Origin of the sequence: Pseudomonas mandelii, from assembly GCF_002251635.1 — a bacterium.
Taxonomy (GTDB): domain Bacteria; phylum Pseudomonadota; class Gammaproteobacteria; order Pseudomonadales; family Pseudomonadaceae; genus Aquipseudomonas; species Aquipseudomonas mandelii_B.
In genome coordinates, this window is sequence record NZ_NMOJ01000050.1 from 1 (window position 1) to 57671 (window position 57671).

General features: G+C 53.8%; 51 protein-coding genes and 4 pseudogenes (1 of these 55 running past the window's edge). 25 read left to right on the forward strand and 30 right to left on the reverse strand.

The genetic code is table 11. The features are described 5' to 3' along the window. Positions 1–17 precede the first annotated feature (17 nt). Positions 18–437 carry an organic hydroperoxide resistance protein gene (locus B7L09_RS07380; protein ID WP_034126737.1) on the forward strand — a complete coding sequence of 140 codons (420 nt, stop codon included), beginning with the start codon at positions 18–20 and terminating at the stop codon, positions 435–437. Positions 438–470: 33 nt separating this feature from the next. Next, the gene (locus B7L09_RS07385; protein ID WP_094468369.1) at positions 471–1484 is read left to right on the forward strand and encodes an alpha/beta hydrolase; all 1014 of its coding nucleotides are present in this window, start codon (positions 471–473) and stop codon (positions 1482–1484) included. Positions 1485–1658: 174 nt separating this feature from the next. Here the strand turns inward: B7L09_RS07385 and B7L09_RS07390 are convergent, their stop codons facing one another. Together B7L09_RS07390 and earP are read right to left on the reverse strand one after the other, a co-directional pair. Next, entirely contained in the window at positions 1659–2228 is a 570-nt protein-coding gene (locus tag B7L09_RS07390; RefSeq protein WP_094468370.1) for an elongation factor P, read from the reverse strand. Positions 2229–2277: 49 nt separating this feature from the next. Further along, positions 2278–3435 carry an elongation factor P maturation arginine rhamnosyltransferase EarP gene (earP, locus tag B7L09_RS07395; RefSeq protein ID WP_094468371.1) on the reverse strand — a complete coding sequence of 386 codons (1158 nt, stop codon included), beginning with the start codon at positions 3433–3435 and terminating at the stop codon, positions 2278–2280. 124 nt (positions 3436–3559) lie between these two features. Here earP and B7L09_RS07400 point away from each other — a divergent pair, with 124 nt between their 5' ends. Continuing rightward, complete coding sequence (locus B7L09_RS07400; protein ID WP_094468372.1) at positions 3560–3970, forward strand: hypothetical protein; 411 nt, start codon at positions 3560–3562, stop codon at positions 3968–3970. A 2-nt stretch (positions 3971–3972) separates the two neighbouring features. Further along, positions 3973–4455 (forward strand): GreA/GreB family elongation factor, encoded by a 483-nt coding sequence (locus tag B7L09_RS07405; RefSeq protein WP_094468373.1) that lies wholly within the window; start codon positions 3973–3975, stop codon positions 4453–4455. A 6-nt stretch (positions 4456–4461) separates the two neighbouring features. On the opposite strand, the gene cysB is transcribed toward B7L09_RS07405, so the two are convergent. The 5 genes from cysB to B7L09_RS07430 all read right to left on the reverse strand — a co-directional run bounded on the left by cysB (position 4462) and on the right by B7L09_RS07430 (position 8419). Beyond that, complete coding sequence (gene cysB, locus B7L09_RS07410) at positions 4462–5436, reverse strand: HTH-type transcriptional regulator CysB (protein ID WP_003189876.1); 975 nt, start codon at positions 5434–5436, stop codon at positions 4462–4464. 113 nt (positions 5437–5549) lie between these two features. Next, positions 5550–6053, reverse strand: a complete 504-nt coding sequence (locus B7L09_RS07415; protein ID WP_094468374.1) for a universal stress protein — start codon at positions 6051–6053, stop codon at positions 5550–5552. Between the two features lie 95 nt (positions 6054–6148). After that, entirely contained in the window at positions 6149–7054 is a 906-nt protein-coding gene (locus B7L09_RS07420; protein ID WP_094468375.1) for a 5'-nucleotidase, read from the reverse strand. Positions 7055–7079: 25 nt separating this feature from the next. After that, the gene (locus B7L09_RS07425; protein WP_094468376.1) at positions 7080–8036 is read right to left on the reverse strand and encodes a putative 2-dehydropantoate 2-reductase; all 957 of its coding nucleotides are present in this window, start codon (positions 8034–8036) and stop codon (positions 7080–7082) included. Beyond that, positions 8033–8419, reverse strand: coding sequence for a thioredoxin family protein (locus tag B7L09_RS07430; protein ID WP_094468377.1), 387 nt, complete (start codon positions 8417–8419; stop codon positions 8033–8035). The genes B7L09_RS07425 and B7L09_RS07430 overlap by 4 nt, the downstream gene beginning before the upstream one ends. Between B7L09_RS07430 and B7L09_RS07435 the strand changes: the two genes are divergently transcribed. Together B7L09_RS07435 and B7L09_RS07440 are read left to right on the forward strand one after the other, a co-directional pair. Then, positions 8418–8861 (forward strand): PilZ domain-containing protein, encoded by a 444-nt coding sequence (locus tag B7L09_RS07435; protein WP_094468378.1) that lies wholly within the window; start codon positions 8418–8420, stop codon positions 8859–8861. The two genes, B7L09_RS07430 and B7L09_RS07435, sit on opposite strands and share 2 nt — an antisense overlap. Before the next feature lie 163 nt (positions 8862–9024). After that, positions 9025–10101, forward strand: a complete 1077-nt coding sequence (locus B7L09_RS07440) for a 3-deoxy-7-phosphoheptulonate synthase (RefSeq protein WP_094468379.1) — start codon at positions 9025–9027, stop codon at positions 10099–10101. A 67-nt stretch (positions 10102–10168) separates the two neighbouring features. Here the strand turns inward: B7L09_RS07440 and B7L09_RS07445 are convergent, their stop codons facing one another. Then, positions 10169–10456, reverse strand: a complete 288-nt coding sequence (locus tag B7L09_RS07445; protein WP_094468380.1) for a GNAT family N-acetyltransferase — start codon at positions 10454–10456, stop codon at positions 10169–10171. A gap of 641 nt (positions 10457–11097) precedes the next feature. Here B7L09_RS07445 and oprI point away from each other — a divergent pair. Beyond that, positions 11098–11349, forward strand: coding sequence for an outer membrane lipoprotei OprI (gene oprI / locus B7L09_RS07450; protein ID WP_003172710.1), 252 nt, complete (start codon positions 11098–11100; stop codon positions 11347–11349). 122 nt (positions 11350–11471) lie between these two features. On the opposite strand, the gene B7L09_RS07455 is transcribed toward oprI, so the two are convergent. The 3 genes from B7L09_RS07455 to B7L09_RS07465 all read right to left on the reverse strand — a co-directional run bounded on the left by B7L09_RS07455 (position 11472) and on the right by B7L09_RS07465 (position 13503). Further along, on the reverse strand, positions 11472–12443 hold the full coding sequence (locus B7L09_RS07455; protein WP_094468381.1) for a L,D-transpeptidase family protein: 972 nt from the start codon (positions 12441–12443) through the stop codon (positions 11472–11474). Between the two features lie 102 nt (positions 12444–12545). Continuing rightward, entirely contained in the window at positions 12546–12839 is a 294-nt protein-coding gene (locus tag B7L09_RS07460; protein WP_094468382.1) for a hypothetical protein, read from the reverse strand. 58 nt (positions 12840–12897) lie between these two features. Then, positions 12898–13503 carry an arylesterase gene (locus B7L09_RS07465; RefSeq protein ID WP_176457672.1) on the reverse strand — a complete coding sequence of 202 codons (606 nt, stop codon included), beginning with the start codon at positions 13501–13503 and terminating at the stop codon, positions 12898–12900. A gap of 10 nt (positions 13504–13513) precedes the next feature. On the opposite strand from B7L09_RS07465, the gene B7L09_RS07470 reads away from it, so the two are divergent. From B7L09_RS07470 to B7L09_RS07480, 3 genes and pseudogenes are all read left to right on the forward strand, one after another. Then, positions 13514–14197: an ABC transporter ATP-binding protein gene (locus B7L09_RS07470; RefSeq protein ID WP_094468384.1), complete on the forward strand. Its 684-nt coding sequence runs from the start codon at positions 13514–13516 to the stop codon at positions 14195–14197. Continuing rightward, on the forward strand, positions 14197–16701 hold the full coding sequence (locus tag B7L09_RS07475; RefSeq protein ID WP_094468385.1) for an ABC transporter permease: 2505 nt from the start codon (positions 14197–14199) through the stop codon (positions 16699–16701). Before B7L09_RS07470 ends, B7L09_RS07475 begins: the two co-directional genes overlap by 1 nt. 34 nt (positions 16702–16735) lie before the next feature. Further along, positions 16736–16951, forward strand: a pseudogene (locus tag B7L09_RS07480) (transcription elongation factor GreB); the annotation flags it as partial. A 370-nt stretch (positions 16952–17321) separates the two neighbouring features. On the opposite strand, the gene B7L09_RS07485 reads toward B7L09_RS07480, so the two are convergent. Then, entirely contained in the window at positions 17322–19544 is a 2223-nt protein-coding gene (locus tag B7L09_RS07485; protein ID WP_010461360.1) for a hypothetical protein, read from the reverse strand. Positions 19545–19745: 201 nt separating this feature from the next. On the opposite strand from B7L09_RS07485, the gene B7L09_RS07490 reads away from it, so the two are divergent. After that, positions 19746–20132 (forward strand): hypothetical protein, encoded by a 387-nt coding sequence (locus B7L09_RS07490; protein WP_010461362.1) that lies wholly within the window; start codon positions 19746–19748, stop codon positions 20130–20132. A gap of 140 nt (positions 20133–20272) precedes the next feature. Here the strand turns inward: B7L09_RS07490 and B7L09_RS07495 are convergent, their stop codons facing one another. From B7L09_RS07495 to B7L09_RS07505, 3 genes are all read right to left on the reverse strand, one after another. Continuing rightward, complete coding sequence (locus B7L09_RS07495) at positions 20273–21319, reverse strand: DUF4062 domain-containing protein (RefSeq protein WP_010461364.1); 1047 nt, start codon at positions 21317–21319, stop codon at positions 20273–20275. Positions 21320–21652: 333 nt separating this feature from the next. Continuing rightward, on the reverse strand, positions 21653–22510 hold the full coding sequence (locus B7L09_RS07500; protein ID WP_010461367.1) for a hypothetical protein: 858 nt from the start codon (positions 22508–22510) through the stop codon (positions 21653–21655). A 14-nt stretch (positions 22511–22524) separates the two neighbouring features. Further along, positions 22525–23427 (reverse strand): UPF0158 family protein, encoded by a 903-nt coding sequence (locus B7L09_RS07505; protein WP_010461369.1) that lies wholly within the window; start codon positions 23425–23427, stop codon positions 22525–22527. Positions 23428–24437: 1010 nt separating this feature from the next. Between B7L09_RS07505 and greB the strand changes: the two genes are divergently transcribed. After that, complete coding sequence (gene greB, locus B7L09_RS07515) at positions 24438–24938, forward strand: transcription elongation factor GreB (RefSeq protein ID WP_010461373.1); 501 nt, start codon at positions 24438–24440, stop codon at positions 24936–24938. 500 nt (positions 24939–25438) lie between these two features. Here the strand turns inward: greB and B7L09_RS07520 are convergent, their stop codons facing one another. Beyond that, positions 25439–27115: a hypothetical protein gene (locus tag B7L09_RS07520; RefSeq protein WP_010461375.1), complete on the reverse strand. Its 1677-nt coding sequence runs from the start codon at positions 27113–27115 to the stop codon at positions 25439–25441. Beyond that, a complete protein-coding gene (locus B7L09_RS07525) occupies positions 27112–28011 on the reverse strand; it encodes a hypothetical protein (RefSeq protein WP_010461377.1) in 900 nt (299 codons plus the stop codon). The genes B7L09_RS07520 and B7L09_RS07525 overlap by 4 nt, the downstream gene beginning before the upstream one ends. A gap of 256 nt (positions 28012–28267) precedes the next feature. Between B7L09_RS07525 and B7L09_RS07530 the strand changes: the two genes are divergently transcribed. The 4 genes from B7L09_RS07530 (at position 28268) to B7L09_RS07545 (ending at position 34958) form a co-directional block, all read left to right on the forward strand. After that, the gene (locus B7L09_RS07530; protein WP_010461379.1) at positions 28268–28723 is read left to right on the forward strand and encodes a hypothetical protein; all 456 of its coding nucleotides are present in this window, start codon (positions 28268–28270) and stop codon (positions 28721–28723) included. Between the two features lie 229 nt (positions 28724–28952). Beyond that, a complete protein-coding gene (locus B7L09_RS07535) occupies positions 28953–33503 on the forward strand; it encodes a tetratricopeptide repeat protein (protein WP_176457673.1) in 4551 nt (1516 codons plus the stop codon). 406 nt (positions 33504–33909) lie between these two features. Further along, a complete protein-coding gene (locus B7L09_RS07540) occupies positions 33910–34407 on the forward strand; it encodes a toll/interleukin-1 receptor domain-containing protein (RefSeq protein WP_010461383.1) in 498 nt (165 codons plus the stop codon). A gap of 26 nt (positions 34408–34433) precedes the next feature. Then, positions 34434–34958, forward strand: coding sequence for an SIR2 family protein (locus B7L09_RS07545; RefSeq protein WP_081853954.1), 525 nt, complete (start codon positions 34434–34436; stop codon positions 34956–34958). Positions 34959–35129: 171 nt separating this feature from the next. On the opposite strand, the gene istB is transcribed toward B7L09_RS07545, so the two are convergent. Together istB and istA are read right to left on the reverse strand one after the other, a co-directional pair. Further along, a complete protein-coding gene (istB, locus tag B7L09_RS07550) occupies positions 35130–35933 on the reverse strand; it encodes an IS21-like element ISPst3 family helper ATPase IstB (RefSeq protein WP_010454871.1) in 804 nt (267 codons plus the stop codon). Further along, a complete protein-coding gene (gene istA / locus B7L09_RS07555; RefSeq protein WP_024012635.1) occupies positions 35926–37425 on the reverse strand; it encodes an IS21-like element ISPst3 family transposase in 1500 nt (499 codons plus the stop codon). The genes istB and istA overlap by 8 nt, the downstream gene beginning before the upstream one ends. Positions 37426–37549: 124 nt before the next feature. On the opposite strand from istA, the pseudogene B7L09_RS32300 reads away from it, so the two are divergent. The 4 genes and pseudogenes from B7L09_RS32300 to B7L09_RS07570 form a co-directional block, all read left to right on the forward strand. After that, a pseudogene (locus B7L09_RS32300) lies at positions 37550–37732 on the forward strand (SIR2 family protein); the annotation flags it as partial. Positions 37733–37843: 111 nt separating this feature from the next. Further along, positions 37844–38479 (forward strand): hypothetical protein, encoded by a 636-nt coding sequence (locus B7L09_RS07560; protein WP_438269302.1) that lies wholly within the window; start codon positions 37844–37846, stop codon positions 38477–38479. A gap of 11 nt (positions 38480–38490) precedes the next feature. Further along, the gene (locus B7L09_RS07565; protein WP_010461389.1) at positions 38491–38931 is read left to right on the forward strand and encodes a TIR domain-containing protein; all 441 of its coding nucleotides are present in this window, start codon (positions 38491–38493) and stop codon (positions 38929–38931) included. A 52-nt stretch (positions 38932–38983) separates the two neighbouring features. Next, the gene (locus tag B7L09_RS07570) at positions 38984–39811 is read left to right on the forward strand and encodes a toll/interleukin-1 receptor domain-containing protein (protein WP_010461391.1); all 828 of its coding nucleotides are present in this window, start codon (positions 38984–38986) and stop codon (positions 39809–39811) included. 766 nt (positions 39812–40577) lie between these two features. Here the strand turns inward: B7L09_RS07570 and B7L09_RS31295 are convergent. The 5 genes from B7L09_RS31295 to B7L09_RS07590 form a co-directional block, all read right to left on the reverse strand. Next, a complete protein-coding gene (locus B7L09_RS31295) occupies positions 40578–40778 on the reverse strand; it encodes a hypothetical protein (RefSeq protein ID WP_141213433.1) in 201 nt (66 codons plus the stop codon). Positions 40779–41369: 591 nt separating this feature from the next. Then, entirely contained in the window at positions 41370–41906 is a 537-nt protein-coding gene (locus B7L09_RS07575; RefSeq protein ID WP_010461393.1) for a carboxymuconolactone decarboxylase family protein, read from the reverse strand. 1159 nt (positions 41907–43065) lie between these two features. Then, positions 43066–43602 (reverse strand): carboxymuconolactone decarboxylase family protein, encoded by a 537-nt coding sequence (locus tag B7L09_RS07580; protein WP_010461393.1) that lies wholly within the window; start codon positions 43600–43602, stop codon positions 43066–43068. Positions 43603–44847: 1245 nt separating this feature from the next. After that, entirely contained in the window at positions 44848–45393 is a 546-nt protein-coding gene (locus B7L09_RS07585) for a carboxymuconolactone decarboxylase family protein (protein ID WP_010461395.1), read from the reverse strand. A 92-nt stretch (positions 45394–45485) separates the two neighbouring features. Beyond that, a complete protein-coding gene (locus B7L09_RS07590) occupies positions 45486–46022 on the reverse strand; it encodes a carboxymuconolactone decarboxylase family protein (protein ID WP_010461397.1) in 537 nt (178 codons plus the stop codon). A 356-nt stretch (positions 46023–46378) separates the two neighbouring features. Between B7L09_RS07590 and B7L09_RS07595 the strand changes: the two genes are divergently transcribed. Further along, a complete protein-coding gene (locus tag B7L09_RS07595) occupies positions 46379–47341 on the forward strand; it encodes a LysR family transcriptional regulator (protein WP_081853955.1) in 963 nt (320 codons plus the stop codon). A 547-nt stretch (positions 47342–47888) separates the two neighbouring features. Here the strand turns inward: B7L09_RS07595 and sdhC are convergent. Beyond that, positions 47889–48263: a succinate dehydrogenase, cytochrome b556 subunit gene (gene sdhC / locus B7L09_RS07600; RefSeq protein ID WP_010461401.1), complete on the reverse strand. Its 375-nt coding sequence runs from the start codon at positions 48261–48263 to the stop codon at positions 47889–47891. 76 nt (positions 48264–48339) lie between these two features. After that, a pseudogene (locus B7L09_RS07605) lies at positions 48340–49205 on the reverse strand (patatin-like phospholipase family protein). A 1042-nt stretch (positions 49206–50247) separates the two neighbouring features. On the opposite strand from B7L09_RS07605, the gene B7L09_RS07610 reads away from it, so the two are divergent. The 4 genes from B7L09_RS07610 (at position 50248) to B7L09_RS31955 (ending at position 53992) form a co-directional block, all read left to right on the forward strand. Next, positions 50248–50925 (forward strand): OmpW family outer membrane protein, encoded by a 678-nt coding sequence (locus B7L09_RS07610; RefSeq protein WP_010461405.1) that lies wholly within the window; start codon positions 50248–50250, stop codon positions 50923–50925. Between the two features lie 452 nt (positions 50926–51377). After that, entirely contained in the window at positions 51378–52751 is a 1374-nt protein-coding gene (locus B7L09_RS07615) for a beta-propeller fold lactonase family protein (protein WP_010461407.1), read from the forward strand. 150 nt (positions 52752–52901) lie between these two features. Continuing rightward, entirely contained in the window at positions 52902–53183 is a 282-nt protein-coding gene (locus tag B7L09_RS07620) for a PA2433 domain-containing protein (RefSeq protein ID WP_010461409.1), read from the forward strand. Between the two features lie 533 nt (positions 53184–53716). Then, positions 53717–53992: a beta/alpha barrel domain-containing protein gene (locus B7L09_RS31955; RefSeq protein ID WP_010461411.1), complete on the forward strand. Its 276-nt coding sequence runs from the start codon at positions 53717–53719 to the stop codon at positions 53990–53992. A gap of 311 nt (positions 53993–54303) precedes the next feature. On the opposite strand, the pseudogene B7L09_RS07630 reads toward B7L09_RS31955, so the two are convergent. The 4 genes and pseudogenes from B7L09_RS07630 to B7L09_RS07645 form a co-directional block, all read right to left on the reverse strand. After that, positions 54304–55167 (reverse strand): annotated as a pseudogene (locus B7L09_RS07630) (patatin-like phospholipase family protein); the annotation flags it as partial. 346 nt (positions 55168–55513) lie between these two features. Beyond that, positions 55514–56194 (reverse strand): haloacid dehalogenase type II, encoded by a 681-nt coding sequence (locus tag B7L09_RS07635; RefSeq protein WP_010461415.1) that lies wholly within the window; start codon positions 56192–56194, stop codon positions 55514–55516. Between the two features lie 55 nt (positions 56195–56249). Beyond that, positions 56250–57230 (reverse strand): ketopantoate reductase family protein, encoded by a 981-nt coding sequence (locus tag B7L09_RS07640; RefSeq protein ID WP_010461417.1) that lies wholly within the window; start codon positions 57228–57230, stop codon positions 56250–56252. Between the two features lie 95 nt (positions 57231–57325). Further along, positions 57326–57671: the 3' end of a glutathione S-transferase N-terminal domain-containing protein gene (locus tag B7L09_RS07645; protein ID WP_094468386.1), read on the reverse strand. Its footprint extends 353 nt past the window's final position; 346 of the gene's 699 nt are visible here — the last part of the coding sequence; its start codon lies off the right edge, out of view — the gene reads right to left on this strand; it ends in the stop codon at positions 57326–57328.

Here is a 57671-nt window from a genome sequence, read left to right on the forward strand (position 1 = left end):
CCCAAGAGGACGACACCATGCAAACTCTCTATACCGCAGTAGCCACCGCCACCGGCGGCCGTGATGGTCGTGCGGTTTCCAGCGACAACATCCTCGACGTCAAACTTTCTACCCCCAAAGAGCTGGGCGGTGCCGGCGGCCAAGCCACCAACCCTGAGCAACTGTTTGCAGCCGGCTACTCGGCNTGCTTCATCGGNGCCCTGAAGTTCGTCGCCAGCCAGACCAAGCGCAAAATCCCGGATGACGCTTCGATCACCGCCCACGTCGGCATTGGTCAAATCCCCGGTGGTTTCGGCCTGGACATCGACCTGCACGTGAGCCTGCCGGGCCTGGCCCAAGATGATGCGCAAAGCCTGGTCGATGCCGCTCACCAAGTCTGCCCGTACTCGAACGCGACCCGTGGCAACGTCGATGTGCGCCTGCACGTCACCGTCTAACCGCCGACTACCAAGCCCGAACAGGAAATGAACATGAACACTTTCAGCAAAGTCTTGACCGGCACCCTTCTCGCTATGTCCATCAGCAACGCATTCGCGGGCGACGGGGTTGAACACAACACCCAGGCGTTCCTCGATGCCCTGAATGCCGGCACCGGCAAACCGATGGAACAACTCACCCCCAAAGAAGCCCGTGCGGTGCTGGTGGGTGCGCAAGCCTCGGTGAAACTGACACTGCCAAAAGCCGATGTCAGCGAGAAGACCATTCAAGTCGACGGCCAACCGCTCAGCCTGACCATCGTCCGGCCGGCCGGGGTCAAAGGCGAGCTGCCGGTGTTCATGTTCTTCCACGGCGGAGGTTGGGTGCTGGGTGACTTCCCGACCCACGAACGTCTGGTTCGCGACTTGGTGACGGGGTCGGGTGCGGCGGCGGTGTTCGTCAATTACACCCCGTCGCCGGAAGCGCATTACCCGGTGGCGATCAACCAGGCTTACGCCGCGACCAAATGGGTGGCCGAGCACGGTAAAGAGATCAACGTCGACGGCAAACGCCTGGCCGTGGCCGGCAACAGCGTCGGTGGCAACATGGCGGCCGTGGTTGCCCTGATGGCAAAAGACAAGGGCACGCCGGCGATCAAGTTCCAAGTGCTGCTGTGGCCGGTGACCGATGCCAGCTTCGAAACCGCGTCCTACAACCAGTTTGCCGAGGGGCACTTCCTCACCAGAAACATGATGAAGTGGTTCTGGGACAACTACACCACCGACGCTAAACAACGTAACGAGATCTACGCCTCGCCGCTGCGGGCGACCACTGCGCAACTAAAAGGCCTGCCACCTGCCCTGGTGCAAACAGCCGGTGCCGACGTGTTGCGCGATGAAGGTGAAGCCTATGCCCGCAAACTGGACGAGGCTGGTGTACCGGTTACCGCGGTTCGTTACAACGGGATGATTCACGACTACGGCTTGCTTAACGTAGTGAGCAAGGTGCCGGCGGTGCGGTCGGCGATGCTGCAAGCGTCCGAAGAGCTCAAGCAACACCTGAAATAACACCGCCCCCTGTAGGAGTGTGTTTCAGACAGGCACAAAAAAGCCCGACTCAATGGTCTGTCCGAAGAGCTCAAGCAACACCTGAAATAACACCGCCCCCTGTAGGAGTGTGTTTCAGACAGGCACAAAAAAGCCCGACTCAATGGTCGGGCTTTTTCATTCCTGAAGCAGTGCTTATTTAGCACGGCCTTTGTAGGAACCGCCTTCGCGGGTATCGATTTCGATCATGTCGCCGATTTCGATGAAGTCNGCAACGGCCAGTTCGGTACCGTTTTTCAATTTGGCAGGCTTCATTACCTTGCCCGAAGTGTCGCCGCGAGCGGAACCTTCGGTGTAGTCAACCTGACGCACGATGGTGGTTGGCAGCTCTACGGAAACCAGGCGGTCTTCAAAGAAGATAGCTTCGCAGACGTCTTCCATACCTTCTTCCACGAACGGCAGAACGGCTTCGATATCTTCAGCGTTCAGTTCGTACATGGTGTAGTCGGAAGTGTCCATGAACGTGTAGGTGTCGCCGCTGATGAAGGACAGGGTCGCTTCTTTGCGGTCGAGGATCACGTCGTCCAGTTTGTCATCGGCGCTGTAGACGATCTCGGTCTTGTAACCGGTCAGCAGGTTCTTCAGCTTGGTCTTCATGATTGCGCTGTTACGACCAGACTTGGTGAACTCAGCTTTCTGAACCAGCCAAGGGTCGTTTTCGAGACGGATCACTGTACCGGGTTTCAGTTCTTTACCAGTTTTCATTGCGTATATCCGAAATTTGGATGGGATTTACAAAAATCAAGGTCGCGTATCATATCCAACTTTCATAAAACTGTACCAGCGCCGTCGCAAGATCGGCCTGCAAGGCCTGTTCCAGACACCACGCCTCGGCGTGTTTTTGCAGCTCCGGCCAGTGTTTACGGGTAGTCAGCCAGTGGTCGGACATATCAAGGTCTGCATTCCACGCACGCCAAAGACCGCTGATCGCCTCGCGGGCAGGCTCGGACAGGCCTTTCGTGTAAAGAGTCAGGAAGGCGTCGAGCTTGTCCAGGTGGATGTCTTCGTCCTGCTGATAGATGTGCCACAACAACGGGCGCCCGGCCCACTGGGCGCGTACGAACGAGTCTTCGCCGCGCACGGCGTTGAAGTCGCAGCACCACAGCAGGCGGTCATATTGATCCTGTCGGACGAACGGCAACACTTGCACGGTCAACTCTCCGCGCACATGCACTGCGCCGGCAGCCAGCTGATCGACACCAAGCCAACGCTCTACATCCCCTAGAATCCGGCCTTCGGGCACCAGCAGATGCGTGGGTATCGAATCGGCGGCCATCGTGTCCAGCCAATTGGCCAAGCCACTGTTTTCATACGCGAACAGTGAGATCAGTTGGGCGTTCGGTGTGCGATCAATCCCCAGGCCTTGCAGGAATGCTCGCTGTGCCTCGGGGCTTTGCTGAAACTGCCTGCGCCGTTCAAGCAAACCGCTTTCACGCAGCAAGCCTCCCGTGCCTTTTTGGAACCCCGGGAAGAAGAAGTACTTCTGCACAGTCTTGTACTTCACCGACGGCAAACCGTGACAACCGACCACCCAGTCTTCGGCGCTCAGATAGTCGAGGTTCATCCACAGCGGCGGCTTTTCCCGCGAGGCCATGGCGTCCATGTAGGCGCTCGGCAACTGGCAGGCGAACGCGGCGATCACGACATCGGCGGCTTCAGCAGGTTGCCATTCAGCGGACCACTGACGTACTTCGACACCCTGCTGCCATTGCTGCGCGGCGCTGATGTCGACTTCAGGACAGATACGTTCGAAGGCCCGCAGGTCATCGACCCACAAGCGCACCGTCACGGCATGTTCGNCCACCANCTGTCGGGCCAGGCGCCAGGTCACGCCGATGTCGCCAAAGTTGTCGACCACAGTGCAAAAAATATCCCAGCGCCAGCGGTTTTTCATTTGAGGCATCACAGGCATTCCAGGCTCCCATTGGCAAAGGCGCCGATTGTCCGCATAAATTACCTCGCGCAGAAGAGCCGACGGCGATTAATCTTCGTGCGACAATCGCCACTCCCCCGCGACCACCCGCCAGGAGGCAGCCATGCCCTACCGTCCCACCCCTCGCCGTCCGTTGCCGATTCAGCTCAATGCGCTGCAATTGACCGGCAGCATTGCCCTCGGTCTGTGGCTTGGATTCCTCGCAATAGCGCTGACTTGCTGGCTCGCCTCGCGCCTGCTGTTCAGCGAGCAACTCGCGCCCGTCGCCGCCGCGGTGGAGCAACTGGCCAAGCCGCCGGTGGTGGTGCAACCGGTGCCGGACATCCCGCCGCAGAGCCCGCTGTTCGAACAGTACGAAGAGAACCTGCGCAAAAACGAGCAGCAGCAACGCATGGATCAGGCCCGCAGCACCCGCCGCAANCTGTCCAACCCCAAATGCCAGTTCTGGCTGCAGCAGGACCAGACCGCGCCCAGCGAAAAAAGCCGCGCCAACGTCCTGCAATTCTGCGACTGATCATGAATAAGCAAACCGTCCACCAGTTGATTATCGACAAGCTTCGGATCGATCTCGACATCGCCCAGCGCGCCGCGCAGACCGCCTACGAAACCGCGACCCACGAAGAAAACATTGCGGAAAACAAGTACGACACGCTGGGGCTGGAAGCTTCCTACCTGGCGGCCGGGCAGGCCAAACGCGTCGAGGAAATCAAACAGGCGCTGACGCTGTGCCAGAACCTGCCCCTGCGTCCTTATGACGAACAACGCGGGATCGAAGTCGGCGCCCTGCTGGGCCTGGCAGACGAAAAAGGTCGTGAGCAGTGGCTGTTTCTGGCCCCGGACGCGGCGGGTCTGAAAGTCGACATGGTGGGGCAAATGATCACCGTCATCACCCCTCGTTCACCGCTGGGCAAAAGCCTGCTGGGCAAGTTCGAAGGGGACGAAGTGGAGATTCTGGTGGCGGGCGCTCGGCAACAGTTTGCTGTCACCGAGGTCATTTAATAACANTCAGTGGACGGGCAATTCTACGCCGTCGAACAGCTCTTCCAGTTCCTGCTTGTTGTGGCACTGGATCGCCTTGGCCATGACTTCGCGGGTCAAGTGCGGTGCGAACTTCTCGATGAAATCGCACATGAAGCCGCGCAGGAATGTGCCACGACGGAAGCCGATTTTGGTCACGCTGGACTCGAACAGCTCACTGGCGTCGAGTACCACCAGGTCTTTGTCGAGGTTGGTGTCGACCGCCATTTTCGCCACGATCCCCACGCCCAGGCCCAGGCGCACGTAAGTCTTGATCACGTCGGCGTCGGCGGCGGTGAACACCACTTTCGGGGTGAGGCCGCGATGGCTGAAGGCTTCGTCGAGCTTGGAGCGGCCGGTAAAACCGAACACGTAAGTCACGATCGGGTATTCAGCCAGGGCTTCCAGGGTCAACTTCGGCAGCTTGGCCAGCGGGTGACCCTGGGGCACGACGACGCAACGGTTCCAGCGGTAGCACGGCATCATCACCAGGTCGCCGAACAGCTCCAGGGCTTCGGTGGCAATGGCGAAGTCAACGGTGCCATCAGCGGCCATCTCGGCGATCTGCATCGGCGAACCCTGGTGCATGTGCAACGCCACGTCGGGGTATTGCTTGATGAAATCGCGGATCACCGGCGGCAAGGCATAACGCGCCTGGGTGTGGGTGGTGGCGATCGACAGGGTGCCTTTCTTCTCGTTGGAGAACTCCTGGGCAATCTGCTTGATGCTTTCGACTTTACGCAGGATCTCGCCGGCGGTGGTGATGATGCGCTCGCCAGCCGGGGTGACGCGGGTCAGGTGCTTGCCGCTGCGCGCGAACACTTCGACGCCCAGCTCGTCTTCGAGCAGGCGGATCTGCTTGCTGATACCGGGTTGCGAGGTGTAGAGGCTTTGAGCGGTAGCGGAAACGTTGAGGTCGTGGTGCGCCACTTCCCAGATGTAGCGCAGTTGTTGAAGCTTCATAGATGTCCCTCAAAGCAAATAGACGCCACGGGTATCAGCGACGGTATATAACTATATTAATGGTTCGAAGAATAAATCTAGAACTTTTTTGTCAAATTGCCACTATTCTTGCCCTAACGATCCCCTTGGCGACGACGTTCCACCAGCGGCACCAGGTAAACCGGCACCCGAGACAGTTGCAACACCCGCGCAGCGGTGCGACCCAAAGGTGTTTCCGCACCTGCGCCATGGCTATGACTACCTACGATCAACAAATCCACGGAGAGTTTCTGCGCCTGGTCAAGAATCACCTGCGACGGGTCACCCTGCAGCACCCGCACCGCTTTGATCCGCTCCAGATCCTGCTCCCCTTCATCCCCCAACTCTTCACGAAAGCTGTCGAGCACCCGCTGCTCGATATTGGCGATCACCGTGCTCAGGCCCTGACTGTGAAACTCGTTCAAGGCCTGCTCATCGAGGTAACTCTGCAGCACTGATTCGGCAAACAACCCCATGGGCTCAACGGCGTGCACCACATACAAGTCGGCATTGAATGTCCGCGCCAGCGCCAAGGCATGCTGCATCACCAACGGCGCATACAGACCAAGGTCCGTGGCATACAGCATCGAATGAATCATATGACCTCCTCGCGTACCAACATGGCGGAGATTTGATTCAGCTTAGCAGTGCCTTGGCGAGTACGACGTTCGGCGTAACGCGTTGAACGGCGGGCTTAAACTTTTTGCTCGTTGCTTATGCCATGGGGCACGTGGCCGGTGGCGACCACTTCGCGAGCCAGTTCACAGTGGCCGGCCTGATCGTCAAAAAACACGTCAGCGGCAAACGCTTCGAGAAACGCCGATTTGGTCAAGCCGCCGAGAAACAGCGACTCGTCCAGACGAATGTCCCACTCGCGCAAGGTGCGGATCACCCGCTCATGGGCTGGCGCCGACCGCGCCGTCACCAGGGCAGTGCGGATCGGACAGGCGTCATCGGGAAACTCGCGCTGCAACAGATTGAGGGCCGCGAGGAAGCCTTTGAACGGACCGCCGTGCAAAGGCTGGCGCGCCGACTCGCGCTCGCTGGCCTGAAACGCCTCCAGCCCGCCGGCCTGGTANANACGCTCAGACTCGTCGGAAAACAGCACGGCATCACCGTCGAAGGCGATGCGCAGCTCATCGCTGGCCGCACGGCTGGCCCCCCCCGACAAAATGGTCGCCGCAGCGAACCCGGCGTCCAGCGCGCTGCGTACATCTTCGGCATGGGTGGAGAGAAACAGGTCGCAGCCAAAGGCCTTGAGGTACGGATAAGGACTGCGCCCGCCAACGAACGCCGCGCGGGAAATCGCCAGGCCATAATGATCAATCGAGTTGAATACCCGCAGGCCGGTGTCGGCGCTGTTGCGCGACACCAGGATCACCTCGACCCGGGCCCGACCGAGGCTGGCGTTCAGATTGAGGAGTTTCTCCACCAACGGAAACGCATCACCGGGCGCGAGGATTTCGTCTTCGTGTTCAATCTGATATTGCCGGTAGGCTTCGACGCCGCTCGACTCATAAACCTTGTGGCTTTCGCCCAGGTCGAACAGCGCTCGCGACGAAATCGCCAGCACCAGTTTGTCGTCGATAGTCTTTGCCATGCCCTTCCCCCTCAGGTTGATCGGCTTACGTGTTGCGCCGATCGATAAAACTCAAGCTGTGATACAAGGCTTCGATTCGCGGCAATTCGCACCCCGCCGCCTTGGCCACCGCCAGAGGACGCGCGTAAATAGCCTGCAGTTCCAGCGGTCGTTTGTGCAAAAAATCGTGGTACATGCTCGGCCAATAGTCGGGCATTTTCTCGGTCACCTTGAACAGATGTTCGGCATACCCGGCCGGTATGTCGTGACCGCAGGCGAGGGCTCCCTGAACCACTTCGGCCATCAGCGCCTGGATCAGTTCCCGGCTGTCGACATCGGCCATTAACGGCGTGGTGCTGGCGCCGAGCAGAACCGAGAGGCCGTTGTAAGGGATATTCCAGACCAGTTTTTGCCAGCGTGCCTGGTGCAGGTTCGGCATGGCCTGGGAGTCGATGCCGGCCGCGCGGAACAGTCCGGCGCCCTCCTCGACAATCGTCATTCGCGCCTGCTCATCGGCTGCGGGACCGCTGTGGTAGCCGACGTTTACCGCGCCGAGTGCTTGATGGGTTATGACACCAGGCCCTTCGCGATGGACGCAGATAAAACACAGTCCGCCGAGCAGGTGCAGGGAATCGGGAAGTAACTCCCGCAAGCTGTCTTCGACGTCTAGCCCATTTTGCAACAGCAGGACGTTGGCATTCGGTGCGGCGGCCTGGATGATGGCAGGCGCCAGGTCCGCGTTGCTGGTGGTTTTGGCGCCGACCAGCAACCAGTCACAGGCGGGCATGTCCTCAGCGGACGAATAGGCCTGGACCGGGTTCAGCGTCAATGCGCCATGCACCGCACTGTTGACTTGCAGCCCGTGTTCGGCGACCGCTGCATATTCGCTGCGCAACAGAAAGTGCACATCGAACCCGGCCCGCGCCAACATCACCCCGTAGAACCCGCCGATCGCGCCGGTTCCGATAATACCGATGGTCGGTTTGGCAACGGCCCCCATCATGGCAACTCCTCTGCATGTCGACTGAGCGCCTGACGCACGGCTTCATTGAGCCCGGTGCTGGTCAGGCGCGACTGTACTGCCCCGAAGAACTCGCCGTCGCGCACCACAAACAGCGCCGGCAAATGAAAAACCTGATAACGCTCGACCAGCCCGCCATTGTCCCCGGCATCGATCCAGCACAGCCGGTTGATCGCCAGATCGAGTCCCGGCAGTTGCTCGCGGGCAAAACGGCAACTGGCGCAGCCGACACTGGTGAAAATCACCAGCGATACACCGCCCATCGCCAGCAGCCGTTGGTCGGCGTCGAAATCGGTCAGTTCCAATTCGACCACTATACTGGGGGAAACAATGTCAAATGGCCGACACATGGAGTTTGTGTTCATGGGACGTTTTTTACCTCACCCTGACGATGTGCCCGTCGAGTTAACGTTGCTCAAGCATGAGTGCATTTCGCGGCAACGGCTGCACACTATCAGCCTCGGCGGCATGGCTTGCAATTACCACCGTGCCTGGCGCCACGGTACGGCGCTGGAAGTGCGCATGCCAACCTTGAATCCCGATTTGCGCTATCTGGGCTATGTGGCCTGGTGCCTGCGACGCAAGCGCGGTTACCTGGTGGGCATTGCCTTCGTCGACGAACAAATGCTGTTCAGTGCGCGAATGGGCGAGCAGGTTTGCCAGATCGAACGTTATTGCCGCCTGCGTGACGCACACGAAGACCTGCAAGATATTCAGGCCTTGGCCCTTGACTGGGTCCAACAGCATGCCGACGAGTTCTCTCACGACACGGTTAGCAAGGCATTTGCACAGCCTGCGCTGGGTTAGGCGACGTTCTCAATTAGTGAGAAAGCCCCCAAAACCGGTGTCTGCCCATTGTCGAGCAGGCGCTTAACGCGCTAAGGTTCGGCTCCCCGACGCGCTTAATTTGCTGTGCTCCGCCGCNCGGGNTGGCTGGCGGCCGGCACCCGTGACCCTGACGAGTAACACGATGGCTGATTTACCGATCAATGACCTAAACGTCGAATCCAACGAGACCCTGATCACGCCCGATCAGCTCAAGCGCGAAATCCCTCTGAGCGACGCTGCCCTGCAGACCGTAACCAAGGGTCGCGAAGTCATCCGTGACATTCTCGACGGCACCGACCACCGCCTCTTCGTCGTCATCGGGCCGTGCTCGATCCACGACCTCAAGGCGGCCCACGAATACGCCGAGCGGCTCAAGGTACTGGCGGCGGAAGTGTCCGACACCCTGTACCTGGTGATGCGCGTCTATTTCGAAAAACCGCGGACCACCGTCGGCTGGAAAGGCTTGATCAACGACCCGTACCTGGACGACTCGTTCAAGATTCAGGACGGCTTGCACATTGGTCGTCAGTTGCTGCTGGACCTCGCCGAAATGGGCCTGCCCACCGCCACCGAAGCCCTCGACCCGATCTCCCCGCAATACCTGCAGGACCTGATCAGCTGGTCGGCCATCGGCGCGCGCACCACCGAATCCCAGACCCACCGCGAAATGGCGTCCGGCCTGTCTTCGGCCGTGGGCTTCAAGAACGGCACCGATGGCGGCCTGACGGTCGCGATCAACGCGCTGCAATCGGTGTCCAGCCCGCACCGTTTCCTGGGTATCAACCAGGAAGGTGGCGTGTCCATCGTCACCACCAAGGGCAACGCCTATGGCCACGTGGTATTGCGCGGTGGCAACGGCAAGCCGAACTATGATTCGGTCAGCGTTGCACTGTGCGAACAGGCGCTGAACAAAGCCAAGATCAAGCCGAACATCATGGTCGACTGCAGCCACGCCAACTCCAACAAGGACCCGGCCCTGCAACCGCTGGTGATGGAAAACGTCGCCAACCAGATTCTTGAAGGCAACCAGTCGATTATCGGTCTGATGGTCGAGAGCCACTTGAACTGGGGCTGCCAGGCGATTCCAAAAGACCTGGCCGACTTGCAGTACGGCGTGTCGATCACCGATGCCTGCATCGACTGGGCCGCCACCGAAACCACCCTGCGCAGCATGCACGCCAAGCTCAAGGACGTGTTGCCCAAACGCAAACGCANCTGATCACGTTNTGNCGCACACAAAAACGCCGGGCTAAACCCGGCGTTTTTTTTGTGTTCGTATTTTGAGGTTACTGGCTCAGCTTGGCGGCATGCCGCTGGTGGCGCTCCATGTAGCGCTCGACGTAAGAGCACGATGGAATGACGGTGTAACCCATTTCTTCAGCGTACTGCAACGCTTNNTCGGTCAATGCGGCCGCGATGCCGCGACCNCGCAGTGCGTTGGGCACGAAGGTACGATAGATGTCCAGGGTCTGCTTCCCGAGGTCCATATAGGTCAGATAGGCACGATGACCGTCCACATTGGTCTCGAACTGATGACCAGCCTGGTCATGGTGGATGGACAACGCCTCGCTCATCACTACTCCTCGCGGGTCTTGAATTTCGACCCCTACCTTACCGATGTTTTTCCGGCGAAGGAACATCTACGCCACCCCGTGCCTGAATGGACGCCGAGAAGAGCTGCACCGATCTCGCGCAACCGAGCACGTATCAAATAGTAGGCACCATTGGCAGAAATGCTCAAGGTACGCTCGTCATCGCGCTCAGTGGCGGGTGCTGCTCCGGGTGACGCAGGGACGGCTCGAACGGAGATATCCGCGGGTCGATAGCCTGAACATTGCCGGATGTTGAGACTTAAGACGAACGCGCGCTCTTAAAGTCACCATCAAGATGGATAAAGATTATGAGAGCCACGGCGCAAAATCTGAACAAAAGTATGGACGAATCCATATAGACAGACTTTAGCCAAGAATGAGAAAAACAGCGCTGAGTGCACGGAACTTTTTTTCGGCGGCTCGCTCATCTCGGGCCTCCCAGCTGGATATTTTTTAAACAATGCAGTTAAAAGTTGCTCGAAAAAGAATCAACGCCTACAATTTTTTTTGCTTCTTGCGCTACGTCAGTTTACTTACTACAAGTAATGAGTAGTATGTACGCCGGCTATCAGCTCACTCTGAGAAAGTAGCCATTTAATAGAAAGTCCTTGAAGGGGAACACGATGAACAACGTTCTGAAATTCTCTGCTCTGGCTCTGGCCGCAGTTCTGGCTACCGGTTGCAGCAGCGTCTCCAAAGAAACCGAAGCTCGTCTGACTGCAACTGAAGACGCAGCAGCTCGCTCCCAGGCTCGTGCAGACGAAGCCTACCGTAAAGCTGATGAAGCTCTGGCTGCTGCTCAAAAAGCACAACAGACTGCTGACGAAGCTAACGAGCGCGCTCTGCGCATGCTTGAAAAAGCAAGCCGCAAGTAATAATCCTTCGGGGTTGTTATCAAGCCGATCCATTCTTGGATCGGCTTTTTTTTGCCCGGTGTTTCCTTTCGGCAATAAAAAACCCGCCGAGGCAACCTGCTTCGGCGGGTTCTTTTCAGGCTTTACTGCAGCGGGTCGATCGGTGCACTCGTCACCATCGGTGCGGAAGTGTTCGGCACTCCGATTTCCACCGGCAGGCCATCTTCAGCGGCCACCACGTCGCGGACCACATCCCAGTTCATGCGCAGGTTATTGGNNATGTCTTCGCGCTTGAGCAAGGCGTTGATCACCGCGGTGTGCTTGTCGACGACCGACGGTGTGCCCTTGTCGTCCAGCGGCGTGTGCGCTTCCAGATACACCTTGCCACCACTGACACCGAACTTGTACGGATCGCTGAGGATGCGTACCGACGTGCCAACCGGCACCATGCTCGCCATTTCCAGCACGTTGTTGTTGAACATGCGGAAGCAGCCGTGGCTTGTACGCGTGCCGATACCAAATTTCATGTTGGAACCGTGGATCAGATACCCCGGCGTGCCCAACGTGAACTTGAACGGCCCCAGCGGGTTATCCGGGCCGGCCGGCACCACGTTAGGCAGCGGGTCGCCGTCAGCGGCGTGCTCGGCCTTGATCGACGCTGGAGGGGTCCAGGTCGGGTTCGGCGTCTTGGCGATGATGCTGGTGTGGGCAATCGGCGAGCCCCAGCCTTCACGGCCGATGCCCAGCGGGAAGGTGTACACCACGTTCCGGCCTTTCGGGTAGTAGTAGAGGCGGTATTCAGCCAAGTTGATGACGATGCCTTCACGCGGGCCAGGCGGCAGGATGAAACGCGTGGGCAGCACAATTTCCGTGCCCGCGCCGGGCAACCAGGCATCGACACCCGGGTTGGCCGCGACCATTTCCGAATAGCCCAGGTCATAGGTAGTACCCAGGTCGGCGAAGGTGTCTTCGTACTTGGCCTTGATCACCTGGACCTGACCAACGATGTCTTCACCCGGCGGTGGCAAGGGCAGCTCCAATGCGGCTACGGGGCCCGCCACACAAAGGGCGGCGAGAGACAGGCAGCGGGTGACGGCAGGAAAACGCGGCAACATCCGGAAAATCCTTCGCATGATCGACAAGGGTATAAAAACGCGATTGTACACCGGCATCTGGAAAATCGGGGAGTTGACCGATAGCAAGCAATCTATCGGCTTCTAAAGCTCGAACCGCAGTTCCGGCCAGATCGGCGAGGTGCCGCGTTTCTGCGATTCGAGGATGGCCCGGCACAGCGAGCACAGGCGCTGATCCTGGAACACCCGGCGGTCGACACTCGACCAGCGCGGTTGCGCGGGCAGCAGACTGCCGCACAAGGTTCGATCGGCCGAGCCGCCCAGCTCCAACTGACGGGTCACCAGATGCACCCGGACTTCCTGGCAGGCGAACAGATCCAGCTGCTCGTCAGGCTCGATCAGTTGGTAGTTGAACAGGGACCAGGCAGGGCGCGACATCGGGGGCTCCAGATCGGGGGGGCGCCACCTTAGCCGAAAGCCTGCCGCTAGAAAAGCGTCATAGCAGCGGTTTCAGTGTCGGCCAGACATTTTCCAGCAACTTGTCCTGAGCGCCTGCGGCCGGGTGCAATCCGTCGGCTTGCATCAAGTCCGGATGACCGCCCACGCCGTCGAGAAAAAACGGCACCAGCGGGATTTTTTTCTCTTCGGCCAGCGCGCTGTAGACCTTCGCAAAAGCCTCGGTATAACGAACGCCGTAGTTGGGTGGCAGTTGCATGCCGAGCAAAAGCACCTTGGCACCACTGTCCCTGGAGCTGTCGATCATCGACGCAAGGTTTTGTTGCAAATTAGCTGGGGGCATTCCGCGCAGGCCATCGTTGCCGCCCAATTCGAGGATCACCAGTTCAGGCTTATGCTCTGCAAGCAGCGCAGGCAGGCGCGCCTGGCCTCCGGCACTGGTGTCGCCGCTGATGGAGGCGTTAACCACTTTATCGTCGAAACCTTCGCGCTTGAGCCGTTGCTCAAGCAGCGACACCCACCCCAAGCGGGTATCCAGGCCGAAACCGGCACTGATACTATCGCCAACGATCAGGACAGTACCCGCCGCTGCGTTCTGGGCCATGCACATCAAGGCCAGGCCAGCACTCAAAAACCACATTCGCATCGGATTCTCCATGGGCGCAAGCATTCTCACCGCGCGAAACCTTAGCAAAGTGGTTCCCAGCGCGGAAGGTGAACTGACTATCCTGCACGAACTGAGCCTGGAACTGAACAAGGGCGATAGCCTGGCGATCGTCGGCAGTTCCGGTTCCGGCAAATCCACCCTCCTCGGCCTGCTGGCCGGCCTCGACCTGCCCAGCAGCGGTGAAGTCACCCTCGCCGGCCAAGCCTTGAGCACCCTCGACGAAGACCAGCGCGCGCGCATTCGTGCCGAGCACGTGGGTTTCGTTTTTCAATCGTTTCAGCTGCTCGACAGCCTCAACGCCCTGGAAAACGTCATGCTGCCGCTGGAACTTGACGGTCGCAAAGACGCCCGGGAACGCGCCAGGTACCTGCTCNAGCGCGTGGGCCTGGGCCAGCGCCTGACCCATTCGCCGCGCCAGCTCTCCGGTGGCGAACAGCAGCGCGTAGCGATTGCCCGTGCGTTTGCCGCCGAACCNGAGGTGCTGTTTGCCGATGAGCCTACCGGCAACCTCGACAGCCACACCGGCGAGCGCATCAGCGACCTGCTGTTCGAGCTCAATAAAGAGAGCGGCACGACCTTGGTGCTGGTCACCCACGACGAGCGCCTGGCCCACCGTTGCCGACGCCTGATCCGCCTTGAAGCCGGCCTGATGGTCGCGCCCCTGGAGCCTTGATGGCACGTATGCCGCTGTTGCGCCTGTTCAGCCTTGCCATGCGCCAANTCCTGCGCGACGCCCGCGCCGGTGAGTTGCGCGTGTTGTTCTTCGCCCTGGTGGTTGCCGTGGCGGCGAGTACCGCCATCGGTTACTTCGGTGCCCGCCTGAATGGCGCCATGATGTTGCGCGCTACCGAATTTCTCGGCGCCGACCTGTTGCTTGAAGGCAGCTCGCCCGCGCGTCCGGAACAGATCAAAAGTGGCACGGAACTGGGACTCGAACACGCTCAAGTGGTGGAGTTCTCCAGTGTGATCGCCACCGACAACGGCATTCAGCTGTCCAGCATCAAGGCCGCCGACGACGTTTATCCGCTGCGCGGCGAACTGAAAAGCGCCCCGGCGCCCTTCGCCCCGGAAGAACCCGGTGGCGGACCGAAACCCGGCGAAGCTTGGGTCGAAGCGCGACTGCTGACCGCGCTCGATCTGAAGATCGGCGACAGCATCGATGTCGGTATGNNAACCCTGCGACTGGCTCGCNTCCTGACCTATGAACCCGACCGCGCCGGCAACTTCTACAGCCTCACGCCTCGGGTGATGATCAACCTCAGCGACCTCGCCGCGACCGGCGTGGTGCAACCCGGCAGCCGGGTCAGTTACCGCGAACTCTGGCGCGGCAAAGCCGAGGCGCTGGAAACCTATCGTCAACTGATCAAACCCGGCCTGGCCGCCAACCAGCGCATACAGGATGCTCGCGACGGCAATCAGCAGATCGGCGGCGCCCTGGGCAAGGCCGAACGTTACTTGAACATGGCCAGCCTGGTGGCGGTGCTGCTGGCCGGCGTGGCCGTGGCGCTGTCGGCCAACCGATTTGCCAGCCGACGTTTCGACGCCAGTGCATTGCTGCGTTGCCTGGGTCTGTCACGTCGGGAAACCATGGTGCTGTTCAGTTTGCAGCTGACGGTACTTGGCCTGCTCGCCAGCCTCAGTGGCGCCCTCCTCGGCTGGCTCGCACAGCTTGGATTGTTCGCGTTGCTGCATGATTTATTGCCGACCGACGTACCACCGGGCGGTCTGTTTCCCGCCATCGCCGGGATCGGCACCGGGCTGGTGGCTCTGGCCGGTTTTGCCCTGCCGCCCTTGGCTGCACTCGGTCGAGTGCCGCCGTTGCGGGTACTGCGTCGTGACATGCTGCCGATACCTTCCAGCACCTGGATGGTGTACGGCGCCGCACTGTTCGCCCTCGGCCTGATCATGTGGCGCCTGAGCCTCGATCTGGTGCTGACCTTTGCGTTGCTGGGCGGCGGCGTGATGGCGGCGCTGATCCTCGGCGGCCTGCTCTTGTTGTTGCTGCAGAGCTTGCGCCGGATGTTGGCTCGCGCCTCGTTGCCCTGGCGCCTTGGGCTGGGCCAACTGCTGCGTCATCCTCTGGCGGCAGCGGGACAAGCCCTGGCCTTCGGTCTGATTCTGTTGTCCATGGCGTTGATCGCGTTGTTGCGCGGCGAGTTGCTGGACACTTGGCAGAACCAGTTGCCGAAAAACGCGCCGAACTATTTTGCCCTGAACATCCTGCCCGCCGACAAACAGGCCTTCACCGATCGACTGATTGAACTGTCAGCTCAATCGGCGCCGCTGTACCCGGTGGTGCCGGGACGACTGATCAGCATCAACGGCGAGCCGGTGCAGGAAATCGTCAGCAAGGATTCGGCGGGGGACCGGGCTATCCAGCGCGACCTGAGCCTGACCTGGGCCGCAGACCTGCCGGCGGGCAACAAACTCACGGCGGGCAACTGGTGGAGCGAACAGCCCGCCGATGACGTTCCTGGCGTGTCGGTGGAAGGCAAGGTCGCCGAAAGCCTGAAGCTCAAGCTGAACGATCACCTGGTGTTCACCATCGGTGGGGAGAATCGCGAAGCGCGGGTCACCAGCCTGCGGACCATCAACTGGGACAACTTCCAGCCNAACTTCTTCATGATCTTCCAGCCTGGCACGTTGAAGGACCTGCCCGCCACCTACCTGACCAGCTTCTACCTGGCGCCTGGGCACGACCAGCAGATCGTCGACCTGTCCCGAGCATTCCCGGCAGTCACGATATTGCAGGTCGAAGCCTTGCTGGAGCAGTTGCGCAGCATTCTCGCCCAGGTCACCCTGGCCGTGGAATACGTGCTGCTGTTTGTATTGGCGGCGGGGATGGCGGTGTTGTTCTCGGGTTTGCAGGCGACCCTCGATGAGCGCATTCGCCAAGGCGCGCTGCTGCGAGCACTGGGGGCCGAACGGCAGTTGCTGGTCAAGGCTCGGCGGATCGAGTTCGGCTTGCTGGGCGCGGTCAGTGGCCTGCTGGCGGCCCTGGGCACGGAACTGGTGACATGGGTGCTGTACCGCTACGCCTTCGACCTGGTATGGCATCCGCATCCATGGCTGTTGGTGTTGCCGTTGATTGGCGCGGTGCTGATCGGCGGCGCTGGCGTGTTCGGTACCCGTCGCGCGTTGAACGCCAGCCCCCTGACAGTGTTGCGCGAGGGTTGATAGACTCAAGGCCTTTCCCTCACAAGAAGTTGCCATGAGCCGTTATCGCCCTCCCCGCACCGCTGGCACCGCGCTGATCACCCCCGAAGGTGAAGCGCGGATGCGGGCCGAGTTTCATGAGCTCTGGCATGTCCGTCGGCCTCAGGTGACGCAATCGGTCAGCGAGGCGGCGGCCCAGGGGGATCGTTCGGAAAACGCCGAGTACACCTACGGTAAAAAGATGCTGCGCGAAATCGACAGTCGCGTGCGTAAATAAAGGCCTATAAAATAGTACACGTACTCCTAAAATCATACTATTTCAAGTATACGACCTCTTCTGACCGCTTACAATTATTTACATTTTAGCCTGCAGCAAGCGGCTCAATTCCTCTCTCCTCTCCAAAAGCGTCCTCAGATTTAGGGGGATCAATTGACCGCATTTTTGTCACCAAGCTCAACAATGGAGAACACCAGGGGTGGCTCAGCAAGAACGTTTGGGAATGGATCAATGCACGGCTTTAACGTTGACCGTGCCCCTTCGCGGCTTTCGAACTCTAGCTTGCAGCGTTAAAGGAGGCTCGATGAGCAGATTGCCCCTTCTGAGGAAGATCAAATGCTGGCCATGCCGAAGCAAATAGTGCTCACGCAATGCCCTCGCTCCGTTTAGCGTAGAAGTCCTTGACCTCCTCCCACGTCATCTTCATGGCAATGTTCCGTGCTGAAGTCTCATCTAGAAGATAAACCTCCACGTCAGGATCCCTGATTGGTGAGAGGAATTTACCGATTCCCATCATCCGACCAGTCCCTACCGTACCGTCCTGGTTAAAGATAACTGCCGGGCGATGATCTCCCGATTCGAACAACGCCCTCACCCCAGACTTCAACCACTCCCAATCGACAGTCACGGGAAACGCAGGGCTAACGGTATGAAGAACGACTGGAACGATTGAGTCGATCCCTTTTACGAGTGTGCCGGGAAACGCTCTGAGAAGCTCAAGATCTGGAATCTCATCAGGCGCTGCGTCCAGCCGCACGCCGTCGACGTCGCTCTGCTCGTCTACACAAGAAGCTAAATGCAGGGCCAAGTATTCTTCAAAATCGAGATACTCCGCAGACTGTAAAAGCTGACCCTGACTGCCCTTCATCCGCAGAATCGCCCCTTTCAGGATACGCCGAATTAACACGGCCGCCTCGTGTGGTCGATCAGGAGGAATGCAATCAATGCTTCCCTCCTCGGATAACCTGAACAGCATTGCTTCCCGCAAACCCAGATCAAAACACGCCTGGTGGAACGGATGCCGTTCACTGATCAGATCCGTGCGCACCCAATTCGCAAGATCCTCCGTAGCCTGGAGTCTCTTAGACGGATCATTGGACAGCACGGGTATTGGAGTGACGATTTCTTCCGTCACGTCATACATCTGCTTCATTTCGATCGCATAACGCAGCGCCTCCAGCTGTGCCCACTCAACCATGGGCGCAATTCTCGCTGCATGCTCTTTGTCGGGAGCTGCATTGAAGGCGGCCAAGGCGAGATCACCCAGCGCCCGGCCCACGAGGAAGGCATCACTGCACTTGATTGTCCCCCCTGGGAACGGCACTCCCGCCGACAGGTTCTCCACCAATGGCATCGCAACGGCAGGGTCTGTCCAGTCGAGTTGGTTGTGGCTCATATAGGGCATGTACCAGTTCCGCACGGCCGGGTTACAGACGAACTCACGCGCGTGTTGTCCGAGACTACCCCAGAACTCGAACCTGGTAGGTACCCCTCTCAGACGGTATTGCCGAGCCTTCATTTGCCAACAAAAGTCTCCGCTGAACTCAGGCTCAAACTGCTCCTTCAGTATCGGGTAGGCGGCGTTGGCAAGGTCGTAGATTGTGGCAGGCGTCTGACCCGCAATATCGGCCTTGCGGCTGTCCAGGAACAAAGAAGCCTCAGAATCACGTTGGGGTAAACCGTGCTCCTTGCACCAGGCGTACATTGAGTAGGGGTCGATGGCGCACAGGGTGATGCACCACCACCCTCGTCCATGGCCATTGACATCCCGCCACAGCATCATGAAACCGTGTGATCCGGCCCGGTCGCCTGCACGAGCAATGATGTCCATTGCGGTAACCACCAAACGTGGCGGTATTCGCTCGTCCACACCGGTCACTCCAACGTGTCCACCATCACTCTCACCACCTTCGTATTCGTCGATAGCATCAGCCGATTTTTCGACTAGATACAGATCGATCGAGGGGAGTGCCTCGGGTGGCAGTTTTACACTACCAGTGAGATGCCATGCTTCAGGCAGATGAGCCTGCAGTCCAAATGAGGACTCAGTAGACATTAACTTGAGCGCCAAGCATTGCTTGCCCGACCACGCATTCATGCTACCGACTGCATGCGTCAGAAGCGTCGACCAGTCTGCAGCCACCACGACAAAACAAATATCGAAATTGCCCAGGAATGGAAGCAGGTTCCGCAGCTCCTGTTCATAACCTGCAAGCTCGGTAACGGTCTGCCGCTCGGTCTCACTGGCTCGTTTAACCTCAAAAACCACGAGGGTCTTCGACTCGGGATTGAAACAGAGAATGTCGGGGCGTAGCACTTCACCGGTAGTGAGCGAAATGCTGGTGTTGATCGAAATGATCTCCAGCAATCCCAGGCGACCTAGCACATGCCCAGCAGCCTCTGCTGAGGCGCGTCGAGAGATGTAATCGATGCCAAAGGACGGAATAAAAAAATCCTGCCCGATCGCATCCGTTATGGAGGTGATGATTTCCTGGCCTTGAATGTTTTCGAGCAACTGGTCGTTTTCGATAAGCCTTTGCAGCCAGGTCACTACCTCAGACTCAGGAGGCAATTTTGGTTTGGACATGATCCTTCCTTGAATTTCGGAGTCGCCGCTATTTGCCATCTGAGCTCAACGGTGCGTAAGGCGATTTGTCTGTAAGGCGCCGACGGATTAATCCTAGCAGAGCCATCCCCAACGCCGGCAAACAGCAAGAAGACTGCTGGCAGCTCACACGCATTTCTGCTACGAGATAAAGGTCTCCCACTCACCGATCAAGGACACTCCATGGAACTCGTCACCCTCGCCCACATCAAGCTGAACAGAATCGGATCTGCGAGCGCTTCGGGCTTCGGATTTGGAAATCGTCGAGAGCAGACATTTATTACAGAGGTCTCTGATGCGGAGGTGGAAACACTCCGTCAAACTATGATCGAGATTGCAGAAGCGAATGGCGAATCTGCCGGGGCGCTGCATAGCCTTTGTCAGGAACGAGGCGTTGGTCATCCAGAAGGCATGGTAATTTTTAACATTCACGGCCCGAGCACGGAATACAGCTTGCCCTACGCAGAGTGCCAAGCATTCCCTGCCCTCAAGATCGGCAGCCGCTACTTTCATCTTGAGGAGGTTGATAACAAGGGAAGTACATTCTTCCGCTCAGATGCCGAAGATTAAGCTAGAGCTGGCAGCCGAACAGTTACCAACGCTGAGTCAATGACAGCCCTACAGCGAATGGCTGCGAGGCCTGTCATTGCCTTTGATCCCAATGAGGTCACTATTAACGCGCGGGCTCACAAGGCAGGCATCGAACGACTTTACGTTGACAGCTTACGAGCGAAGCGGAACAACACGTCGTCCAGCCAACGACTGCAGGCAACGGAGGAAGCGGGGATCATGAGGTGGCGTTCCTCAAGGCTCTGCTCCGAGCGATGGGGCATAGAAAAGCCGGTGGCGGAGCCCGTAGGAGGTTCAGCAAACTGCTTATAGGCCACCCCATACAAACCGAGTTGGAACCATCCACTTTTCCCGTCGTTGAGCACATCAAAAGCCGCTTGCGCCTTCTCCCTCACCAGAGACGGTGAAATGTAATACGAGTTGAAGGGATTACTAGATGAAGATGGGTTAGCCAGGGAAATCGATAGCCAACTCATTCCACTGTCGTGATGCCGCCACACCACACCTTTGGTATCCAGCCCCGTGAGCTCGGCGCTATCGAAATCATCGTACCCCGCCTTCAGCGAACTCAGGCCGGCCTGGCAGAGTTTCAGGAAAAAAGCCTCATGTTGCGTATGAACGAGGCGCAGGCTACCCGCAAGCTTCGGTTGCGGCAGGAAAGCGAGCTCCAAGCGCGTCTCTTCATTCCGATTTCCCCATCGTCCGTTATTGGAACGCTGTTGAAGCTGCAGGATGAACTCCTGCTCCGTGATGGCTTGTCGGCTGACTGCCAGCTGATTGAGTGCACGGACGATTCCGTCCGAAAGCTCATGTTCATTGGTGAACGTTGCCCTGAACAGACCATCAACGTAGTCAGACACTTCCCAATGGAACTCTTTCTGCAGCCCCTCAACGGGTGCGTCTTGCAAAAACGCCAGGATGGGTTTTGCGCCAGCCTTTGCTCGACGAAATTCCTGCTGCGTCACAGACTCGCCACTACCGGTTTGAAAGCCAAAATCCGCTCCCAGAATGAGCACCACTACGTCAGCCTGATCGACCTCCGTCATGCACGCTTCCTGAGAGGAATAAGGCCTTGCCCCAAAGTCCTCGCACATGACTGGGGTATGCCCAAGAAGCGACACGGCTTTCCTGGCTGCATCACGATACGGCCCAAAGTTTCGTACAACGGAGCTGACGAACACCTTCATAGAGATCCCTCAGTAAATACCTATGCGTCCAGATCGTAGGAGCGTCATTCATCATACCGTCTGGCTGAAGTGTCGGGTCACTGCAAGCAATTCCTTTTCCTGCCCTATCAGTGAACATACCTACTGCAAGTAAAGGGTCTTTTGATCGGTGTCCACGAGCGCACCATGTAGTCGTCTGGATTTCCCCAACACCCCGTTAGATTAAATGGGCGAACCGATCGTCTAAAGGTTAGCTACGCCTGCCAAGCCACATCCCATCCATATGGGAGGTGGCTCCCTCTTCGATACTCGCTGCAGAAGCGAACCAAGCAGAACTCAGCCAGTACTTGGACGTCAACACGTGGATTCGAGATGGTGAGTTTTCTCAAAATCCCCTTCCCGATGGGGCCCCACATACAACAGAAAAACGTAGTAGCCTGAAGCCAGCGCTACTGCCTGGTAATAGATTCGAGGACAGTTCTGAGGGGCAGTCCTATCCCCCTTTTTCAGGTGTACGCAGGACGTTTCCTTATACACCGACTTCCCACCAAGAAAGACCTCAAGCTTGATGTTGTCACCACCAGACTGCGCCAGATCCAGCTCCCTTTCACCGAAGAACTCTTCTAAAGTTCCTCCGGTTCGGCCTTTAAGTCCAATAAGCTCCACCAACGCATCAATACCGTCTCTGACGAATCGATAACGTTGCTTGCTGACCAAGTCACACGTGGCCACGGCGCTGGACACCACGACTAGCTGAGGGCAGTTTGCAACGGCGTCAGCGATATAGGCCGATGGGTTATCCGGCTTTTCTTCACCGCCGATGGCCTCAAGAAGCAACTGCGTGACAATGTTTGCCGTCGGCTGATCCAGTTGTTGACGCCGCTTGAGAAAAGGCCAGCCATCTGTCTCCTGCTCAAAACAGACAACCTTCGCCCCCATCGCTGACATCTCTACAATCTCTTCAGCAACGTCCTCAGGGAGCAGAGCGTACGGAAGGACAAAAATGCGCGCGTCTTCGAACCCGTCACCAATCGTTTTGCAGTACTTCCATAACAGATGGATTGCGGAACTGGGGTGCGGCAAAAGAACGTATTCCCCTTTATTCCCCCAGCTACAGGGAATGATGTGAGCCTTCAACCGCCGCTTGAGCAACTTGCTCTCCACGCGACTTTGCTCACTTTGGGGCAGGCCAACAATAAAGACATTGGTCATCCCGGCAACCCCTTTTACAGACGGGAGTTGGCGAGTACACAACCTAGCAGTGCAGGAATTGCTATAGACACAATTTCCTGTTCAGTCATCATGCCCAGCAGCTTCTGCGCCTGTTCACGAGGACTCAGCTGCCCCGACGGCGTCGAGGTGGTCGTTTCGGCTGCTTCAGGTGATTGGCCGAATTTGAAGGTGAACAAAGGGCTCAGCGCGACGCTATGCTCACCTGCCCACTTCTGCACAACCTCTGTTACCCGTTCAGCACGGCAGCGCTTCCACTCGGACTGTCGCTTACCAAGCGCCCGCCCGAAAAGCACACTTAACTGACTGGAGTACGGCTGCTCAAGCAAATGGGAAAGCGAGGCGGCCTCGGCACCGGGGAAACTACTGGCCGCAAGGAAATGCTGCATCCAGGACAACTGGGTCTCAGCGTCGATTCTTGGAATTTCCACGAAACGCTCTGGCGCTCCGGCGACCAAAGCCGCGTTAGTGAAATCGGTATCCAAGAAGTGCAGAACCTTGCCACTATCTTTGTCCAGATAGCGTTTACGGTGCTCGTTGAGGTGCGTAAAGGCTTGCCAAACGTCGCCACGAATCAGTCGGACGGGAGGTGGCTTCGCTGATGGCACATGAACGGTGTCATGTTGGCCAGCCGAAGAGCTCGGGAATGCTGCCGATTGATGCTTCAGCGTAATCTGGATATCACCGCCTTCGGGCGGCTTATCAACCAGCAGGTACTCGCCGAACTCGGCAATCAAAAATTCTGAGAATTTTCTGAAACCAAACTGTTTTTCGTCGAAGGCTGGAAGCCCAGCGTTCAAGAGGGTGCGATTCAAGCGCTGCTTGAGTCGAGCGCCAACCTCTGAGGGCCGATCCGAGAGAAGCTCCAGGATGGCGGTCTGAAGGTATTGCAAGTCCATAAAATCTCCAGGCAAATAACTGATACTCACCACAAAGCATATGGTGAGTATCGTCAATTCGTTTTTTTGCCCGGTTTCATTACTGTTCGCATCGTCATCTGGAAAGCGAAACCGTGGATAACACGATCCAGCACACTGGCAATGCAACAGCCCTTGAGAACGAGTGGGTAGGTTTTGTTACCCAGTGATCTCGCGGTAGCCCTCCAAAGCACGCACGTGCCAGCTTCGGAGCCGTGAATCAATGGTACGCATTGCATACTCAGCGCGTCAAATCTATTTGGTACAGTGATACTGAACGTTGCAAACGATACGCTTGATTGTGCTGAATTCCTCAGGCGCGAACCAATCCTTGATTGTCCAAGCGTCTCACCTGCGAGAACCTCAGCGAGGAATGGTCGTTGTACAACACCGGGTTATCTTGACCACGCGTTCCTTAGTCATTTCTTTTGGCAGGTACTCCGCCTCCGAAGAGGTTGGACAGGGTCGAGAGGCGGCTTGGGTAGTAGTAAGGGAACAGGCCATGTTCGATGCAGACCATGATCAAGCTCCTCGCCTCATCGCCGTATGAAGCTGAACTGATCGGAGGACTCGGCGCCTCTCTAGCGGTTATCTCATCCACAAAACCCAACACAAACATGAAGAAGGCACACCTATACCAGTCCAGGAGTTCCTGGACTGGTTCGCTGATCGCTCTCCGTGCGAACAGCAGGATTTAGAGGATCTGAAGTTTGACTGAACTTACTGCCCTTGAATGCTAGCAATATCCTCACAATGATCAATCTCATCCCTCCTCGATTCACCTGCCAGCCTCACTCCTGGTATAGAAAACGCTAGCCGTACAAACAGGATCGCAAACTAGACAATCTCGCCCTGAAAAATGCCCACATGATAGGCTCTAAGCCCCGACCAGAGGGGCAATCCAAGAGCATTCAAGAAAAGCAGACACTCACCAGTGAACCGTCTTATATAACCATCGACTAGTAACGCCATTCGTAAAAAAGGAGGCCACTTTGGCCACAAACATCATCACTCGCGGTGGCCACGACGCCCTTAAAGCCGAGCTCGACCACTTGTGGCGCGTATACCGTCCCGAGATCACCCAAAAGGTCACCTGGGCTGCATCACTTGGAGACCGCAGCGAAAACGCGGACTATCAGTACAACAAGAAACTGCTTCGGGAGATTGATCGAAGAGTCAGGTATCTGCGCAAGCGGTTGGAGGACGTGAGGGTTGTCGACTACTCCCCCGAACAGGAGGGGAAGGTGTTTTTTGGCGCCTGGGTCGAGGTTGAAAATGACGATGGGGAGTTCAAGAAATTTCGGATCGTGGGCTACGACGAAATTTACGGGCGCAATGATTACATCTCGATCGACTCGCCCATGGCTCGGGCGCTACTGAAGAAGGAAAAAGGTGACGAGGCTGTGGTGCAGACCCCAACCGGTGAGGCCATGTGGTACATCAACAGCATTTCATACGAGAGCCTTGCAGATACCGGAAACACCGGGGCCTAATAAGCGCGCATTCGGCGATCTTTGTATAACTGGTGCGATTCGTACATCTGCAACCTGGGATTTCAGCGCCGCAGTGATCGCAATTTTTGCGATCACCAATGTTGGCCCCGACTGGCGCGAAGATTCCCAGCAGCGACACGTAGCCCAGACCTACCTCAAACCTCCTCCGCGGATCGTTTTTTCCCGGCTCCCTACGCGAGAAGCTCACGGACATAATCAGTCGGCGCGCTTGTCATTGATGTCTGTTTAACCAGCCAAGCGCCCCGATCCTCTAACGATTTAATCCATGGAAAGGTGGGATATTGGTCACCCGGATATCCTCTGGCCTTATGGTTCGCGTTCGACCAGTTGTAAGCACGAAAGAAGGCGGGAAACTCATTGATATTGACAACAGACAAGATGCTTCCTTAGCGCAACTCAGCGACAGTTAATTTTGCGAAGGCAGTGACTGGTGTAGTTGCCGGTAGCTGTAGGAGCCCCTAATCAGCAAGCGTTTCGACTTAGCACTGACGAGCACACTTCCCTAGATACCAGGTGGGTAACGGGTGACGGTGCATCCTAGCTGAAATGGCCACCAGCACCTCCCAAGGTGTGTCGTGCCATGCGAACTCTTCAGACGAAGGACAGTTTCTTGGCAGGTTTTCAGATGCATCGACCTCCTCCGCTGGTGTCTTTCGAAATCCTGAAAGAGCCCGCGACACGCCGATGGAGTTCAAGCTGACATTAGAGCCCGTCAACGATTGGAGGCCTATTTGTGGAAACCACCTTTCCATGGTCACCCCTTTCAGCAAAGGGACAACGTTTGTTGACAGCCTAGTGAGCAAATCCTGATCGTTCAGAATGCCGGCCACAGTTCCCAGCATCGATACCAAAGTGGTGGTTTTGAAGAATCGACTTTTCTGGGTGTCTTTTCTATTGCGTAGCGCCAGGGCATCTTCGATATCGTCGGTGTCTACAGGCATGGCGAGGTCATTGCGCAATGCTGTTTCGAAGCGATCGACGCACTCGCTCACGATGGCTTTTGCGTTGGTAAAATCGCCTTCAGCCAAAAGGGCCGTCAGTGCGATTGAAAGATCAATGGCTTGTCCGTCGTAGACGGGCAGCAAGCACCCTTTGTGCAGATTGAGGAAGGTGATGAGTTGATTGTGCAGCGCCACGCGGTTTGACTGCTCCGCTCCCACTGCCCGGAGCAACAGCAAGGCTGTGCCCAGACGTCCAAGCTCATCGCAGACGAGGTCAATGTAAAGAACGTTGTCAGGACGGTACCTCAGCATCTTCCGCCGATTCAGCAGTGACGGCAGTACCCGATCGTAATAGCGGCTCAGAGCGTTTGAATGGAGTTGCGCCAGTGTTTTAAAGCGCTTGAGGAACTGAACGTCGCACTGTACATCGAGTGCTATTGCTGCGCTCCACAGGCGTAATAACAGGTATTCGCCCGAGAGTATGCCTGGCTTCTGGTTGCCTTCGCTTTGCCCCCAAACGAGCAGCACACCCCACCCCATTGCCGCTGCAGCCGCGCGCTTTAGAAAACGTTGCTTACGAGCTTGCGGGGTTCTTTCTTCAGCATCTTCAGGTGCGTCTATGCAATCTTCGACGAAGCGAATGAACCTTGAGAAGGAGGCATCCGTGTCTTCCAGTCCGGCCAAGGCAGCCCGTAAATCCGATTTGCCTTTTTCCAGCAACAACGCATCGTCAAATAGGTGTTGCTCGATGAGAGGACTCAGATGATCCATGCCCCAGAAGTCTAATGAGCAGAGGGCGCAAATCTCCGAAACCTCTTTTGACAGTGATGAGTAATCAGATTGGGCGTCTTGCTTCAGGATGCCGTTTGAGACCAAAACGATCTTTTTCTTACAGGTGCGCAGGTGTGCCGGCAAGCGATTGCGGATGTACTCGGTTGCGGCCTGTCGGATAGAGGGATGGATCGCCTGCTGCCCACTGTAGAAGTCATTGCGGTTTACGTTGCCAAACTTGATCACGAATAGAAACGCTTCGGTTTCTCCACCGGCGTTTACTTGTGTAGATAGAACATCGACACCGCCCTGGTTGACCCCGACCTGAGCACGACTCAGCACTGAGTGCCCCATGGCGAGGAGCAGGTCTGGAAGAAGCGCATCCAGCTCATCACGTTCGCGCAGCCCTGAGAGGTAATGAGAAAGGACTAACTGAATGCTCATTCGTCTGATGCTCTCCACAGATTCATCATAATTTGTGCATACCGGATCGGGTCAGTGATCCAGGTTTGAGGCAGCTCAATACTCATTTCTTCAGTGAACATCGGGATGATTGCATCATTGGGCTCGCTATGGGTCACGTACTCCATCGCCACGCTATTGGAGTATTTGAAATGCTGGGCCGTTGTGATCAGACCAAACAAAGAGTGCTCATGCACTTGCTCCATCACTGATCGATTTTCGTCACGTCGCAAATATCCGAGGCTGCGTCGCATATCCGGTGACATCCGAAGTTCAACCAAATCGGGAAGTGCATCCAGCTCTGCGGTTTCAGTGACCAGCCGCCCCAACGCTGCCTGAGCGACTTCTGAATGAGCAAATGGTGAGTGCTCTACTTCCAGCAGGCGTTTGCACGTGTGAGGATATTCCGCAACCAGGAAATCAATAACCTGGGTGGTCATGCATCGGACCTGAGGACTGAAAGGTCGCGCTTCATCAAGACTCAGGACCCAACCAAGAATGACTGAGACAGGCGCGGTCAACACACACATCCGTGGTGCAACTGCGATGGCAGATGACTCAGGCGCATCCGTCAAATCAAATTTGAGCAACTGATGGCATTGCAGATGGCGAACGCTGACGTGATGCATTAAGGCATTGCTGATGCTGCGATGTGCTTGCTTGCCTAACCACACGCAGGCAGCCAACGTGAACAGATCTGAGTTTGCGATTTGTTGCAGACAATCGTCTGCCTCTGCTAACAGCCTCTCTCGGTCAACTCCACCCTTCTCTGTCTCGCACCAAAGGGCATAAAACTCATTCAGTAGCGCCTCTCCATTCCCCTGTCGAGATTCGTTGTATAGCCGCAGATAAAGGTCATTGAACCGCATCATATCCATCTACCATGAACTCCTGAGGCAAAGGTGATCGCTTGGTGCTGGTGAAAACCAGGTTGTCCAGGCCTGAATCGATTGGCTGCCTTCGTTGCGGGCCCTCACAGGTTGTTCACCCAGGCAGGTGAGCATTACGTAATGGCTCTGTGCTACATTTTGCGCCACAAACTACATTGGATTGCCGAATTAAGCCAAGAAGCCACTGCGGCGCCAGGCCATTCATCAGCCAAGGAAGCAGCACCACTCACGACGGATCGCACTGATGTCTTTGCTCATACCTATCCTACTTGCACTTCTGACCAAGCGTTTCCTTCATAGCCGGCTTTGCCAAGGTCAATATAGCTTTTCGACTACTTATTTCGGCTGGGGCGTTGCGGGAACCATCGCGCTTTCAATTGGTGTTTTTTGGCTACTGGGGCCAATTTTCTTTGAGCAGGATCATGGTAGAGGTGACCGAGCACTGTCGGTTACCTTTCGTATCTGGAGCCTAATCACCACCTTCTATATGGCAGGGATTGCTTTAGGGCTTAATCAAATCCGTAAAACGGTCACTTCTTCCCTGCTCAAGTTCTACATCATTTTGCTGATTGTCAGCACAGCACTGCTGTTCTTGGTCAGCCTGGCGACAGCACCGGTTTACTGGATTATTTACGCAGTGGGTGCGTTCGTGATGTACAAAATCGATGCAGCACAAAAGGCGACGGCACCCACGCGATAAATCCGTGCGGAATTTACGCGCAAAACGGACACAAAAAGCAGCCCTTTTCGAGCATTTGAGGCTCACCGCCCAAGAAAGACGCTTCAGGTTTTCGGCAGTTTTCGCATGCCCCGCACATAGAAAAAAAGCGCATGGCTACGCACGGCACGTGGCGCCCCGCTAAAATGCAGCTGTATTTCAGGATTGCGAACCAAGTATGGCAAAGGCTCCAAGGAAAAAGTCCGCAAAGGTGTCTCCAACCAACGAAGACCCGCCTGCAAAACGTGGACGGAAAAATGTAGCAAGCCCTGTCTCCACGGGCGATCGCGGCGGTTCATTCGAGCGCCGCGTTCAAGCTGTCCGCCTTCTCGCCATGTGTCTGGGATTGCAGTGCCCAGGTGCTCGTGATGAATTCGTTATCACCCGTTTGCTGTTCCAGGGCCGAGTTTTTGATCACGACACGGACGATTTGATCATTTTCCTCCGACATCCCCTCACCGGGCAGACTGCGAAGCAATGTTTGCAGATGAAGCGGTCCCTGAAGCCCACTGATAATAAAATCTTCAATGAGGCGGTCGGGCTCGCTTGGTTAGATTTCTCCAAGGCTAGTTTTCAACGCAACCTGGACGAACTCCTCATCGTCTATTACGCCGCCAGCATTTCCTCAATGCAGGGAGCCGTAGAGGTCGTACGTTATGCGATGGTTTCCAGCTCCGCTGACGATTGGCACGTGCGCGTTCACGCAGAAAAGTTTAGTAACGAGAGCAACCGCAAAGCCTACGCAGCGATCAAACACGCGGTGGAGCTCCAAAAAGGTGCAGAGGTGGATAAAGAGGACCTCTACCCCTTTGTGCTTCATCTTAAGTTCATGTCACATGACCTAGACTCTGACCGTACCATTGAGGTCGACAATCAGAAACAGCTCATTGGCCAGCGAATTTTTTCCCGTCAGAGCAACGATGTGTGGGCCTTGCTTCAGACCGTATGCGCTGAGCTGAACAGCTCGGCTGGGCAAATTTGTGAGGACACTGCAGAGCGTCATTTGGGCTCGCTAGCCCTGGAGTTTCAACTCACTCGTTCAATCTTCAATGGCTTCCATGCCGGTCAAGGTGGGGGGCTGGATGGCACAACGGGCACGCTGACCTCCGCCCTCCCTTTAAGTCTTGAGATCCAGGGCCAAATTGCAGAGCTTTTGAAGCCAAAGCGAAGCAACAGTGCAGGCGTCCAAGGCGTTCTTATCGCGGATGACCTCCCCTCAGGTAGCGCTGCTTCTGCAAACTCATTCATATCACGACAACTCGATCAGATCACCGACGGGCAACGTGAGCATCGATATGAGGACAGCCTGAGACAACTGGAGCTTCTTCAACGCGATTTGGATGACTTCGATGACCATCAGAAGGCCAGATGGTATCTGCTCCGCGGCCTTTCGCTCTGGCATCTGGGGAACGATGAGGCAGCTGCAAAAGATTTCGATAGTGCTGCTAGCCTTTGTGATTCGGATGACCGAATCGCTGCGGCCGCGGTGCGCGCTCGATTGCTTCGAGATGAATACCAGGCAGCACTGGAAATTGGCTGCGCGATGCTGGAAAGGTTTCCTGAGTCCTTTACCGTTTGGGCTGTGACAACCAATGCTCGGCTGCTCGCTGGCGAGCGATTAGATGAAAATGATATTCCGAGCAATTTTGCAGACAAGGCTGCGGCCTGGCAACTGATAGCCTCGTCGCTCGCTGGGATGGGCGACGATGATGGCGCTGTACGTTCGATGCGCATAGCACTGGATAAGCCAGACTCTTCGATCTTCATCTTTGAGTCTTACCTTCGCTACGCTATTCGCCTCGCGACGCTGGATGAAGTTCGAGTGAACTGCCGATCACTATTGCCCGGTCATGCTGAGGTCTTATCGGACGCGATGTCTCGCTTCGATGACCGCGACAATACGATCTGGTCTTCTCAAAGCCCCAAAGTAGTCAGCGATGTCATCGCTCACCTGGCCTATGGAATGATACTGCTTCAGCGCCCCTCAGAAGCTATCGAGCTAATCCAGCAAGCAAAAATAAAGGGCGTTCGTGTCACGGACGTCATGACCCGGGTTGAAGTCGAGGCTATGTGCGATCTCGATTGCTGGAAAGAAGTGATTGACCGCTTCGAGGATGCGATCGACACGTTGCCCGATGAGTCCCTACTTCGGTTCGGCCAGGCGTGCATCGCACAATCCCGTCCAGATCTCCTGCAACTGGCTCGCGATGAGGTGGCGCGGCGTACAGAGTCCGACATTGCACCTCGTATTGCGATCATGCTTCGGCACATTCACTGGGACATGTTGTTGCTGCGGGACGATACAAAGGCCGTTCGCACTGAGCTGGAGGAGGCTGGCATCACGCCGCTCAGTAATTCTGTCATCGATTTGTGCTTTGCGAGCCGAGCGTATGACGACGAGGCGCTGCAAAATCGTTATGTAGATCGCGTAGCGGAGCTTGCCCCTAAAAGTACTGAGCCGCAGGAGCTTGCAATGGGAGCGCGAGCGTTGCTTCGTGCTCACCGCTATGAAGATGCGATTGGTCTGTTTGAAAAGCTGCTGCCAGCGGATTCGTTTACACCGCTGCATGTTGATTTGCTTCACTGTTACACCCTGACAGGTCGACAGGCGAAAGCCCTTAACCTCCTCGAATCGATGCCTGCAACTTGGCGCGATTCGCCCGAAGCTCGAGAGCAGGCGCTGTTCCTCTTCAATAGTGTGGGCGACTGGGCGCGCATGCGGGCGGTCGTAGAACAGTCAGTCTGCGAGAACCGTAAAAATGCGAACGCCTGGCTCACGCTGATTCGTGTTGCAGCGTGCGAAGGCGTACTCGATTTGGATACGCTCGTCTCGGACATGCCCCGCCATATGGAGGGAACCCCTAAAGACCTGTTGTTATTGGCCAGTATCGAAATGCGTCACGGTCAAGTTGAGAAAGGCTTGAACCGGATCGCCCACGCTGTGCGAAACAATCTCGGCGACGTTGAGCTGGCTGCAACTCATATACAGGTGATGTTGACCTTGTCGCAAGAAGCGACGGAGGTCATGGAAAAGGTACACCAGGCTCTGGATGTAGTAGAGCCAGGGACATCCATCGCGCTAGCCGACGAAAGAGGCAGTCTTCAACATGTCAGCATCGATTTTGCGGGCGCGACGTCCCCATCCTCGGGTGCTGAGTTCATCGCGCCTGATTCGGAGTTCGCGACGAGGTTGATCGGTCTGCGTGTGTCAGAAACGGTATCCTTCGACAATCTGATAGGCACTCAGGTGTTGGAGCTTAAGCACATAATGTCCCTTCATCAGCGTCTGCTGGAACTGTCGCATAAGCTTGTCAGAGACTCAGTTGTACCGAGCAAGTCCCTCGTTGCAATGACGATCCCAACAGATGCCAATGGCGAGATGGATTTTTCGATCTTCCTGCAGCAACTCGATCGACATCAATCTCAGGTCGCCGAATCACTTGAGCTTTATGAGCAGCATCCACTCACGCTTAATTTGATCGCCGACCGATTGGGGCGAGATGTCATTGATCTTGTTCGCTGCTGGCCCTTGGACGGCCCCTACCTAGAAGTCTCCATTGGAGTGGGCACAGCTCATGACACCCTCCCATGTCCACTCCAAGCATCGAGCTGGGTTGTTGATCTCGCCATGCTTACCGAGCTCGCGATGTTCGGCCTTTTGGATGTGCTGAGTCATCTGCCCAAGGTATACGTCAGCACCGCCACACGACGGGCGCTCGACATGAAGATGGAGTCCTCGGGTGCACTGCGCAAAAGTGGCACGTTGTTCACGCACGAGGGACAGCTGGGATTCCATGAAGAAACCGAGGTAGCACGCGTTCGCGACCAGGCCTTCCTCAGCAGTATCGACATCGCAATTGCGAGTTTTTGCACTGTTGTACCTGCCTACGGCCCACTTCAACCCGCGCCTGAGCTACAGCGACTCCGTGACATACTTTCTACGGAAGAGCATGCGTCTCTCATGCTTTGTAAGGAATATGAGGCTGGCCTGCTGACTCTGGATGCCCGTCTACGTCAACTCGCCATCATCCTGAATGTGCATTCTGCCTCGCCCCAGATGCTACTCAAAGGCATGGCTGACGCTGGTGTCCTTAGATATGTCGAATATTCATGCGCACTGATCAAAATGATCATCGCACGCCGCGGCTTCATCTCAGTAAGCATCCCTGATCTTATTGGGATGATGGACCAAGGCCTGGTTTTTGCGAACGCAGGTATCAAAAGCCTGCGGGCATACCTCGCGGCACCAACCGTGGAATTCGGATCGGCCAGCTTCACTACCATCGGCTTTATTTGTCAGATGTATGAGTCCGGCAGGTGCACCTTTGCCATGCTGTTGGAGTTGATTGTGCATCTGCTTGAACCTTTATTTCGGCATCCACATTGCCCCGATGATTTTCTCAACCGAAGCCTCAAAGGGTTCTCGCCGTTGCGCGAGTACGGGTTCACAGCTACACACTTCGAGCTCATCAAGCGTTTGCTGATCAGGGCAAAAGACGACTCGCAGCATCCGGAGCAGACAAGAACGCTGAATGCCCAAGTTGTTTATCTGCGGATAGCGCCGCTTTACAGCGTTGAAGACGAGGAAGCGTTGCTGGCCCGTACCGTGCCCCCTGAGCCCCCTATGGATGAGTCGATAACTCCCGAGCAAGGTGCTCAACAGGCAGGCACGCAGGCTGTGGATATCGTCCGGGGGCAAACCACGGGCAATACGCTAAGTGAAGCGGAAGCGCGAGTTAAGACAGGTGATACAGACGAATAAGCATGGCCACGGATTTGGATAACTTTCGGTGTTCTCCCCCCTGAACAGCTACAAAACTGGACGGCTGCAGTGGTTGAGCCTGTGTTGGGGTGGTTCCCCTCTCAGGTGATCCTGATTACGAATTCGACTCACATAACAATATTGTTCGAATTCCTGAACCTCCTCCCCCTCGCCGGCAAACAGCACATATGAAATACGATTCTAGGTTCCAGACGAACAACTGAGCACTTCCGAATAGCACATTTTTGGAAGATGTCTGGGCAGTTCGGCCAACATAATTGTTCGCTGCTAAAAGCTCATAGCATGGATGCATCGCTCGCTCACGCCTGCGTCTTCTCGTCAGGGCTTGGCTTTAGCAGCATTAGGAAAGATGCCACGTTGCCTACTAGATGCTAGGGAAGCCCTAATGCCGATTCGCCAATCAGATTTGCTCAGCACAAGTTTCAATCGTTCAGCTCAAGGCCAAATCGGCCCACGTTCAGGGCAACCTACCGCTTTCCTGAGCCATAGCCACCAGGATGCTCCGCTCGCCTTGGGTTTGCAGGAAATGCTCAAGAGACAAGGATGGGACGTCTACATCGACTGGCAGGACCAGGCGATGCCTGCGACACCGGACGGTGAAACGGCTTTCAACATCAAGGTCGCAATTGTCAAAGCGGACTGGTTCCTATTTCTCGCCACACAAAACTCGATGGTGTCCCGTTGGTGCCCTTGGGAAATCGGCTTTGCTGATGGTAAGAAAGCCCATGACCGCATCGCGATTATCCCCACCTCAGACAGCCGGGGCCAGTTTTACGGCAACGAGTATCTGAGCCTTTACAACAAGATTGACGTGCCCAGTAACGGTCTTGGCCTCGCCCTGTTCGACACACGGGGCAATGGTACTTGGGTGCGCAACCTTTAACTTCACCTCTACGGTAGTGCAAGAGAATGAAAAGGGAACATTTACGGCTCATCGACACCCTGTCCAAAGAGCTGGCGGAAGGAAACCTCGCAATTTTCGCAGGCGCAGGCTTCTCGCAGGGTGCAGGTTTTGTGAATTGGAAGACGCTGTTGAAGCCAATAGCGGAGGAGCTGGATCTTGATATCGACAAGGAGACAGATCTGGTTGCGCTGGCGCAATACCACGCCAACGCAAATGGTACTAACCGCTCGAAGCTCGACCAGATGTTGGTGACCGAATTTTCGGCAAAGGTTAAAACGACGGATAATCACAAGATCCTTGCGCGGCTGCCGATCCAGACTTACTGGACAACGAACTACGACAGGCTGATTGAAACTGCCCTTGACGACAACGAGAAGATTCCTGACGTCAAGTACACCGTCAAGCAGCTGGCCACGACCAAGCCAAAGCGTGACGCTGTGGTGTACAAGATGCACGGAGACGTTGAGCACGCGTCCGAGGCGATTCTTATCCGTGATGACTACGAACTGTTGGCGCTGATGGAAAATTGACCCACCCTGCCGATTGAAATTTGACCCAGGGCGGATTGCTGATTTTGTTACCAGCAACTGTGGATAAGTCTACCAGCGCAGCTGCTGTTGCCCCCACTCCTTCGCTAGCCCAGTTCAGTTGTTTAAGACCTGCCACACGCAGCCATGTAGCAGGCCGTCGTCGCCATGAAATCAGAACGGCTCATCGTCCTCCGGTTCCTGGCCGCCCTTACGCTTTCGCTCCCGTGATTTGATCTTGGCCTGGGCCGCCAAGCTACTGTGTTGCAGGCGATAGGACTCGTTACCGGTTTCGACGATGTGGCAGTGGTGGGTCAGCCGATCCAGCAGGGCGGTGGTCATCTTGGCGTCGCCGAACACGCTCGACCATTCGGCGAAGCTCAGGTTGGTGGTGATCACCACGCTGGTGTGTTCGTACAGCTTGGATAGCAGGTGAAACAGCAACGCACCGCCGGCCTGGCTGAAGGGCAGATAACCCAGTTCGTCGAGGATGACCAGATCCATGCGCAGCAGAGCTTGGGCGATCCGCCCGGCTTTGCCGTCGTGCTTTTCGCGCTCCAGCAGATTGACCAGATCGACCGTGGAGTAGAAGCGCACGCGCTTGCCGTGCCGGGTGATGCCGGACACGGCCAGCGCAGTGGCCAGGTGGGTTTTACCGGTGCCAGGCCCACCGATCAGCACCACGTTCTGCGCGGTGTCGGTAAAGGCCAGACTGGCCAGTTCGCTGATCAAACGAGCGTCTGCGCTGGAGGCGCTGAAGTCGAAGCCGGCCAGGTCGCGGTGCATCGGCAGCTTGGCCATGTTCATCTGGTGGCTCACCGAGCGCATGGCGCGATCTGTGTGCTCTTGTTCCAGCAGGTGTTCGAGCAGCCACTTGGACGAGGCTGTGTTCGACTCACCCTGCGCAGTCAACTCCGCCCAGGCCGTGGCCATGCCGTGCAGGCGCAGCTCCTTGAGTTCCGCCATCAAATCACGCATGACCGATCTCCTCGGTCTGGCCACGCAGGCGGTCGTAGCGCGCCGTGTTAGCGACGGGGGCTTCCTTGAGCGACAAGTGGGTTTCGACGCTGGGTGGTGGTTCGGTCGCGGCCAGGCGCGCCACGACATTGAGGATGTGTTCGGCGCTCAGGCTGCCGCTTTCCAGTACCAGCTCAACAGCCACCAGCACCGCATCGAGCCCGGCGACCGGTACGGCAGCCAGAACTTGCGCCATGATCCGGTCACCGCCGGCATGACGCCCCAGACCGTGCTTAAGCTGACGCAGCGGCGCCGGCAGATCAGCAAAGGGCGCGCCGTTGCGCAGCGCACCGGGCTTGCGTTCGATCAGCGGGAGGTAGTGCTGCCAGTCATAGCTGACCTGGTCGCGATCCAGCAAGCGGACATGGCTGGCGATCAGCGCGTCGTCAGCCACCACCTCGATTCGCGTCGGATACAAACGGCTGCTGACCCACTTACCCGCATACTCACACGGCACCGAGTAGCGGTTGCGCCCGACGCTGACCAGGCAGGTGCTGGAGACCCGCGCAGGCCGCTCGACGTAACCGTCGAATGGCGCTGGCACAGGCATCAGTTCAGCGCGCTCCAACTCCAGCACTTCGGCCACACTCAGCCCGCTGTATTGAGGGTGCGTCAGCTCGTTCCAAAGCGCGCGGCAGCGCTGGCCCAGCCAGGCATTGAGTTCCTCGAAGGAGTGAAACTGGCAGTCCTGGGCGTCTAGCCAGATACGCCTGCGGCTGTCTTGCACGTTCTTTTCAACGATGCCCTTTTCCCAACCAGCGGCGACGTTGCAGAAGTCCGGATCGAACAGGTAATGCGCGCACATCACCGCAAAGCGCGCATTCACCGCCCGGCCTTTGCCCTTATTGACCTTGTCGACGGCGGTCTTCATGTTGTCGTAGATGCCCCGGCGCGGCACGCCGCCCAAGGAGCCGAACGAGCGTGTATGGGCGTCAAATAACATCTCATGGCCCTGGCTCGGATACGCCACAAGCCAGAACGCACGGCTGGCACACAGCTTCAGATGTGCCACCTGCATACGCCGGTAAATGCCGCCGACCAGCAAGCCTTCCTCGCTCCAGTCAAACTGAAACGCCTCGCCAAGAGCAAAGGTCAGCGGCACAAAGGCCTGCGACGCCTTGCCCTGTCCCCCTCGCCAGGCACGGATAAACGCGGTGAGCTGGCTGTAGCCACCGTCATAACCTTCGGCTTTGATTTGCGCCAACAGCGCCTTGGCACTGCGCCGCTGTTGCTTGGGCCGCAGCGAATCGGCTTTTAGCGCCTGCTCCAGCGTGGCGTGAAAAGGGCTGAGTTTGTTGAAGATCGCGCGGCGTTGGTAGACCGGCGGCTTGGCCTCAGGTGCTCTGACCCACTTGCGAATCGTGTTGCGCGCCAACCCGGTGCGCTTGGCTATCTCATGCAGCGACAGCTTGTCGCGGAAATACATCCGGCGAATTTTGCCCATCATTTCCATACTGATCACCCTGTGTTCTCCTGCTCAAAAATTGAGCAGAAGCAGTTGAACACCTGGGTCAGTTTTCAGTCGGCAGAACAGCCTCTACTGGGTCAGTTTTCGGTCAGCGGCAACATACGAACGTTACCACGTGAAAATGCAGCCATTCATCACTGCGCTCAGTGGTGATTTGATTGCGAAGACCTTCCTGTTCTTGGGCTTCAGTTTTACCGACCCCAACCTTGACTACATCTTGAGCCGGGTGCGTATCCAGTACGGAAAACACCAGCGCCAGCACTACTGCATTCTCCGAAAGGTCAGCCAGGAAAAGGACGAGGAGCAGGCTGATTTCGAGTATCGCGAACGCAAGGAAGAGCTATTCAAGCAGGAGCTGCTTCGTTTTGGGATCAAAGCCATCTATGTCGACGATTTCCCTCAGATCACGGATATCTTGCGGGAGATTGAACATCGTCATAAGCGCAAGACCATCTTCATATCAGGTGCTGCCCACGACTACAGCCCCTGGACAGAGGCCGAATCCGAACAGTTCGTCTACAAGCTGAGCAAGGCCATCAGCAAAGAACAGTATCGCGTAATCTCCGGGTTCGGTCTGGGCATTGGCAGCGCGGTGATTACAGGCGTCGTCGAACAAACCATCATGAACGGGCATCGTCTGGACAGCGATCAACTCATCTTGAGGCCCTTTCCGCAAAGCCAATCCGGTGAGCGTCCTTTGAAAGAGCTGTGGACGGAATATCGCCGGGACATGCTCGCTCATGCGGGCATCGCCCTCTTCCTCTTTGGCAACAAGCTCGAAAAGGATGGCGAGGTAGTACCGTCGAATGGCATGCGCGAGGAGTTCGATATCGCGGTGGCAAATGGCGTTTTTGTCATTCCGATAGGGATCACCGGCTCGATCTCGGCAGACCTCTGGAAAGAGGTCATTAAGACGTATGACGAAACGAAGTACGAGCATGGAAAAAACATCACTCCCCTGCTCCACGAATTGGGCAGTAAAGGCACAGACCTCGCGCGCGCCCACGACATCATCCTCCAACTGCTGCCCCTCATTTAAGGACGATCATCATGGCAAGAAAGGTTTTCTTCAGCTTCCAGTACGAAGACGTACAGCGCGCGATGAACGTGCGCAACAGCAACGTCATCGCCTCCGACGACAAGGTAGGCTTTATCGACAAGGCCGAGTTCGAAGAGGTCGAGCGCAAGGGCGAAGCGGCCATCAAGAAATGGATCAATGATCAACTGTACGGCACGAGCGTCACCGTTGTGCTGGTGGGGGCAACGACGGACAAAAGCAAATGGGTGAAATATGAGATTGAGCAAAGCATTGAGCGAGGCAATGGCATCCTGACCATCGATATCAGCAGCATTTCGGACTTCAATGGCAACCCAACCACTTGCTGTGCGCTTCGTGTACCTGGTGCACCCCATTACCTATGGAAGAACAACGGTCGCGAAGACCTCGGCAAATGGATTGAGACCGCCGCGAAGGCAGCGGGCAAGCCATAAAAAAACATGAGGCGCCGGCAGGCGCCCCCCTTCAAGCAACAAGGATTGTCCGATGTATCTAGGCTTTGAAATCGAACACTACGAGCCGACAAATCACTTCCGTAATTATCGTATCGACCGTTATGTAGATGACGCTGAGACTCGAATTGACGACCTCGCACGATTCCTCATCGGCACCTACAACCGCCGTAGTTTATTGGATGCCGAAGCACTGGCGGCGGCAATTTTTCCAGAAGCGCATTACGACGTTTTTCTTTCTCATTCGCATGCCGATCAACGTAACGCTATCGACTTCGCGTTGGCACTGGGAAACCGCGGCCTGAAGGTATTCGTTGACTCGACCGTTTGGGGGTTTTATGGCGATCTTGTGAGGAAAATCATCGACCAGACGAGTCCACACAATGACGAAACGAAAGCAGAGCACATCCACCGTATCCATGCCGATGTCCACATGATGCTGGCAGGTGCCCTGCACCGCACGATTGCCAGGGCTGAGACATTCGTTTTTGTGCGCTCTAAAGAGTCTGTTCCTTTAAATTTTGGCGACAAAGCAAGAACCCTGTCACCCTGGATCTACTCCGAGCTACAGTTCAGCTTCCAAGTCCAGCATGCCACTCCGAAGCGAATACAAGACAGGATACAAGGCGCGACTCTGGACGACGTCAAAGGGTTCAACAACATGAGCCTTGAGAGCATGCAACATCTCATGGCGTTTAGGGCCTTCAACGACCACTTGCCTCCTGTCCGTGGCAGCGACCTACGTGAATGGCTCGTTGAGCTGCCGGCAAGCATTCAAGGCAATGGCATGCTGGACTTGCTCTACAGTCGATTCGACCTGCCTGGACAATACCGTCGTCGCAGGGAGTCACTGAAGCTTTAACTTCTAGCCAGCATGAAATTGACTTGGCCTACTGCCAGTTTGTTTGTACTCGGGATGCGGCTTTTGCGCATCCTTGAGGACCTGACCGATAAGCCGTATGCGTTATCCTGTATCTCGCGAAGAAAACACTCCCTGGCTGTATTGATCAGCACGCTAGGTCAACCGAGCGCAGACACGATCTCAGCGTCTAGATGGTAATCGCATTGACTTGCCCAGCCATTTTGCATTCGACCTGACCAATCGCTACGATGAAGCTACCGCCGCTGTTGAGAGACAGCGGGGCATCGTGAGGTCAGTGAATTATGAGATGGTGCGGTTTGCAGCACTCGTCTACCCACGTATTTCTGAGGGTATGACACGTATAATAGAGGCATTGCGCCATAAAACAGGCAAGTCGAGGAGGATAAATCATTGAACATGAAAATTTATCAGCGAGCGCAATCACCTAGATAAGTAAAATAATACCAATAATTAAAAAAGTTACTAACCTCAGGCTTACATCATTACATTTTTTGTATTTCCAGGCCAAATTGATCAATAAAACATCTAATAATTGGCTGGCGAACTTCTACCTCTAAACATAGACCCTCTCATCATTTCCGCCGCATGAGCTATCCAATGCCGGCACTCAATACTACGCGCGATACTACCGGCAGAAACTTGCCCAAAACCCAAGAACGCTCCGCCATTGACCATCAAAGTCAAAATTAAAACCACCCACAACTTATTAGCTTTCATAACGGCACCTCGGGGAACGTTGACCTTACTACCAGTTAAAGTTAACATGCTTGGTTTTTTTTTGGATTAAATCTGGGACACCGCGACCTTTGCCATTAGATCTGTAAAAGTCATGAGCCCCTTTGGCTTCCGATTCAACTACAGTTTTCCCTAGCGCAGGGTCACTAGCTAAATCCATCAGATTATTTTTTTGTGGGGCTTGGTTATCAATTTCGATAGTTACGTTCATTTTAATTCGCTCGACTGTATACGATCACATGAGTTAATTTAGTGCGCATCCGAATAAAAACAGAGCTATTTCAGTGCATTTTGTTGTGTTATTAATTCTTACTGCTTAAAACAAACAGTAACACCAGAACTATTGGACGATAACCCTTAAAATCTAATAAGGTTGATCTCACAATTCGAGAGGAATGGAGTCGGTGTGCCTTTAGCGCATGCACCGGAGCAGAGATAGCATCCTCGTACCGCCATCGCTTTAATCTCTTTCATCATTTAATCTGATGCCGATGTAGGAAGCGCCTCCTAGACTGATCCTGAGTGCACTGATCACAACGATGTCTTGAACGGTGGGATCGGTGACATTACTGACCTGTAAGTTCGCGGGTTTCGGTGAAGCGGTTGCCACATTTGCTTCGATTTCAGTGCACCTCAATACACGGAGCGAAAAAAGCAGTCATCACTGGTTTCGGAATAGGTTCCAATCAAGCGCAAGCAGCCACCCCCGTAAAGTAAAAACGGGACTTCGTTAACGAAGCCCCGTTGAGAACAGCAATCGAAGTCATCTGTAAAAATGATTTTTTTCAGACGACCGCATAACTTAGGCTGCTGTTACGCTAGGGAAATCGATATCGCTGTCAGCCATGTTATTCATGAAGTTCGTCAGAAGGAACTGCACTGCCAAAGCGGTGATGTCAATAATTTCTGGGTCTGTATAACCTCCAGCGCGTACAGCGGCGAGTTCCTGATCCGTTACTTTGCCACGGCGCTCTACCAGGTTTTTAGCAAACGTAGCTGCAGCAGCACGCTTTGGATCTTCGGAGCGACCTTGGCGATTCAAGGCGATTTCTTCGGCCGAACTTTTCACCAAGTTAGTTGCAATGTAAGTGTGCGCTTTCATGCAGTAATGGCAATCGTTAACCTGAGTCACAGCCAAAGCGATAGCATCACGGGTTTTTACGTTCAATGATTTGGACATCGCCGCCTGGAAACCGATGATACCTGCAAAAGTATCTGGGCTCGAAGCGAGCATACGAAACATATTTGGAATAAAACCAACTTGACTACCAATCGCATCGAGGGTGGCGTGGGTGCTAGCAGGAGCTTGGTCGCGAGTTGGGGTTGTAATACGTGCCATCTGTAGATCCTCTTTCAATTAGCCATTATTGGCGTGAGAAGAAGCTTATATTTTCGAGCCTATGTTGATAATCCCCCGATATCGGGAACCACTATTTCAGATTTCGAGAATTTTGAATTTAGAATTTATCTGCCATCATTGTATACAGATGACACACACGGCTTGCCGGAGGAGGTCAAAGGACGCCTTTGAGATATTCAGGCCTCTTATTTATTGTCCATTGTTGGTTACCGTTACGACTCTCGCAAAAACTCGGAGCTTGTGCAGCCAGTTTCCAACATTTGGTATTAATTCTCATCCCTATACTCTGAACATTGTCGTGCCTTACGACTCACACATGCGGTTTTTACCTTGAACTGATAGGACATATCCTGCATTGCCAGCAATCCGCCCAGACCACTGAATCAGATCTGGTGCATGAACGGTTTAATGTGCACCAGCACGATCCAGGCGTTTTCGTTCAGCGGTGCGTCTTACGCTATATAGAGGTCACAGGTGGAACCGATATAAGATCTTTGCATCGATCATCCATGGGTTGTGCACGATATGGCGTGCAGCCGTTTTTAAGGTGAGTCGTGCAGACTTCTCTGGCGTTGCGGCTCACCCGTACGATGCACTTGGTAGAGGTAAAAGCTCGGACCAACGGGTACTTGGTGGTGCCCAGTCCAAGGCAAAGATCGAGTTCGGTGCCGTTCTGGCGCGTCAGGCTTGACGTTGAACGTGTAGGCCGAGATGCAAACATGCACCAGCGGGCCTTAGATCAGGGCTTGTGATAGGAATGTAGGAGATATAACGCAAACGATCGGCAACACCTAGGCTGCAAGCTTCGGGGTCGTGAGTACCTCTCAGTCGAAGTCGCAGTAGACAACGCCAACCAGCAAGGTCAAAAGCGCAACCAACGAAAACGGAGGGGCGCATGCAGATCAACTATTTCATCGAGAGTGTCTTTCCAATGCATGACCACGCCAAATGCAATCACTGCCATAAGCAGGACGAACATGGAGCGTAAAAAGCAGTCAACATTGGCTTCGGAATAGGTTTTCAATCAAGCGCAAGCAGCCCCCCCTAAAGTAAAAACGGGACTTCGTTAACGAGGCCCCGTTGAGAACAGCAATCGAAGTCATCTGTAAAAATGATTTATTTCAGACGACCGCATAACTTAGGCTGCTGTTACGCTAGGGAAATCGATATCGCTGTCAGCCATGTTATTCATGAAGTTTGTCAGAAGGAACTGCACTGCCAAAGCGGTGATGTCAATAATTTCTGGGTCTGTATAACCTCCAGCGCGTACAGCGGCGAGTTCCTGATCCGTTACTTTGCCACGGCGCTCTACCAGGTTTTTAGCAAACGTAGCTGCAGCAGCACGCTTTGGATCTTCGGAGCGACCTTGGCGATTCAAGGCGATTTCTTCGGCCGAACTTTTCACCAAGTTAGTTGCAATGTAGGTATGCGCTTTCATGCAGTAATGGCAATCGTTAACCTGAGTCACAGCCAAAGCGATAGCATCACGGGTTTTTACGTTCAATGATTTGGACATCGCCGCCTGGAAACCGATGATACCTGCAAAAGTATCTGGGCTCGAAGCGAGCATACGAAACATATTTGGAATAAAACCAACTTGACTACCAATCGCATCGAGGGTGGCGTGGGTGCTAGCAGGAGCTTGGTCGCGAGTTGGGGTTGTAATACGTGCCATCTGTAGATCCTCTTTCAATTAGCCATTATTGGCGTGAGAGGAAGCTTATATTTTCGAGCCTATGTTGATAATCCCCCGATATCGGGAACCACTATTTCAGATTTCGAGAATTTTGAATTTAGAATTTATCTGCCATCATTGTATACAGATGACACACACGGCTTGCCGGAGGAGGTCAAAGGACGCCTTTGAGATATTCAGGCCTCTTATTTATTGTCCATTATTGGTTACCGTTACGACTCTCGCAAAAACTCGGAGCTTGTGCAGCCAGTTTCCAACATTTGGTATTAATTCTCATCCCTATACTCTGAACATTGTCGTGCCTTACGACTCACACATGCGGTTTTTACCTTGAACTGATAGGACATATCCTGCATTGCCAGCAATCCGCCCAGACCACTGAATCAGATCTGGTGCACGAACGGTTTAATGTGCACCAGCACGATCCAGGCGTTTTCGTTCAGCGGTGCGTCTTACGCTATATAGAGGTCACAGGTGGAACCGATATAAGATCTTTGCATCGATCATCCATGGGTTGTGCACGATATGGCGTGCAGCCGTTTTTAAGGTGAGTCGTGCAGACTTCTCTTGCGTTGCGGCTCACCCGTACGATGCACTTGGTAGAGGTAAAAGCTCGGACCAACGGGTACTTGGTGGTGCCCAGTCCAAGGCAAAGATCGAGTTCGGTGCCGTTCTGGCGCGTCAGGCTTGACGTTGAACGTGTAGGCCGAGATGCAAACATGCACCAGCGGGCCTTAGATCAGGGATTGTGATAGGGATGTAGGAGATATAACGCAAACGATCGGCAACACCTAGGCTGCAAGCTCCGGGGTCGTGAGTACCTCTCAGTCGAAGTCGCAGTAGACAACGCCAACCAGCAAGGTCAAAAGCGCAACCAACGAAAACGGAGAGCCGAATACAGATCAGCTATTTCTGGCTCTATGAGAAAGGGGCGGTGGCTAGCCACACGATTAAGCTGTTGAAGCAAAACGCCTTTATGTGACTGATCGCAAGAGAATCAATGCGATGATTACCAGCTTAGGTATGAGGAAGCGTATTACATCTAATGCCTTTAGACCGCCATACACCGCAGTGAATCATAGAGAGCCGACCATTGGCTAGAATGCTTCCAATGCTCGTTTTCATAACATCCTGCTAGACTATCGATTGGCATGACGAGACATCTATAGACAATATTTTTTATCCATTACAAGCAGTGATTAGATGGGTAGATTTTGATACGCGTCAATACGGCCCCAACATTTGGACCTTAGGAAAATCAATTTTCGTATCAAAAACATTATTAATGTAATTGGTAAACATATATTGAACACTTAAGCCGATGATGGACAATATTTCCTCATCAGTGAAACCTGCTTCGCGAATTAATTTGAGCTCGGCTTCAGCGACGTGCCCACGGGTAGTGACGAGTTGTTTGACAAACCGTCCCACTGCTGCCATTTTCCGATCGTTAGACATGCCCTGCCGGGCAAGTAATAGGTCGCTCGGGTACATTCCTCCAAAATTCATGCCTATGTACGTGTGTGTTGCCAAGCAATACAAACATGTATTTACCTCAGACACTGCGAGCGCGATCTGCGCGCGGAGTCTCGCATCGAAACTATCGCCCAACGACAGTTGCATTTTGTCCAAGGCAGTTAGCGCGCTAGGAGAAAGTGATGTCAAACGCAGCACATTAGGTACAAACCCAAGTTTTTTGTAAACGGCATCAAACGTAGGACGCACCTCCTCTCCTGCGCTGTCTCGTGTAGGAATTATAGTACGGGTCATTGCTACACCTCGATAGAATGTTTACTGGTAGCTTATCGAAAATGGTATATAGACACTATCGTTGCTACCGATTAAGCGGATTTCTCAGCTCGTTAGACTAATGTATCTGTCGGAAAATCAATATCGGTATCGAATACATTATTTATATAATTGGTTAGACTAAACTGAATTACCAGGCCAATAACCTCGATAATTTCTGCGTCAGAGTACCCTGCTTCCCGCACGCAAGCTATTTCATCCTCACTTACGTGCCCGCGCATTTCTGCGACTTTTGCAGCGAATTGAATGATGACTCGAATCTTCGAATCAGTCGACTGCCCTTTTCGAGCAAGTGTAATTTCTTCTGGGCTGTCTTTTGCCAAGTTTAAAGCAACAAAGGTATGAGCAGCCACGCAGTAAGGACAGCCGTTGACCTCCGAAACAACAAGCGCAATTCGCTCACGTGTTTTCAGGTCCAGTGCTTTCATTAACGGAGTCTGTATTCCTACCAACGCCGCGAGGGTTTTGGGGCTAATCGCGGTGAGCCGGTAGAGGTTCGGAAAAAAACCGAAGCGCTTCGCGATTGCATCCAGCGTTTCATGAGTCTCTGGTGGTGTGTTTTCCCGGCTGGGAATTTCAACGCGTGACATATTTTCCACCTGCAAGGGCTGTGTTGTGTTCGGTTTAGTCTATCGAGTCAAATAGCCGGTGATAACCAAGGAATTTTAAGAAGAACCATTTCAAAAAATGAGAGCAAAAGTCAATTGACGAAGGTGACATGCACGTCGCACCATAGCGTTCGGGCACTGCCTGGTCACGCAAAAAACGACTTTTGAGTTTAAAATGCCGAACAAAAGAGAGCCTCCAGAACACCTTAACTTCCTGTTAAAAATACATGATTATCCCGTATTTTGCATAAGTCAAACCTCACCTTTACTTACATAGAAGGTGACTGATAGGTTATTGAGCATTGCCAAAATGTGTTCTTTCTAAGAGGTTTAACAAAATGGATCGTCTTGAAGCGATGGCCATCTTGGTAGCTACGGTGGAGGCTGGGAGCTTCTCCGCTGCAAGTCGCAAGCTTTCTGTTCCGCTGCCAACGGTCAGTCGAAAACTCGCAGCATTAGAAGAGCATTTAGGGGTTCGGCTATTGATGCGCTCTACGCGTAGCCTGACTCTAACTGAAGCTGGATTGACCTACCTCCAGTCTTGTAAGCAGATCCTTGATCAGGTGACTGAAGCAGAGCGCTCCGCATCTGGCGAATACACAACACCTAGAGGTGAGCTGGTTGTTACTGCTCCTGTCGTCTTCGGGCGCCTTCATCTCTTACCAATCATTAATGATTTCTTGGCCTCATTTCCTCAAATTAATATTCGATTGATATTATCCGACAAAACAATGCACCTTGTAGATGATCATATCGATGCCGCCGTACGGGTCGGAAAATTACCGGATAGCAGCATGGTTGCCACTCAGGTTGGAACTGTCTGCCGAGTGGTATGTGCGAGCCCGGAATACCTTGCCAGTCATGGCAAGCCGAAACATCCCAACGATCTCACGGAGCACTCATGTGTCAACTTCGAGGGATTGCCCTCCGGTCCGATGTGGAGCTTCACTTCAGCTTCAACGCCGACGGATCTACTGACTGTAATAGTAAAACCTCGTCTTTCCGTAAACACCGCTGAAGCTGCTATTGACGCGGCCATCGCGAGTGTGGGACTAACTCATATTTTGTCATATCAAATTGCCCATGCCGTCGAACAACAAAAATTGCGATTAGTTCTTCGTGAATTCGAACCCACACCTATACCTGTTCATTTAGTTCATGCAGGTCAAATACCATTACCTGTTAAAACTCGTAGTTTTTTTGACTTCGTCGTACCACGCCTAAGAGCCGTCTTGCTCGGCGATAAAGACAGATTGCGGGTAGGAATGAGCACCTTGGTCCCTGAATACCCAGACCTATAGTTATTCAGGTGCACGTGATTGATGATGCCGCATAAAAGACCAGCAGTACTTATTACTGCTCGCCTCTTCTTTCACCTAGATAACAAACAAGAAAAATTGAGAAATTTAGATATACAACTGGGTGACCACCAACAAAACCAACCACACCAAACTTAGTTAGCAGCCCGATCTTTGATTCCATTAGTTCAATTAAGCCCAGTTTTTCCTATCAGGGAGCAATCACGGTTATTGCCTGATTATTGCGGCTGCCGATCGGGTCTCATTCATCGTACAGGTTACCAATCAATCCGATCATGAGATCCCCTTTCAGGATCTCGAACGGGAGGGTTACATATTGATCACAGTGGCCGGGCGGTGCCTTCTCATCATGCGGTGCGTTTTTCGCGTGGCCTTGGCAATTAAATCTTTGAACTACATTTGTGATCGCTTAAGGGATAGATCTACAGTCTCTTAAAATGGTGAGTTGCGGGACGATCTTCTCGCCGAAGGCAATTGATGGCGCCCCTTAAATTTTAGTTGGCATATCAATGTCATTACGTATCGTAAGCTACCAAATCCATAGTGCGCCAATGGCGATTAACAATCCAGACACTACTATGACGGTGATAGATCCGCGCTTGCTTCCCTCCAATGTATGCCCTATGCCTATGTCCATAACAAGGTGACGAATACCGGCGACCAAATGGTAAATAAATGAAGAATATACTACCCAGGTACTAATTTTACCGAAGGTTGAAGACAACATGCCTTTGATCTCGTTGAACCCTTGTTCTGAGTCCAGCGATTTAGCTAGTGTATAAAGCATCAGGGCCAGAAAAATGAAGAGTAGTATTCCTGAAATTCGGTGCAGAATTGATGTAAGAGCCGTAAGAGGAAGCTGAATGGTTCTAATATCAAGATTAACCGGCCGTTTCTTATTCATGTTCACTCCTATTAACAACGCTATTTTTGATTTGATTAACTGGGAGCTAACAACACTCTTGCCACCTCCCGCACACCTAACTAAAGTTATGGGTGTGTTCTTGCAATATATACGGTACTTCAACCCTCAACAACCCATTTTCCTCTGTCCATGATTGAGTAGACTGATAAGCCTGTTGCCATCGTTGACCGGTCCGGTTGAAGTCAAAGACCGAGTGTCCAAAGGGAAAAGCCGCGGAACCACATGTATAGCCGCCCGAGGGCTATACAACTCAATGTCTCGCACCAATTGACTCATGCTCATAAGATTCAGTGTGTGCAGCGCTAGCGCGAGCGACTTTTTGGGCGGGCCGGTGCTAGCGCTACCGAACCCGGTGGGTACCACCACGATCCGCGTTGCCCCTAGGGCAACCGCACTGGCAATTGGCGTATTGCTGGCTACGCCGCCGTCGATCAAGAACTTTTTGCCGATTCGCACGGAGGGAAACACCAGCGGAATTGCAGCACTGGCGAGCAAGGCCTGTTCAGCATTACCACTGGACAGAAGTTCTTCGGCGCCGCTGAGCAGATTGGTGGTGACAATATGCAGGGGTAGTTCAGTCTCTTCGATTAATTCGACCGGGAGAGATCTGCGCACTAAACGATGCAGCGCCGAAGCACTCAGCAGGTGACCGCGACCTCGCAGGACTCCTGTTTCGGTATCTGTCAGCGAAAATGGAAATACATCAGCCATGCATAGATTACGCCAGAAATCTACGAGCTCAGACACTCCCTGTGCATGTGGTCTAACAGCAAAATACGCGCCATTGACAGCGCCGACAGAAGCAAGAACCACCAAGTCGATAGTCACATCTACCTCGACGAGTGCTTGCAACATGCCAACCTGGACCGCACCGGGTATTCCGCCACCCGCAAGAACGAGTGCAGTTTTTTCAGCAGCCAAGGCATACCTCCGAAAAGAATCAATACGAGACGAAGCCGCATCAACCAGACTATGGATATTAGCTTATTTCTCGGATTATAAAATGCCCCTTAGAGCTCTGACCATAGAACTTTTAACCAATCTTTGAACTCCTCCCTAGCAAATCAGCAAGAAATTGAAAGACAAAATCATCGAAATACGAAATCGAATCATATACCAGTCCTTACTATTAGAATAACACCTTCCCTCCGAAGCAATAAAAAATCTATCGCAGTGCAGACTGCGCCAAATTCGCTGACCGCATCCGTACAGCCAATTCACCTATACGGATCATCTACTAAATTAAAAACGAGTACTTCTTCGTTTTCGCGTCAAAATTTAACTTGATCAAAATCACCTAGCTTCTGATTGTGTCGCTGGCCAGATCCGTGAAACTGGAGGTCAACCCTTCTCACGAATACGCAAACAATTACTTATGAACCCTCGTTCATCGACTATTCTCCTTAGCTTGATATGATTTTTCTCATAAGCACGGGTCATGCACATTGCCTGTACAAAAAGCATAATTTTGAAATCATATTGCCAAGAACGATGCTAGCGTGTTCACAAACACCATAACCCGACGTTGGCCAGCACTTTTAGCTACAAGAGCAATCTAGCTCCAACAAATAGATCACACACTCGGAGGCGCTTCCATGAAGATAACAAATAATCTCATGTTATCCACGAGCGACAATCTTTGCTGGTTGCGTCGCTTGAGCAGGTAACGTGTACAAAAAATCACTCTATGCATTAGGCTTTCTACTCGAATTGTACCTTCGATGCCTTTTGCTTTCGACGCCATCTTATGCCCGAGATATTACACAGGATACGTAATCTGAAATCCGCTGAATGTTTTTACATGATGATCCGGAAAGCTTGAGGATTTAGTGTTGTTGAAGAAGCATCTTACTAACACTCCAAAAGAAGGATAATTGAACAAGTGGATTGATTAAAAACTTATCGAATTTAAAAACCCACTCAATCTTTGCGGGAGCCCCCAGTGACTCTGCGGGAATCACATATGAATAAATATATCCTCATTGGACAACTATTAGCGTTCGCGATTGCCCCCGGTTTTGCTCGTGCATATGAAGCTGGCGACATCATCGTTCGAGCTGGTGCGATCACTGTTGAGCCGAACGAAGACAGTTCCGGCGTGAAGAGTCCGCTAGGCAATTTGGGGGGCAAAGCAACGGTTGACAGCGACACTCGACTCGGCTTCAATTTTGCTTACATGATGACGGACCATTTGGGTATCGAATTATTGGCTGCGACATTCAGCCACGACGTAGGGGTACATGGTCTGTCAGGTGATTTGGTAGGGCTAAATGGCGATCTCGGTGATATCAAACAGCTGCCACCCACTCTGAGCTTGATCTACTACCCGCTAGAAAAGAACGACGCGTTCCAACCGTATGCAGGTATTGGGATTAACTACACAGCTTTCTATGACACTCGCACCTCAAGCAGTGCTGAAGCCAAAGGTTACAGCAACCTTGACCTGGATAACTCTTGGGGTATGGCCGCACAAATCGGTCTCGACTACATGCTTGACGATCATTGGATGGTTAACGGTCAGGTGCGCTACATTGACATTGACACCAATGCCCATGTCGACTTGGCCGGTGCCGGAGACTTGAAGCTTAATGTAGATATCGATCCTTGGGTATATATGATCGCTCTGGGGTATAAATTTTAAGCCCATCCTGACAGTAGTCACCACAAGGGCCGAACTTCACGAACGTCTTCTTAACACTCCACCTCGCAGACCGTTACGCACTAAGTAATTCGAGCGATTCCCGCTAGGGGACGCGCAAAACGGCACAGTCGAGTTAGTCCATATGGAGCAAGTAATTGACTTGCATAGTCGACGCTGTCGTATAGGAGTTCATACGTATATTTTGAAAGTGTGCCGAAAAGGTAAAAATATTCATAACCCTCTCTCATTAATCTTTTTTCGAAGCTAACGAGTTTTCATAAGCACGGGTTCTACACATATTACCCCTACAAAAAAGCATATTTTTGAAAGTAATCAGCCTATAGCGATGCTAACGTCATCACACAAGCACTTTAGCTTGAATTTCAAAGCAACTGTTATCTGTAACGATAGTCTCATCCACACCAATAAATCGGTTACCTGAGGACGTTTCAATGACAATAACACCTAAACTCATTTTGTCAGCAGTGGCTATCTGTGTAAGCTGCAATGCTTTAGCGGACAGCGAGAAAAAATTCCTCTACACATTAACCAATAACATTAAAGAGAGCGAAAACACAGTTGCGCAATACAAGCGACTTAATGATGGCACAATTCAATTTATAAGATTCTATAAAACGAATGGCACCGGGATCAACAATGATACCCACGGAAAACTTGGACCGCAGGATAACGATTCGCAAATTATCGTCACAAATGATAAAAAACGACTTTATGCAGTAAACACGCATAGCAACAATATATCCGGGTTCAATATTAATAAAGATGGCACCCTGACCGATATTCCTGGTTCACCATTCCCTTCAAAAGGTATCGCACCGGTCAGTATTAATATTTCAGGAAACATCCTAGTCGCTGCTAACCGGAACGAGGACTATCATCAAAAAGCGAGCTTATCTGACCCTGAGGGAGCCAGTTACACTTCTTTTGAAATTCAGCAAAATGGAGCCTTGATGTATGCGGATAGCTTGAAGGTGCCTGGCTTCCAGAAACCTGCACAGATTCATGCATCCAAAACAGTAAAAAATTTATTTTTCGCCGATGAATTTCAGGTTGACGTTGATTTTGACGGAGATGGTAGCCGGTCATTTTTAGCCGGCCCTAAAAACAGTGTTCAAGGTCAAGTTAGAACCATGAGGGTCGACGACAAGGGAAAAATTACGCTTACGGACGTAGCCACACTACCAGAGACTATAGAGAACTATCTATACATTGGCTCGCCAGGTGTTCCCTCAATGCCATTAGGCATTTGGAGTCATCCATCACAAAACATCCTATATGCAGGGTTCGTAACGAGAAATCAACTGGGTGTATTTTCATACGACCACTTTGGGCGCCTCAAATTCGTAAATGCAGTAAACAATAGCGGTCAAGATATTTGTTGGGTACTGGTCAACAAGCAAGCGACGCGACTTTACACAGTGAACAACTTGCCACGCTTAAACACGCAGCAGACTGCTAGCACAATATCTGTTTATGACATTGCAGGCAAAAATGCCTTATCTCCTATGGAAATACAAGTCGTTGATGTTCCCATCCCTGGTGAGTCGTTCATCAACAACCGAAACTTACTACAGCCAGGGAGCACTTCATTCGAGATAGCGCTTTCACCTGATGAGGATTTCCTTTATGTCATCAACCAAAGAATCAATCAGACCGAGGAAAATACTAAAAAAACTGGTAACGCCATACATAGTTTTTCTGTCCGAAAGGACGGTTCGATTAAGGCAGCAGCCTCAGTCGACCTTTCAAAAGACGGATTTCCTTCGAACTCTAGGGCTCAAGGAGTCGTTGCGGTTGACCTCTAAAATTCAAATTTCGAGATAATCGCTTAATCATTTACCTGCTTGCTTTAAAACTCTATCGCGCCATAGCAATAAAGGCGAGATGGAAACCGTTAACATTTCAAAAACTGTTGGAATTTTTTCTGTAACCCATACTCATTACTGGAGCAAATCATGAAAAATAAATTCGCACTAATCATGTCGATTGCCATTTCCGCATTTTCAATCCAGTCTCAAGCTGCTGATAATTTGTGCGACGTCAATCTACAAAATATTGATGATATTCTACATACAGCCGGTCAGAACCTTGGAGGAGGTAAGGTAAATAATCTTGAGCAAGTAAAGATAGAAGCAATGAAAGCAAAAGAGGCCGGAAATATTGACAAGTGTATTGCCCTAACACAGCGCGCAATCACTAATATCGATAATTCTACTATGGGTGGAGGTCGAAACTAAACACAGCTTCATGATTTGGCGTGCAACCAGAGGCAAGCTGATGATAGCAATATATAATTTAAAGCGAGAAATTGCGTTAACCTCAATTCCACGCCAAATATCATTTAATTTTTCTATCCCGAATGTCGTGATATTCACCTAATCCGATCAGATGTTTAAAATACCAAGCTTCGAGTCGAGTCTTCACCCCAGCAAATGGGGCGTTTTCATCCCTCGTGCCCTTTTCCATACCGTTTCCCAGTCTGATCCTCAGTGACCTTGAACAATGTGCGCAGTACGCCAATCAGATCGAACAAGCTGGTCTGAGAGTGCTTCAACTGAACATCGGCGCTCCTCACGGTTAAGAAGGCACCAACGGCGCCATCGTCCTTGAACGCGGTGCAGCACGCATTAATGCCGTTCTTGTGCGTATCCGACGGGCCACGACATTACCGCGGTGGATCAAACTTACAGGTCAAAGCGGGGGCGTTGTCAGCCTTGCTCAGGCTGCGGTCAGATGCGGAGCCGACAGTGTTGTAACGAAGAGCCGCTTCATGGGCTTTCTGCCCGACCTGGAGATAGGTCTGCCCATGCTGGGCACCAGTGTCGCAATCGGTGGTGGCCGGACGCTACCGCTGACCACGCGCTGGCTGATGATGACTCGCAAGGCCATGGGCGACGATTACCCGCTGATGGCCACCAACAATGCTCGCAATGGACTGGACGTCGCGCGCTTTCTCCTATGGGGAGTCTGCGCCACAGAGATGACTTCGACGGTGGCGGCTACGACGTATTGTCCCGCGATGTGCAGGAACTGGAGGAATACGTAGCCACACGTGGCATGAGCGTCGAACAACTGTCAGGCAGTGCAGCTGATCAGGTCAGACCAATCAGCAGTAACCAGATCGGCCTGAGTGGTGGAAAGGCTTCGCCCTGGAGTGCCCAGGGTCTCCAGTCTGAAACGGCTTGGTCGCGAGATCACTGATAATTGGCGGTTGATGTTGCCGTGAGAAAAGGGCCCGGTGGACTCTTTCCATTTTATAATTTTCAAATCAATGGCCCCTGTCACCACACTTTGAATATCTGCCAATAAGGTAGCAAATTCGTTAGCAACACCATTGAGAATGAACAAACTAACCTTGCCTGCATGATGGGTGTGCGCCTGCAGCGAATCCGGAACCCCGATTCGTATCAATCCCCCTCCTTCAATCCACGTTTGGGTCGAATGATACGCGCGCTGCAGCAGTTGATCGGTCTGGCTGAAGTCGAACACCGAGGCGTCCAGTGGGCATAAGGGGGCGACGACATGGATAGAGGCGCGCGGGGAGTATAGTTCAATGTCGCGCACCAATTGGCGCATGCTCATCAGGTTCAGTGTGTGCAGGGCTAGCGCCACGAGCCCGAGGGGCGGTGTCGGGCAAGCACAACCGAAACCGGTGGGTACCACCACGATCCGCGTTGCCCCTAGGGCAACCGCACTGGCAATTGGCGTATTGCTGGCTACGCCGCCGTCGATCAAGAACTTCCCACCGATCTGCACGGTAGGAAATACCAGCGGGATCGCCGCACTGGCGAGCAATGCCTGCTCCACATTGCCACTGGACAGCAATTCTTCGGCACCGGTAAGTAAATTTGTGGTGACGATATGCAAAGGCAATTCTGTTTCTTCAATCAACTCTACTGGCAGCGACCTGCGCACTAGGCGCTGTAATGCCGAAACGCGAAGCAAATGTCCTCGCCCCTGCAAGATCCCCGTCAAGGTATCTATCAGCGAAAACGGAAACACATCGGACTTGCGTAAACCACGCCAGAAGGCCGCGAGTTCCAACACCCCTTGTGCATTTGGTCTCGCAGCAAAGTACGCACCATTGATGGCACCGACTGAAGCACCAACCACCAAATCGAATGTAACACCCGCTTCGACGAGTGATTGCAACATGCCAACCTGAACCGCGCCGAGGCTTCCACCACCCGCGAGGACGAGTGCAGTTTTTTCTGTGGACAAGGCAAACCTCCAGCAAGAATCAACACAAGATGATGCTACAACAGTAGCAACACCCCGACCCATAGCTCATTACAAGAATGATAGGATCGACTCTAGGCACACACTCGCCGCGGACTGAAACCGTGAATCGCAGAGACTTCTGGTCGAATCTGACGGGCAGCTTGTGCCCCCGAATATCAATGAGTAGCAGGAATAAAGTATGGCAGTGGCGGTGCATAAGCTAACGGGAACTGACATTCCGGAATGTTTTCGAGGACCGAATGTCAGGACGGTATGGCTCGTAGTGGCTGATGGTGCGGCAATCAAATACTGTGCAACTGAAACTGAAGCTTATGCCCTGGCTGCGTTACACACTAGCTGATTGTATTTTACTAGCTACACCCTCCAGCCCTCGTACCACGAGATCAGGTTCCACACCCCACGGATCAAAAATCACCGTTGGATCGCGACGCAGCCAGACGGTACGCAAACCGTAATTAGCCGCACCAATAACATCGAAAGGATTGCTGGAAACCAACCAGACATCTCGTGCTGGCACCCCACATTTTTTAACAAGGTACTCATATACAATTGGGTCCGGCTTGAAGGAACGCGCCTCCTCAACGCTCAATACATCAATAAAGCTCTCTCGTAGCGTTGCATGCCGCAAGAGGACGTCAATGGCCGTACGGCTACCATTGGAAAAAGCAAAAAGTCGGAGCCTTGAGCTTAGCAAGTCAGCCAACCCGTCTTTCACATCGTCAAAAGCCTCCAGCTCTGTATAGGCATGCATCGCCTGCTCCTGCTCTAGGGTGCTTAGCTTCACACCATTGCTTTCACAAGCAAACAGAAGCGCATCACGTGTACAAACAGAGAAATCCCGATATTCCTGCATTAATCCTCGACGAAAACTGTATTCCAACTGCTTCTGTCTCCAAAGCTCCGAGACAGCTACAGATTTTTGGCCGACCAACGATCTCAAGACGTTCTCTACGGACCTAGTGTCGATCAACGTACCGTACACATCGAAAGCAATTGTTGCAGTCATCTGCAGATCCTCAATAGTGACGCAGGTGCGATTAAATACGAACCAGTCGGTTCAATTAATCCGGCAATAGACCAAGCGTTCGTGCCCTCATGCGAGCCAAGGCATAGACAGTACGCGTGTGAGTCATTGGCGCCCCTGCTAGATCAGCCACCGACATCAAAGCTCCCAAAATAGCCTCGATTTCAACGGGTTTGTGCCCTTCAACATCTTGCAGCATCGACGTTTTCACTTTACCGAGTTTTCGTGTAATCGCGATCCGCTGCTGAGGATCAATCTTGGGTGAGATGCCCAAACGGCTTCCTAATTCAAGGAGTTCGCTCATCATCTCGATGAACAACACGTTGAGGTTAGTGTCATCGATCATCTCATCGGTGGCGCAATTAACTAGCAGGCTGACGGGATTGAAACACGCATTTCCCAGCAGCTTAAGCCAGATTTCTTCACGTATGTTTTCGTGTGCATGCGCATCAAAACCGGCCTTGAGAAAACAGTCCGTCACGTTTGAAATACGGCTACTGATGCCACCACCAGGCTCTCCGAAAACGATCTTGCTTCCGGACATATGCCTCACCACGCCAGGGCTCTCAACCCTACAAGACGGAAACACAACACATCCGATGATGATGTCAGTCGGGATATTCCTTTCGATCAGGCCGTCAGGATCGACTGCCTTTAAACGCGTACCTGACAACGCCGAATTGGCTTTCAGGAAATACCACCAAGGAAGCCCATTGAGCGCAGGGATGACGATGGTTTGTGGACCGATCAACGCTGTTGCAACTTCAACAGCTGTCGGCAATGCCGGTGCCTTTACGGCAAGAATCACCACATCCTGAACACCCAGCTCTTTTGGCTCAGATGTAGCCTTAAGTGGAGCGATCAGAAGATCGTTGCCCGTCTGCAGTTGCAATCCCTGCTCGCAAATAGCATGAAGTGTCGCGCCACGAGCTATGACACTGACGTCATGCCCGGCCGCAAACAATTTGCACGCCAGAAAACCTCCAATAGCACCCGCACCTACGACAGTGATTTTCATAATCGACTCAGACCGATTACATCTTCCATACTTTATGAACTGCCTTCACAGACCGACCATAAATGTATGATGGATTGTTCTTCACCAACGATCGCTTATCGAACCGTGCTCGCGTCCTGATTGAATAGCAGCTTGCGTGTTTCCTCGTCGACGACCGGAGCGGTGTTGATTCGTTCCGCCATCGCATATGCACGCTTTGTCGCAGGTCGATCACCTACTCGCTCAAACCAGCGAGCCAAATGAGGGAAGTCGGCAAGCTCTTGCTGCTGCCGGACGTGGGGCACAATCCATGGATAACTGGCCATGTCGGCAATGCTGTAGTCGCCAGCGATGTAGTCACGGCCATCCGCCAAGTGTTTATTCAACACGCCATACAATCGAGCGGTTTCGTTGACGTAGCGCTCCTGCGCATAGGGAATTGGCACCGGAGCGTATTGTACG

Excerpts from the sequence above, each read along its gene's own strand:
- B7L09_RS07385 (WP_094468369.1), top strand. The coding sequence starts at position 471 with ATGAACACTTTCAGCAAAGTCTTGACCGGCACCCTTCTCGCTATGTCC.
- B7L09_RS07405 (WP_094468373.1), top strand. The coding sequence starts at position 3,973 with ATGAATAAGCAAACCGTCCACCAGTTGATTATCGACAAGCTTCGGATC.
- cysB (WP_003189876.1), bottom strand. The coding sequence starts at position 5,436 with ATGAAGCTTCAACAACTGCGCTACATCTGGGAAGTGGCGCACCACGAC.
- B7L09_RS07415 (WP_094468374.1), bottom strand. The coding sequence starts at position 6,053 with ATGATTCATTCGATGCTGTATGCCACGGACCTTGGTCTGTATGCGCCG.
- B7L09_RS07425 (WP_094468376.1), bottom strand. The coding sequence starts at position 8,036 with ATGATGGGGGCCGTTGCCAAACCGACCATCGGTATTATCGGAACCGGC.
- B7L09_RS07435 (WP_094468378.1), top strand. The coding sequence starts at position 8,418 with ATGGGACGTTTTTTACCTCACCCTGACGATGTGCCCGTCGAGTTAACG.
- B7L09_RS07430 (WP_094468377.1), bottom strand. The coding sequence starts at position 8,419 with ATGAACACAAACTCCATGTGTCGGCCATTTGACATTGTTTCCCCCAGT.
- oprI (WP_003172710.1), top strand. The coding sequence starts at position 11,098 with ATGAACAACGTTCTGAAATTCTCTGCTCTGGCTCTGGCCGCAGTTCTG.
- B7L09_RS07460 (WP_094468382.1), bottom strand. The coding sequence starts at position 12,839 with ATGTCGCGCCCTGCCTGGTCCCTGTTCAACTACCAACTGATCGAGCCT.
- B7L09_RS07465 (WP_176457672.1), bottom strand. The coding sequence starts at position 13,503 with ATGCGAATGTGGTTTTTGAGTGCTGGCCTGGCCTTGATGTGCATGGCC.
- B7L09_RS07485 (WP_010461360.1), bottom strand. The coding sequence starts at position 19,544 with ATGTCCAAACCAAAATTGCCTCCTGAGTCTGAGGTAGTGACCTGGCTG.
- B7L09_RS07490 (WP_010461362.1), top strand. The coding sequence starts at position 19,746 with ATGGAACTCGTCACCCTCGCCCACATCAAGCTGAACAGAATCGGATCT.
- B7L09_RS07495 (WP_010461364.1), bottom strand. The coding sequence starts at position 21,319 with ATGAAGGTGTTCGTCAGCTCCGTTGTACGAAACTTTGGGCCGTATCGT.
- B7L09_RS07500 (WP_010461367.1), bottom strand. The coding sequence starts at position 22,510 with ATGACCAATGTCTTTATTGTTGGCCTGCCCCAAAGTGAGCAAAGTCGC.
- B7L09_RS07505 (WP_010461369.1), bottom strand. The coding sequence starts at position 23,427 with ATGGACTTGCAATACCTTCAGACCGCCATCCTGGAGCTTCTCTCGGAT.
- B7L09_RS07520 (WP_010461375.1), bottom strand. The coding sequence starts at position 27,115 with ATGAGCATTCAGTTAGTCCTTTCTCATTACCTCTCAGGGCTGCGCGAA.
- B7L09_RS07525 (WP_010461377.1), bottom strand. The coding sequence starts at position 28,011 with ATGGATATGATGCGGTTCAATGACCTTTATCTGCGGCTATACAACGAA.
- B7L09_RS07530 (WP_010461379.1), top strand. The coding sequence starts at position 28,268 with ATGTCTTTGCTCATACCTATCCTACTTGCACTTCTGACCAAGCGTTTC.
- B7L09_RS07540 (WP_010461383.1), top strand. The coding sequence starts at position 33,910 with ATGCCGATTCGCCAATCAGATTTGCTCAGCACAAGTTTCAATCGTTCA.
- B7L09_RS07545 (WP_081853954.1), top strand. The coding sequence starts at position 34,434 with ATGAAAAGGGAACATTTACGGCTCATCGACACCCTGTCCAAAGAGCTG.
- istB (WP_010454871.1), bottom strand. The coding sequence starts at position 35,933 with ATGCGTGATTTGATGGCGGAACTCAAGGAGCTGCGCCTGCACGGCATG.
- istA (WP_024012635.1), bottom strand. The coding sequence starts at position 37,425 with ATGGAAATGATGGGCAAAATTCGCCGGATGTATTTCCGCGACAAGCTG.
- B7L09_RS07565 (WP_010461389.1), top strand. The coding sequence starts at position 38,491 with ATGGCAAGAAAGGTTTTCTTCAGCTTCCAGTACGAAGACGTACAGCGC.
- B7L09_RS07570 (WP_010461391.1), top strand. The coding sequence starts at position 38,984 with ATGTATCTAGGCTTTGAAATCGAACACTACGAGCCGACAAATCACTTC.
- B7L09_RS31295 (WP_141213433.1), bottom strand. The coding sequence starts at position 40,778 with ATGAACGTAACTATCGAAATTGATAACCAAGCCCCACAAAAAAATAAT.
- B7L09_RS07575 (WP_010461393.1), bottom strand. The coding sequence starts at position 41,906 with ATGGCACGTATTACAACCCCAACTCGCGACCAAGCTCCTGCTAGCACC.
- B7L09_RS07580 (WP_010461393.1), bottom strand. The coding sequence starts at position 43,602 with ATGGCACGTATTACAACCCCAACTCGCGACCAAGCTCCTGCTAGCACC.
- B7L09_RS07585 (WP_010461395.1), bottom strand. The coding sequence starts at position 45,393 with ATGACCCGTACTATAATTCCTACACGAGACAGCGCAGGAGAGGAGGTG.
- B7L09_RS07590 (WP_010461397.1), bottom strand. The coding sequence starts at position 46,022 with ATGTCACGCGTTGAAATTCCCAGCCGGGAAAACACACCACCAGAGACT.
- B7L09_RS07595 (WP_081853955.1), top strand. The coding sequence starts at position 46,379 with ATGGATCGTCTTGAAGCGATGGCCATCTTGGTAGCTACGGTGGAGGCT.
- sdhC (WP_010461401.1), bottom strand. The coding sequence starts at position 48,263 with ATGAATAAGAAACGGCCGGTTAATCTTGATATTAGAACCATTCAGCTT.
- B7L09_RS07610 (WP_010461405.1), top strand. The coding sequence starts at position 50,248 with ATGAATAAATATATCCTCATTGGACAACTATTAGCGTTCGCGATTGCC.
- B7L09_RS07615 (WP_010461407.1), top strand. The coding sequence starts at position 51,378 with ATGACAATAACACCTAAACTCATTTTGTCAGCAGTGGCTATCTGTGTA.
- B7L09_RS07620 (WP_010461409.1), top strand. The coding sequence starts at position 52,902 with ATGAAAAATAAATTCGCACTAATCATGTCGATTGCCATTTCCGCATTT.
- B7L09_RS31955 (WP_010461411.1), top strand. The coding sequence starts at position 53,717 with ATGGGCTTTCTGCCCGACCTGGAGATAGGTCTGCCCATGCTGGGCACC.
- B7L09_RS07635 (WP_010461415.1), bottom strand. The coding sequence starts at position 56,194 with ATGACTGCAACAATTGCTTTCGATGTGTACGGTACGTTGATCGACACT.
- B7L09_RS07640 (WP_010461417.1), bottom strand. The coding sequence starts at position 57,230 with ATGAAAATCACTGTCGTAGGTGCGGGTGCTATTGGAGGTTTTCTGGCG.